Below are 57,671 nucleotides of genomic sequence, written 5' to 3' on the forward strand. Positions count from 1 at the left end.
CTGCGTTCTTACTTCGAGATATACCTATAATGTGCTTTGCAAGAAACTCATCTTTCCTTATAAAATTTACAAGCTTATAAACTTCGCTTATTTCTTTCTCGGTTGCTCCGGTTACAAGGGGAACGTGCGCGGAGTGATTTTGTGACAATGGCATCACCTCACCACTCTCATCTATATAAAAAGAAATAGCACCGCTAAGTCGTGCTATAGGCTTACGTTGCTCTATTGCAACACCTATATCACCACCCATCGTTACGTAAACATCTGCATTCTTGATAATTGGATGCGCCTTCACGCGCTTTTCCATCTCACTCAAAGCTATATTTTCTTTTACCTTTCCTGCAAGCTTTTCGTTACTTACTATCAACAATTTATTAACGGTCTCACGCGTCACAAAAGGAGCACTTTCATCCTTAAATGAAACACTAACTTCAGCAACTGTGCGCGCCTCATTTCTTTGAATGGCAAACGCAAACAAAAACACCATCAACAGCAGTAAAACCGACATCTTTATGTAAAACCAGTTAACCTTCACCACGCAATTCTTTCGTTACTTTTAAAATCTCTACACCTATATCTCCAGCCCCCATCATCACAACAATTTTGTGATTTGTATCTTTCACTAAATCAGTAAGCTCATTTTTCTGTATGATTTGCTTTCGCGAAAGCGTCATTTCACTAAGCAATACCTCGCTAGTAATACCAGCAATAGGCTCTTCTCTTGCTGGGTAAATATCCAGCAGTGCTACTTCATCAAAATGAGAAAGCGCTACTGCAAAATCGTTCATAAAATCTTTTGTTCTACTAAATAAGTGTGGCTGAAAAATAGCTAGCACACTCTCCTCTGGATACATCTCTCTTACACTTTGATGTACCGCAGCAATTTCTGTAGGGTGATGCGCATAATCATCTATTATCACCATATCTTCTTTCTGGATACGGTATGTAAATCGGCGATTAACACCTGAATAACTCGCTAGTGCTTCTACCAATTCTTCTTTAGGACTGCCATACGATAGCGCCATCCCTAATGCAGCTACAGCATTAAAAAGATTATGTCTTCCTGGCAGGCTAAATTGTAAATTCTCTAAAACACCGCCTGGGTAATGCAAGTCAAAGACATAAGCGCCATTCTCTATGCGTACTCGCTGCGCAGTATAATCTGCATCCTCTTCAATACCAACCGTATTTCCAGCAAGTGGAAGTCCGTTTTTTACAAAACGCTTATTCTCTGGAGCTAGTGCCCCAAATTCTTGAAACGTAGCGATAAGGTCTGCCTCATCTTCATAAATATCAAGATGATCTGCATCCATCGAAGTCACACAGAGAATATCTGGTCTAAGCTGTAGGAATGAGCGATCAAACTCATCTGCCTCCACCACAACAACGTCACTTCCTTTTTGGATTAAATTACCATTATAATTATTTGTAATACCACCTATAAATGCAGTTACCGGGGCTCCGGATGCCGCAAGTAGATGACCCAAAATACTAGAAGTAGTCGTTTTACCATGCGTTCCCGCAACAGCAAGCGAGAAGGTTTGATTTGCAATCATACCAAGCACTTCTGCACGTTTTTTAAGCATAAATCCGCTTTCGTGAAAATATACTAGCTCTCCCATCATTTTAGGAACGGCAGGAGTAAACACCACTAGGGTATCTTCCTTACTAGTAAACGAACTATTAATCCCCTCTTTTTTATCTTCAAAATGAACCTTAATACCAGAGTCTTGCAAAGCTGCAGTAACATCTGAAGGCGTTTTATCATAACCCGCCACATTCTTCCCCTCCCTATGGAAGTACAAAGCTAGTGCGCTCATACCTATCCCACCGATACCGATGAAGTAAATGTTCTGTATGTCTTTTAAAGGTTTCATTTATCTATGCTACACACCATAGTTTAAAACTACGGTTGTTATGTTTTTAAATTATTATTTCAATAATTGCTCTACCTCATCCACAATATCTGCTGTGGCATTTGGTAATGCAAGTGTTTTTATCTTTCTTCCTAGCTCAAAGCAAACTTTTTCATCGTTGAGGAGTCCCTTAAAAACAAGCTCAAATTTTTTATCGAGGTCTTTTTCTGCTATTAAAATTGCAGCACCCGTCTTCTCGATAGCTTGCGCATTTTTAGTCTGGTGATCTTCGGCAACGTTTGGAGAGGGAATAAAAATAGTCGCCTTTCCTACAATGCATAACTCAGATACAGACCCTGCTCCAGCTCTAGATATAATAATATCTGCAGCTGCATAAGCCATATCCATCTGATCGATATATGCCATCACCTGAACACCATCTGCCTGATGATGCTTGTATTTATCGTAATATAGCTTACCTGTTTGCCATAAAACCTGGACTCCTTTTCGTTTAAAAAATGGGAGTTGCTTCTCTATCAATTCATTTATAGCCTTTGCACCTAGACTTCCTCCTATAATTAATACCACTTTTGAACTGTGAGACAAATCATATTTCGCGAAAGCGGTACTACGTTTACTTTCTATATCTAATAAATCTGCACGAACAGGATTTCCTGTCTTCACAATATGCACTGATGGGAAAAAGCGCTGCATATCATCATATGCCACACATACTTTCTTCACAGACTTACCTAACAGTTTATTTGTAATACCTGCATAGCTATTTTGCTCTTGAATCACTGCTGGTATCCCTGCAATGGTAGCCATCTTAAGCAATGGCCCACTTGCAAATCCGCCAGTACCTATCACAACATCTGGCTTAAATTTCTTAATGATTTTACGAGATTTCATCAAGCTACTAATGAGCTTAAATGGAAACATAAGATTATCTACCGTGAGCTTGCGCTGTATTCCAGCAATCCACAACCCTTCTATCTCAAAGCCTGCTTGGGGTACTTTTTCCATCTCCATACGATCACTAGCTCCTACAAATAGAAATTGCGCGTCAGGATGACGGCGCTGGATTTCCTTTGCAATAGCAATAGCAGGATAGATATGACCTCCTGTTCCTCCTCCAGATAATATGACTCTATATGGCTTCACTAAGTATGTCTAAAGGGTTTAACTCACTTTCTTCTTTTGGCACAACTGGTGCTCGTTTTGCACTTACACTAAGTACAATCCCTACGGCAAGACAGGTCATCCATATAGAAGTACCTCCACTACTCACTAGTGGTAATGTTTGCCCCGTAACAGGAAATAACTCTACGGCAACTGCCATATTAATTAAAGCCTGAAAGACAATAGGCAATCCTACACCTACCACAACTAGTTTTGCAAAGACTGTATCTGCTTTGTGAGCAACTACGGTTATTCTAAACAATAGCAACATATATAAAAACAGTAAAAATCCTGCTCCCGCAAGACCAAACTCCTCTACAATTATTGCATATATAAAATCTGAGGATGATTGTGGCAAAAAGTTTTTCTGAACACTTTTACCTGGACCTAGACCAATTACTCCGCCTGAGGCTATGGCAATTTTTGCTTTTTCTATTTGGTAATCTGCATCTGCGTCTACTTCGTTATTTGCAAAATTTTCTACACGACTTATCCAAGTATCAACACGGTTAGGAAATACGCCTGGAAAAGCTTTTGCTAACAACACGAAGAACAGAAGAGCAACAACACCAGTTGCAATAACAATACCTAAATATTTTAATGGATAACCTCCCAAGAATACTAAAGCTACTACCATTGCTGCAATAATCGCAGTAGTAGAAAAGTTAGCCGGAAGTATCAATGCAAGAACAGCAGCCACTGGCAACCATAGAGGCACAATAGTTTCCTTAAATGTTACTGCGGTATCCTTAATTTTTGCAAGATACCTAGCCACGTATACCATCAACACAACACCTGCAAATGTGGAAGTCTGAAAACCAACTCCCAGAATCGGGATTTTAATCCATCTACTTGCATTTGCTCCACCCATGGTAGTTCCTTGAGCCAGTGTCACTATGAGCAGTATAATCACAACTGGAAGCGCAATAAAGGAAAGCCCTTTAAAGTAATGATGTGGTATTTTATGAACCCCATACAACATTGCAAACCCTAACACTAAATGCATGCCATGTTTGATAAGAAACCTCACCGTATTCCCATCACCTTTAATATATGCGAGGTTACTTGCCGCGCTATATACAGGTAAAAAGGAAAACAATGCAAGAAGGGCAACAATAGCCCATATAGTCTTGTCACCTTGTAATCCTGCAAATATGTTTTTAAATGTGGTACTCAACGCTTAGTAATTATTTGTTATTCGGTTTCTTTAACTAATAAATTCTGACAAGCTGATTGCCTTACACGGGGGAATGAAGTACAATCAGCTTTCAAATCAGAATTAAAGGTTACGTACAGCCTCCTTAAACTGGCGGCCGCGATCTTCATAATTTTCAAACAAGTCAAAACTTGCACAAGCAGGAGAAAGTAATACGTTATCTCCGCGCTCAGACACTTTATAAGCTATTTTTACAGCCTCAGACATAGAAGGTGTTTCTACAATAATATCAACCATGTTTCCAAAATGACTCATCAATTTTGCATTATCAACACCTAAACAGATAATAGCTTTTACCTTCTCGTTAACAAGTGGATATAAATCACGGTAATTATTACCTTTATCTACACCACCTACAATCCACACTGTAGGCTCACTCATACTATCTAAAGCATAAAAAGTTGCGTTTACATTAGTCGCTTTACTGTCATTTATGTATTGTACATTATTGATTTTAAGCACTTGCTCTAATCTATGCTCAACACCCTGAAAACCTTCTAAACTCTCACGAATAGTAGCTTTACGGATATTTAATAGATTTGCTACAGTAGAGGCAGCCATTGCATTTTTCTTATTGTGTTGCCCTTTTAAAGCGAGGTTATTTGTAGCCATGGTAAAGGTGTTATTATTGAGTTGCACTGTTAGGTTATTGTCTTTTATAAATGCGCCATTTTCAAATTCTTTATCAAGTGAAAAAGGCAATAATTTTGATTTGACTGGATGTTTTTTGAGCCAGTCCACACTCACAGGGTCATCTGCATCGTAGATGAGATAATCTGTTTCTTTTTGGTTCATTGCTATTCTAAATTTTGAAGCAATGTAATTTTCAAACTTATAATCGTATCGGTCTAAATGATCTGGCGTCACATTTAATACCACCGCGATATGTGGTGCAAAATCTGCGATTCCATCTAACTGAAAACTGCTTATTTCTAGCACATACGTATCAATCTCTTTCTGTGCCACCATCTTTGCATAGCTGTCACCTATGTTCCCAGCAACACCTAGATTGATTCCCGCTTGCTCTAGAATAAATCCAGTAAGCATCGTCGTAGTGGTTTTTCCGTTACTTCCAGTAATACCCACAATAGTGGCGTCAGTATATTGAGAAGCAAATTCTATCTCAGAGATTACAGCCACTCCCTTTTCGAGTAACCTCTGCACAATAGGCGCTTTGTCCGGTATCCCAGGACTTTTCATCACTACATCTGCATTGAGAATAAGCGCTTCTGTATGCCCTTCTTCTTCCCAAGCAAAATCTTCGGTAGCAAGTATCTCTTTGTAGTGATCCTTAATTTTTCCAAAATCAGATAAGAATACATCATACCCTTTGGCCTTACCTAAAATGGCAGTTCCTACGCCAGATTCTCCGGCTCCTAATATGACTAATCGTTTCTTCATTTTTTATGCTTTCGCGAAAGCGTGATTATCTAATTTTCAATGTTATAATTGAAAGTACAGCCAGTAAAATCCCTACAATCCAAAATCTGGAAACAATTTTACTCTCGTGGATACCTTTCTTTTGATAATGGTGGTGTAGTGGTGACATCAAAAAGATGCGTCTACCTTCACCAAATTTCTTTTTTGTGTATTTAAAATATCCCACCTGCAACACCACCGAAAGATTCTCCATTAAGAAAATTCCGCATAGTATTGGGATAAGCCATTCTTTTCGAGTTGCAATAGCAAGCACAGCAATAATTCCTCCTATGGTAAGACTACCTGTGTCACCCATAAAAACTTGCGCTGGATACGCATTGTACCATAAGAACCCTATAAGCGCTCCTACAAATGCAGCAATAAATATGAGCATCTCACCAGTACCAGGTATGTACATCACATTGAGGTAATCACTAAAAATGATGTTACCAGATATAAATGCAAAAATCCCGAGGGTGAGTACAATAATCGCACTTGTTCCTGCTGCCAGGCCGTCAATACCATCAGTGAGGTTTGCACCATTAGAAACCGCAGTGATTATAAATATTACAATAGGTATAAATATGATCCACGCATATCCTTTCCAATCTTCGTTAATGCTTGTAAGGATTGTTTCATAATTGAGTTCGTTATCCTTGACAAATGGTATGGTAGTTTTTAAACTCTTATGCGCTTCATCAAATTTTGCATCCCCTCTTACAGTTGTAATTTCTACTTTTTCTGTACCAGCAGTTTGTTTGATCTCTTCACGGATAGTGATATCACTATGAAAAAACATCGTTGCACCTACTATAATTCCTAATCCTACTTGACCTATTACTTTATACTTACCAGCAAGTCCGTCTTTATTTTTTTGCATTTTCTTCTTATAATCATCTAAGAAGCCTATGATTCCCATCCATACCGTTGTAACGATAAGAAGAAGGATATATATGTTTTGTAAGTCACCTAACAGTAGTACAGGAATAAGCGTAGCACCTATGATAATAAGGCCTCCCATCGTAGGAGTTCCTGCTTTTTCTGCTTGACCTTCTAGACCTAAATCGCGTATTTGCTCCCCCATCTGCTTGCGCTGCAAGAGCTTAATAATGCGCTCTCCATAAATAGTAGAAAGTCCTAATGATAATAACACCGCAAGTGCAGCACGAAACGTACTGAACTGAAACAACCCTGCTCCAGGCAAGTTATAAGCTTCGTCTAACCATTGAAAAAGATGATACAGCATTACTTATTAAGTTGTTTAAGGGTTTCTTGTACTATTTTATAATCGTCAAAATCAAATCGCTCTCCCATTATCTCTTGGTAAGTCTCATGACCTTTACCCGCGATTAGAATTATATCTCCAGGATTTGCAAGTTGGCAAGCTGTTTTTATAGCTTGCTTTCTATCTGTGATAGATAAAATCTTTTTGTAGTTAATAGGCTCAACACCTGCTTCTACTTGCTCGATAATTGCTTCTGGCTTTTCTGAGCGCGGATTATCACTTGTGATAATTGTCTTTGTACTCAGAGCACTTGCAATATGCCCCATTTTAGGACGCTTTGTAGTATCTCTATCTCCACCAGCTCCTACCACCGTAATGAGCTCCTCATTTTTAGTGCGGATATCATTTATAGTCTCTAGCACATTTTTAAGTGCATCTGGGGTGTGTGCATAATCTACAATTGCCGTCACATTCCCTTCAGAAATAAAATACTGAAATCGACCTGACACGCTTTCTAACTCACTTAGGAGCTTAAGCGCCTCTATTTGATCAAGCCCCAAAAGCTCTGCAGTTGCAAAAATGGCTAGTAAATTATAAGCATTAAATGACCCTATAAGCTTTACCCAAACTTCTTGATCTTGAATTTTAAGTAATAATCCAGACAATTGGTTCTCTAAAATCTGCGCTTTATAATCTGCATATGACTTTAAGGCGTAGGTTACTTTCTTTGCCTTAGTATTTTGCACCATTACCGCCCCATTCTTGTCATCTGTGTTTACAAGTGCAAAAGCAGTTTTTGGTAACTCGTCAAAAAATTTCTTTTTTACGTCCCTATATTCTGCAAAGGTGTCATGGTAATCTAGATGATCGTGAGATAGGTTTGTAAATATTCCTCCCTCAAAACGCAAGCCTTCTGTTCGCTTTTGATGAATCCCATGTGAACTCACCTCCATAAAACAATACTCTACACCTGCCTCAGACATCTCTGCCAGGTATTTATTTATTGTTAAACTATCTGGAGTAGTATGCGTCGCTTTATACTCAGTCTTATCTACTAAAATCTTTACCGTAGAAAGCAATCCTGTTTTATAACCTGCTTTTTGAAACAGTTGGTATAACAAACTAGCGATAGTGGTCTTACCATTTGTTCCCGTAATACCAATGAGCTTTAAGTTAGCCGAAGGATTTCCATAAAAATTAGAAGCTATTGTAGCCAGCGCACTAGAAGTATCTGCAACCTTAACGTATGTTATTCCGTTTACAATTTGCTCTGGAAGTTCCTCACAAATAATCGCTAGTGCACCTTGATTTACAGCTTTTGCTATGTAATCATGACCATCACTTTGCGTACCACGCACTGCAACAAACACGTCATTAAGTGACACTTTGCGCGAGTCAAAATAAACATTAGTAATTGCCACGGCAGTGTTACCCACCACAGTTTCTAGCGTTACTTTATATAATATGTCTTTAAGTAGTATCAAGATAATTGTAGCGTGATCGTTTTATTCTTCTCTAATTTATCACCAGCTTTTATAGACTGACTTTTTACTTTCCCGCTTCCGCGAAAATTTACTTTTAAACCTAGATTTTCTAGTAATGCAATTGCATCCATCCCTGGCATACCCTTCACATTAGGTATCTTACTATGTGCTTTATTCACATTTGCATAATACTTCTGATAATCTCCCTCTATAACCTTTGAATTACCTGTAGGCAACTTCACCTCATCAATTACTGGAGTGTCTGTATAAATCTTTTGGGCAATCTCTTTAAATACAGGTGCAGCAACAATATTTCCGTAAAATCCGAGAGACTTTTTAGGTTTGTTTACCACTACAATACAAGAATACTTAGGCTCATCTGCTGGAAAATAACCCGCAAATGAAGAGATATATCTCCCTGCTTCTATCCAATATTCTGTCTGGCAAGTACCCGTCTTACCCGCCATTGAAAACTCTTCGCTATAAATATTTCTAGCCGTTCCACGCTCAACAGTTTTTTTCATCATCTCCTTTACTACATTAATAGTAGCCTGAGAAGCGATACGAGAATTGATTACCTCTTTATCAAAAGTCTCAATGGTTTGATCCCATTCCTTCACCTCTTTAATAAAACGAGGCTTTACCATCTCTCCATCATTTGCAATCGCATTGTAAAATGTGAGTGTTTGCAATGGCGTTAACTCTATTCCGTAACCAAAAGCCATCCATGGAAGGGTTGTTCCGTACCAGTTTTTATCGCCTGGGTAAGGAAAGTTCGGCTTTCCTTCTCCTTTAATTTCAAGTCCTAATTGATCGTTAAGCCCCATATTAAAAAGTCGTTTTACAAACTTTTCTGGTTCTGACGCGTAGTTATCGTTTATCATTTTGGCGAAAGCCGTATTACTACTCAGCTCAAAAGCCTTTGCTGCTGTTATCTTACCATAACCTCCACGCTTAGAATCTATCGCAGTGCGATCATAAAATTTTACACGTCCATTTTCTGTGTCAAAAACTGTACTTGAGTCTATTACTTTATCCTCAAGTGCCGCTACCATAGACATCAACTTAAATGTAGAACCCGGCTCATGCGCCTCGCCCACTGCATAGTTAAGACGCTCATAGTATTTACCTTCAGGAGTTCTACCTAGATTTGAGATTGCTTTAATCTCTCCAGTTTTTGTCTCCATAACGACCACGCATCCGTGGTCTGCTTGATATTTTTGCAAACTCGCTAATAAAGCATTGTGCGCTACATCTTGAATGTTTACATCTATGGTTGAGATTACATCATAACCATCTCGTGGCTCGATCACATTACCTACACCAAGAGGCTTCCATTCTCCTTTTGCAATCTTCTGCTTAAGACGACGTCCTTCTTTCCCACGCAAGTAATATCCATATGCCCCCTCAAGACCTACGCGTGTGTAGTAACCACTATCATCTTGACGCTCATACCCTACGGTACGCTCTGCCATTTTCTCAAGTGGATGCTCGCGCTCTGTATGCTCCTCGATAATAATCCCACCTCTAAATTGGCCTTTATTAAATAATGGTAAAGACTTAATCTTCACATACTCTGCGTAGCCTAGTTTTCTAGCAATAAACAAGTAACGGTTTTTGGTATTACGTGCTTTACGTAATCTATTCTCATAATAAGATTGAGGCTTCCCTAAAACTTTAGAAAGGCCCTTAGAAAGACCAACTATATTCTCGTTGAAATTCTCCTTAGATGGCGCTACTGCGTCCCATCGTATATCGTATTTGATTTGTGAAGTAGCAAGAAGACTCCCATCTTCTGCATAAAGATTACCACGAGTAGCTGGGATAGTAACCATCTTCTCTGTGCTGGTAGTTGCAAGCTCTCGATACTTAGCACCCTGAAACACCTGAATCGCGATAAGCTTGTATGCGATTATGATCGCTAGGAGGAACATACATCCAGCGACGAAATAAAGGCGGTTTAATATGTGCTTCTCTGTGGTTGCCACGTTATTAATCTGTTTCTTTTGTTGTTACTTTTATCTTTTTTGGCGGCACATTAGAAGGTTTAATTCCTCTTGCTTCTAGCGCTCTTGCCACACTACTATTTGTTTTTAACTTCCAGAGATTTACTCGGCTGTCTACCGCTTCGCTTCTCAGCTCGGCTACTTCTTCTTTTAACCTTGCAATCTCATAGACCTTCTCATCTGCTCTGTGCGAACTAGCAATCATGATTAATGCTAGTACAGAAATAAAGATGATCATCCTCCAGTTTTTAAAGGCATCCTCATCTACTAGAAATTTACCCTTGAGTATATTATTAAACTTGCTCACTGTGTTCCTTAAAGTTTTTCAGCGATTCTCAACTTTGCACTGCGCGCTCTGTTGTTTAATTTTATCTCTTTACTATCTGGAATAATGAGCTTCCCTACTTTCTTAAAAGGAACTTCAAAATTCCCATACATATCTTTCTCCGGCTCACCTTCAAACATCCCACTTCTTATATACCTCTTCACTAAACGATCTTCAAGCGAGTGATAGCTTATCAAGCTTATTCTCCCACCTGTATCAAGTAATTGCTCTGTTTGCATTAAAAACTCCTTAAGCACTTCAATCTCTTGATTTACTTCAATGCGAATTGCCTGGTAAATCTGAGCAAGTATTTTATGCTCTCTATGCTTAGGCAAAAACGGAGCTAACACTTTTTTGAGATGCTCACTTGTTTTTATAAACTGACTATTGCGCTCTTGCACGATAGTGCTAGCAAGCTTAGGCGCATTACGAAGTTCTCCGTACTGCCAGAACACCTGCCTTAAATCCTCCTCCTCATAATCATTGATCACGTTATAAGCAGATAAAGTATCTTTTTGATTCATTCTCATATCGAGATCACTCTCAAAACGAGTAGAAAAACCACGCTCTGCTACGTCAAATTGATGCGAACTCACCCCAAAATCACCAAGAATTCCATCTACTTTTTTCACACCATGAAAACGCATAAATCGCTTGATGTATCTAAAGTTTTCTGGAATAAGCGTGAATCGCTCATCCTCAATAATATTCTCTTGAGCATCTACATCTTGATCAAAACCATAAAGTTTCCCCTCAGGACCTAGCCTACTCAAAATCTCACGAGAATGACCACCACCACCAAAGGTGACATCTACATAGACGCCATCTGGCTTGATATTGAGACCATCTACGGTCTCTTTTAATAATACTGGGTTATGATAATCCATCTGGTACATCGCTATCTCCCATCACTTCCTCAGCAAGATCTGCAAAATCTACTGCTGCCTCATCAATGGCTTTTTCGTATAAATCCTTATCCCAAATCTCGAGAATATTGAAAGCAGCATTTACCACAATCGACTTCTCAAGTTTTGCAAAATTTCCTAAATCTTTCGACACTAAAACTCTTCCTGTTCCGTCAACTTCTACTGGCTTAACACCTGCATTGAAACGACGTATAAACTCATCATTCTTCTTATTAAAACGATTAAGCTTATTCACCTTTGCACTTAGCGTGTTCCACTCTGCAATAGGATATAACTCGAGGCACTTTTGAAACACAGCACGCTTAAGCACAAAACCATCCTGAAGGATAGGAGCCAGCTGCTTTTTAAACGCTTGAGGCAACATGAGTCGGCCCTTAGCGTCTATTTTACATTCGTATGTTCCAATGAGGTTAATCACTCGAGATAGATTAGTTTTTATGTATTAACTCAAATATAGCGCAAATATTACCACTTTTTACCACATTCTACCACTTTGTTGATAAGTTGTACCACCTTCCTCCACTTGTTAACAATATGTTGATGAGTAGAATTTTATAATTTTCTTTCTCTTCTGAGCTTAATTTTCTTTTTTTGCTTTCGCGAAAGCATAGTAAAACAACTTGCTATAACCTTAAAAATGCTCAGTATCATGCATTAAGACCATTGTAAAAAAAGCGCAACTAATCAAAACCGAAATAACTATATTTGCTTATACCGATTACTAACCACTTTTATGAAACACGACTTAATTACCGAAGGGAAATTTACTTATCTAGAAAAAGGCGAAGGGACACCAATTATCATTCTACATGGTTTAATGGGAGGCTTGAGTAATTTTGATGCAGTGACTTCTCATTTCTCGGAAAATGGGTATAAAGTGGTAATCCCGGAACTTCCAGTATACACGATGCCTCTTATCAAAACTGGGGTAAAATCGTTTGCTAAGTATCTTGACGAATTCATTGAAATGAAAGGCTATGAAGAAGTAATTCTTCTAGGTAATTCTATGGGTGGTCATGTGGGACTGTATCACACTAAAATGTCTCCGGAAAAAGTAAAGGCTCTTGTAATTACAGGCAGCTCTGGACTTTATGAAAGTGCGATGGGAGAAAGCTACCCTAAGCGTGGTGATTATGAGTACATCAAAAAGAAAGCACAAGGGGTATTTTATAATCCTGAGTGTGCTACCAAAGAAATTGTAGACGAGGTGTACGACACAGTAAACGATCGCAATAAATTACTTAAGACGCTTGCTATAGCAAAAAGCGCAATACGTCATAACATGGCACAAGACCTTCCAGACATGAATACACCGACTTGTATTATTTGGGGACGTCAAGATGGTGTTACTCCACCTGAGGTTGCAGAAGATTTTAATAAACTACTTCCAGACTCAGATCTGTTTTGGATAGAGGAATGTGGTCATGCAGCTATGATGGAAAAGCCTACAGAATTCAACGACGTTTTATTAAAGTGGCTTAAGGAGAGAGCATTTTAAGAATCTTCACCTACAACAAGCATACATAGCAACTCATACTCATTCTTGAGACTTTGAGCATATAATGTGCTCCATATTCTTTATTAAACGATTACATTACTATTTTTGCGATATGAAAATCAAGTCTGCCTCTTTTGTAGTAAGTAACTCCGAAGTCACAAAGTGCCCTAATACTCGCATCCCGGAATACGCCTTTATAGGCCGTTCTAATGTAGGAAAGTCTTCGCTTATTAATATGCTTACTAACCGTAAGAGTCTGGCCAAAACATCTGGAAGACCTGGTAAGACGCAGCTTATTAATCACTTCTTGATTAACGAAAACTGGCACCTCGTAGATTTACCTGGCTACGGATATGCTCGTGTATCTAAGAAAGATAAAAAATACTTCCAAAAATTCATTACAGATTATTTTGAGCAACGCGAGCAAATGATCTCTGCCTTTGTGCTTGTAGATTGTCGTCACGAGCCTCAAAAAATAGATATGGAATTTATGGAATATCTCGGAGAAAAAGAGATTCCATTTTCTATCATTTTCACCAAAGCAGATAAGCTACGTCCTCAAGCACTAGAACGTAATATAGAAGTCTACAAAAAGATTATGCTTGATGGTGTATGGTGGGAATTTCCTAAATACTTTGTGAGCAGCGCTTCTCATGGTGATGGTCAAGATGAAATTTTAGGCTACATAGAAGACCTCAATGAAAACCTAAAGCCGGGTTACTAATAACTAGGTCGATTAATAGGATTCTATAATTTTATTGACTTGCTCAATAAGTTCTTGAGAAGATGCAATACCAGCAAATATATCTGCACTTATTACAACCTCCAGACCAGCTTCTGTAACTGCTAGCACCAAAGGAAATTCATACTTAGGCAACCACTTAGATTTATAAGCTTTTAAAAACTCATCCTTGTGAAGAAATTCTAATGGAGTATGTACGCTTTCGCGAAAGCGTAACCATTCCTCCTTTTCCTTAAACACTCCATGAGTAATCTCACAGAGTGCACATTGATAGGTTTGTGGACGCACCACTTTATGAGCTGCGTCTAAAAGGGCGTTTATTGCGCCAGAGTTTGCGTTGTACACAAACAATAGTTTGTGAAGCTTACTTTTTATCTTCAAGGTCAAGGTGTTCTGCAAAATAATCTGCAAAATCTTTCATAGTATCTGCCATTTTCTCATCATTTGTAGCACGACGAAAAGACTCTGTCATACCCACAAGTACTTGGTGAAAAAATTGCTGCATCTCATCTACAGGCATATCTTTTGTCCATAAATCAATACGTACAGTTTCCTTTTGGTTAGGATCCCATAAAGAAAGAAGCATTGCTTTTGCTTCCTCGTTTGCTACTCCACCATCACGTGCAGTCCAAGCCATACTTTCTGGAACACGATTCTCATCAAGTTCGATTGCTATTTTAATTTCAGATTTTTCTTTCTTAGCCATTCCTTAGGGTTTGTATTTTGCGTTTGCAAAGATAATAGTTGCATCTTGATTCAATAAGACTTTAAGCGACACATCGTTGTTATCCATATATGATTTTACAATCTCATGACCTATATATCTCCCCACTCGACCAGGTGTCTCATTGTCAAAGGAAAGATAGAATTTTGAGAAAGGCGCTGGATTAATAAAACGACTTAAAAGCTTTCTATCTGTACTATATAACAGTTCGTTTTTTACAAAGAACTCCCACATATTTTTTTCATTCTCTTGTGCAAACAATAACTCCTCAGGTGTATAACCTAATATTTCATGTGCAGGTGTCTCACTAAGCAATAGCTGCATGAGGTATAGTTTTTTACCTTCATGTATGATCTCAGAAAGGAAATCCTTTTGACGTAATCTATTAGCTTTAGTTTTTGCAAATGCAGCTGCTATATCAACTGGCATCTGCTCTTTTCTAAAATTCTTGCTTTGAAATTTTGGAATACCTACATAAAAATGATGGTCTGCACCTAAGTACGTATCTAATCCTATTAACAAGAGGCTGTCTGCAAGTACCACTTTATTTCTATAATCTACCTCTGTCGTTAAGGTTACAATCTTAGGAACTGTAGTTTCTGGGAAGTAATACTTAATATGACGAAAAAGATCTTCTATGGAAGCTTTTTCACTCTTAAAATCCGGAAAGACTTTTGCAATCTCCTCGTTAATTTCTAGCTGTATAGTATCTGTAAAACGTTGTGCCCAGTACTCATCAGGAATTTTTTTTGAAAACAAATACGGAAACTCTGCTTTTAGTGACGCTAGATCTTCCTTTGAAGCAGCTGCAAACAGTTGATCAAATCTTCTCACCTTCATATCTACAGACATTGCTTTGATTTCTGGTGGAGTCTTTGTGTCTTCTGTACAACTAGTAAGGCATACCAGCAATGACAGAATTATAAGTATTTTATTCATAGAGTTTGTATCTTTATATTCAAGAAAAACGAGTCCTTTTCTTAAAGTGTATATTTTATACATTTAAGGATACAAAAGTACCAATTTAAAGCACTTCAAAACAGAGCAACCTATGCAAACCGATAAAGTAGTAGACCACATTGTAAACTGGCTTAAAGAATATGCAACAAACGCCCGAATGACTGGCTTTGTAATAGGTATAAGTGGCGGTATTGATAGTGCACTTACCTCAACACTTTGTGCAAAAACTGGACTACGTGTTCTCTGTGTAGAAATGCCAATACATCAAGATGAACGCCAGGTGACTCGTGCTAAGGAGCATATCAACCAGCTCAAAAAGCGTTTTGCAAATGTCTCGAGCTTAGAGGTGAATCTTACAGAAACCTTTGAACAATTAAAAAGCGCAGTCCCAACTGCAGAAGACAGCGAGCAGCTCAACCTAAGCCTAGCAAACACAAGAGCTAGACTTCGCATGAGTACCTTATATTACTTTGCGGGTCTTCATAAATACCTCGTTGCTGGTACAGGTAATAAAGTAGAAGACTTCGGCGTAGGATTTTACACAAAGTATGGTGATGGCGGTGTTGACCTCAGCCCTATTGCAGACCTTATGAAATCTGAAGTTTTTGAACTTGCAGCAGCAGTTGGCGTTCCAGAAAGCATACAGAACGCAGCTCCAACCGATGGCTTATGGGGAGATGATCGTACGGATGAAGATCAAATAGGCGCAACTTATGACCAACTTGAATGGGCAATGCATCAAGATGAGTTACTTAAGAGTGGTGATAATAACAAAACTGTTGAAGCTTTCACTACAGAACAACGACGAGTTTTTGATCTTTATAAGAAATTAAACACTGCCAATTTGCACAAAATGAACCCTATACCGGTCTGCAATATCCCCGTTAACCTAAAAAAGTAGGTATTTGAACGAATAAATCATCAAAAAGGTTAAAACTATAAACAATTGAGCGTACTTTGCAGTGCAAACAAACAAGTACTACCCCTCAATCACTTGTTTCATTACTTGTTAAACAAAATAACTAATGAACAAAGTTTTAATAGCAGACCACCACCCAATAACGCGTAAAGGAATTACTTCCATACTTCTCGCGGAAGGGAACTATGAAGTTATAGGACATGTTAACGATGGTAATGACCTACTTAACACCCTGACTACAACAGAGATTGACATCCTCATTCTCGAGATAGACATCCCCAACCTCAATAGTATTACTGCACTAAAGGCTATAAAAAGAGAATTTCCTCACATCAAGATACTAGTATTAAGTTGTCATCCAGAAGAGATGTACGCTTTAAGTGCTATAAAATATGGAGCTTCTGGTTATGTAGCAAAGACCGCTTCTATACAGCGCGTGCTTAATGCCATAAACCAAGTACAGCGAGGAGGAATCTATCTTAATGAAGCCCTTAGCCAGAGACTCGTAAGTGATGGTAACGCAACACAAGGACTAGCATTTAAGTACAAAAAACTCTCTAGTAGAGAGATAGAAGTATTAAACTTATTATCTAATGGAAAGCGCAATAAGGAAATTGCAGCAGAGCTAGACATTAATGAGAAGACAGTAAGTACTTATAAAATGAGACTCCTTAAAAAACTAGAAGCACAAAACGTTGCAGAGCTTATAAAGCACGCAAGATTATTACAGAGCAGTCACGTTTAGACCGATAGTACTCGCCCTAGTTTATTACCTAGCAATGTATTGAGAGATTGATAATCGAGAATATCTTTAATGATTTCTTTATTATCAGTACTATCCTTGGTTTGATTCATCAACTCTTTTATCTTTTCTGTAATAAGATATTTTCTAAGACTCAATACTGTTTCGGTAACAAACTGCCCCACAGAAGTATCTTTCTTACGCACATAAACCTCTCGTGTATCCCAGCGGTGAAGCTCATACTTCTCATCATTGAGAATAATATTAGATATCTCACTAGCTTCCTCTGGAGCTAGCTCATTTATAAAGTTCTGAACCTGGAAATTATTATCCAAATGCATTTGTGCCACTATTTTACCATAGAGCACCTTAAAGAGGTCATTTGTAAATTCCACCTCATCGTCTTGAAGATCTAAATATATTTTCTCAAAAACTCTTGCCTTATGAATGATGGGCTCTAGCTCAAGACTACCATCCTCATTTTCTTTGAGAACAAGATCTTCAAAATCCTCCTCTACCTGGCCATATAAAAGTAAAGACTCTATAAGTTTGCGCTCAAGTTCATAAAGCACATTAACTTTCTCAACAGCATTAGGCATCTCATCTGGCACCACAGACATATATTCTGGTGGTGGTGATTGATTACCTCGATCTTGTTTTACAGTTTCCTTTTTATCTTTTTTAAGTATTTGAGCAAGCGTATTATAAAGAACTGTTTCAGAAACCTCCATGATACGTGCACACTCTTGCACATATATTTCTTGCTTTATGGCATCAGGTATTTTTGAAATACTCTCCACCATATCACGCACAGTATCTGCCTTTTTAATAGGATCACCAGCTGCCTCTTTTACAAGAAGATTTGCTTTGTACTGTATAAAGTCTTTTGCATTTTCATCAAAGAACGCGACGATTTCTTCTTTACTATGCTTTCGCGAAAAAGAATCTGGGTCCTCACCCTCTGGAAAAGAACACACCTTTACGTTCATTCCCTGCTCGAGAATCAAATCAATCCCTCTTAGTGCAGCTCGCTGTCCTGCGGCATCACCGTCAAAGAGAACCGTAATATTTTTTGTCAAACGATTTACTAATCGTATTTGCTCTGGAGTAAGTGCCGTTCCAGAAGAGGAAACCACATTCTCAATACCAGATTGAAACATCTGTATCACATCTGTATATCCTTCTACTAGGTAACAGTTATCTTCCTTTGCTATAGATTGCTTTGCATAATAGATACCATAAAGCACTTTACTCTTATGGTAAATATCACTCTCTGGCGAGTTGAGATACTTTGCAGCTTTCTTACTACTATCTAATATTCTACCCCCAAAACCAAGCACACGACCACTCATAGAGTGTATAGGAAACATTACTCGACCTTTAAATCGGTCAAATTGTTTCTCCTCCTTTACAATGGATAGTCCAGTTTTTTCTAAGTAATCTAGTTTGTATCCTTGACGTATGGCCTCACTTGTAAAAACATCCCATTGATCAGGATTATAACCTAACTCAAATTTTTCAATAGTTGCTGCCGTAAAACCTCTTTCCTTAAAATATGAAAGACCTATTGCCTTTCCTTGTTCAGAGTTGAGCATTGTTTTATGGAAGTAATCACGAGCATACTCACTCACGAGATACATACTCTCACGCTCATTTGCAGCCTCCTTTTGCTCATCTGTACGCTCTGTCTCCTCTATCTCAATGTTGTACTTTTTGGCAAGGTACTTTATGGCTTCTGGATAGCTAAAATGCTCATGTTCCATTAAGAATGAAACAGCAGAGCCTCCTTTTCCTGTAGAGAAATCTTTCCAAATTTGCTTCACAGGACTCACCATAAAACTAGGCGTACGCTCGTCAGAAAATGGAGAGAGCCCTTTAAAATTTGACCCCGACTTTTTAAGAACTACAAAATCGCCTATCACCTCCTCTACACGAGCAGTTTCAAAAACTTTATCTATGGTTTCTTTGGATATCAAGACAGTACAGCGTGTTAATTAAGAAGTGCCAATGGCAGCCTGCAAAAGTACTTCAAAATACAACAGTTTTCAATAGAAATAGCTGTAAGCTGTGTACAAAATCGAATCACTTAGAAATAGAAATAGCCCAGACATTTAAATATCTGAGCTATTATTTTTTTAATCACGCTTTCGCGAAAGCGTAACAACTAACCTATAAGTCTAATCGCAATCCAAGAGAAACGTTATTTACCTCTCCCAGCTCTACCGTTTTAAACGCCGAACTCAAATCGTACTTAGCATACAAGCTCAGGTCTCCAGTCACTCTTATGTAACTTGACAGTCCGTAAACTAAGTTATCACCGTCGTAGTCTTGACGTGATTTCGTTTTTACACGGTCGCCATTTTCTTTATATTTTAATTTTTGCTGAGTTCCTAAGCGCACCCCTGCATATCCACCTATTCCCATTCTAAATTTACCACCCGTTCTGTAACGCACATAATCTTCCTTCTGTTCTTTTTTCCATCCTCCGAATTCAAAATGCAACGGCACCACAAGGTTTGTCACTCTGATTTTTGCCTTTTTAAGATCAAATGGAAATTCTTGAAAAGTATTTTCTCCGTCAACACTTTCTAGAGTTCTGTTGTCTTTAATAGATAAGAAATTGCTCTGTAAGGAGAGTCCGTACTTAAACTGTAGCGCTCCCGAATTTTTAAAAACTCTCGTTTTCCAAGCATAACCTAACTCCACAAACGTAGATTTACCTATAGAAAAGTCATCACCTATATCTGCATTATCACTTATTGCATTATTAAGACCCATTGCAAAAACGGTTTCTCCATAGGTGCGCCTGTCATAATTCATGGTAGAGGGCTTATTCCTATTTACAGCGATACCTATCACCCTATTTCCATCTTGATCCATACTACCCAGTCCTATCTCAATATTGTTTCCTTTTGATGGATTAATGTGTCCAGTGCGTTTTACTAGTTCAATTTGGTTATCAATAATTGCTAGTTCGTTTTCAATATTAAGAGCAACCTCTTCGGCAGCTTCTTTCTTACGCTGCTCGATTTCATCAAGGGAATATGTATCCTCATTTTTAAATTTATTCAATGACTCTATTCGAGATTTTAAAACTTGCTTCCAGTCTTCTATTACTTGCTCTCGTCTTTCTTTGAGAACTTCAACCTGCTCTTGTCTAAATCCACTAATTAAGTCTTTATTCTTGTCTTCAAAATCTACAAGTTTTTCCTTTATCTCTCGTTGCTTCTTTTCTCTTTTACTTTCTGTCTCCACAGGCGATTCTGTGTCTTGCGCATGCACATTTTGGGCAAAGATGATCACTGTTGCCGCTAGGGCAATTTTAATAATTGACTTCATAATTGTTTTTGTTTTGTGCGCTCGATGATGGCGCGTTATTGATGAATTTTCTTAATTATCTTTATTTGCAACTGCCTCTACGGCTCTATTAAACTCTTTTTTAAGCGTACGGAACATTCTATCTTTAAAAGAGTCTGGATCTATAGCCGCCTCAACATCTAGCAGTAATTCGTTTGCATTTACCACTGGAGTTTGTGCTTCATAGATTTTCTGTCGCTTTATTTCAGTTTGTGCATTTTTAAGTAGCATATCGACCTCATCATCAGTTACAGAAAAATCACTTGCATCAGCAACTGTTACGCCATTATTTTCTTGAGACACATAAGCCTTGTTAAATGACTTATCACTTACCATTCCGTCATTTTCCTTATCTACCTTAGCTACGGCATAGTTTTTAGTTGAAGCAACTGTGGCTGTTGGCTTATAATTATTGCGGTATGTTTTGGTAGCAGCAGTATTAGTTTTTTGCTTCGCATCACGCTTTCGCGAAAGCGTAACTTCATCCTTCTCCACCTCTGCTGCAGCATCTTTTTCTACAACCCCTACCATCTGTATGTTCTCAGTGTTCCTTACATCAATATTACTTGCATCTTCTTTATCGATGGTATTATTAATAGTTTCTGGCGTTTGTACTATTTGATTTTCTATTCCATCAGTATCATCTCCAAAAATGATAGCTGTAAGAAAAACACCTGCAATAAAGCTAGCCGCAATAGCAAGCCAGAACACTATGCCATTTTTCTTTTTACCCTGCTCCGTCTCAAGTTTACCCTCTATACGATCCCAAGCAGATGCGGTAGGTGCTATACGGCGACCTTCCAACTTTTCTTTAAAATTATCTTCTAACTTCATTGGTCACATTATTAATTAATTCTTCTTCAAGTTTTGCTTGCAATTGCCTCCTTGCTTTAAATAATTGACTTTTTGAGGTGCTCTCACTTATTCCTAGTGTAGTCGCTATTTCCTTATGTTTGTATCCTTCTATAGCGTACATTATAAAGACTACACGGTATCCCTCTGGCAGATCATCTATTAAACTCTGGATGTGTGCCACCTCGAGATCTGTCTGGATATTATTTATAGCATCGTTACTCTCAATCTCACCATCTTCTTTGAAATACAATTTCTTTAACGCACGCAAGTAAGAAATGCTCTCTCTTACCATAATCCTGCGTATCCATCCCTCAAAGCTTCCTGCATTTTTAAAACTATCTAGCTTTGTAAATACTTTTAAAAACCCATTACACATAGCCTCCTCTGCCTGGTGAACATCCTTTATATAATAACGACACACACTTAGCATCTTAGGCGCGTGCTGCTCATAGAGTGCTCGTTGAGCATCTCTATTGCCTTTTATAGCTTTTTTAATAAGCTGTTTCTCGTTATTAAACTGTATGACTTTCATACTTGATTGATGGGTTTCTATCTATAAAGACGCAGGCTCTTTGTAAAAGGTTGCCTCGTAAATTTAAAAAAGTTTTAAAATGAAAAAATTCCAAAGTCTACAATAAGCATTCTTACTATAAACTTTGGAATTAAATATATGACTATAAAAGTTTTACCCCTTAAACTTCATAGGTAAGTGTACTACCTTTTTAGTTTCGAAAAACTCTTCTTCAAAAAATAAAGGAAGTTCATAGATGGTGGTAGTCGTGTACTTTTGAAGCTCTTCTGTAAGATCGCCACCTTTTAAGTAAAGAATTCCATTCTTGAGTTCGTGAGTAGACTTTTTGGCAATACGACCTTTTACCCAGTGCACAAATGTTTCCATTTGGGCTACTGCGCGAGAAACTACAAAGTCATATTGATCTTTTACGGTCTCAACGCGATCGTTTGTTGTCTTTACATTTGTAATACCAAGACCCTCTACAACCTCGTTTACTACTTTGATTTTTTTACCAATGCTATCTACTAGGTGAAAATTCACCTCTGGGTGTAGTATCGCTAGTGGTACTCCTGGAAATCCTCCTCCAGTACCCACGTCAAGAATTTTACTTCCAGGGTTAAATCGCTGTATCTTTGCAATGCCCAGTGAGTGTAGTACATGACGTAAGTATATTTCATCAATATCCTTACGGCTCACAACATTGATTTTAAGATTCCAGTCGTGATATAAATCCTTCAATTTTGAGAATTGCTCAATTTGAGTTTCGGTGAGATCAGGAAAGTATTTTAATATGATATCCATTAGTAGTATATTAGGACTGTAAAAGTACCATTTTACTCCCTATTATTTTAACGCAGGTTCATAGCTGTGAGCGGGATTAAGTATTACTTTTACAACGCTATTATAAAAGAAAAACTTTTTCGCGAAAGCGAGAGAAAAACGCTATGCAGAGTGCAATATCTTGAATTAAAGTGCGCTATGTAAGGGTAATTACATTATTATGGAAAATACAATTAAATTTTCGCGCACGGACTCAGCAAAATTCTTCAGAACGCTGAATAAACGTGTAAATTCTTATTTTAAAGAAAATGATATTAAACGCACAGGTAACTGGAAATTGTACCTCAAGGCGATTATCATGTTTGCTATATACTTAGTACCTTATTTTTTATTCTTGACCCTTGATATGCCTACGTGGCTACAATTACTTCTTACTGTTGTAATGGGTGTAGGAATGGCTGGAATAGGTATGAATGTAATGCATGATGGAAATCACGGTTCATTTTCTAGTAAAAAATGGGTCAACAAATTAATGGGTAGTAGTATTTATATACTAGCTGGTAATGTGTATAACTGGCAAGTACAACACAATGTACTTCACCACACGTATACTAACATACACGGCCATGATGAAGATATGGAAGCTGGACGCGTATTACGTTTCTCAAAACACGGTAAGTGGCATTGGGCTCATAAATTCCAGCAGTATTACTCTGTATTTTTATATGGACTCCTTACTTTTAATTGGGCGCTCACTACAGATTTCTTCCAAATGAAACGCTACATGAAGCGCAAACTATCTTATGGAAAACTACAAAGTCCTGCGAGACAATGGAGCACACTACTTATTACTAAAGCTATCTATCTAGGTATGTGGATTGTAATCCCGATGATTGTGATGGATCTTGCATGGTGGAAAATTCTCATAGGATTCTTTATTATGCATTATGTAGCTGGAGTAATTTTAAGTGTGATTTTTCAACTTGCACACATGGTTGAAGATGCTCACATGCCATTACCTGATGAAACAGGAACCATGAAAAATACGTGGGCGATACACCAATTATTTACTACAGTTAATTTTTCTACTAAAAACAGAATCATGAACTGGTTTTCTGGAGGTTTAAACCACCAAGTAGAACACCATATTTTCCCTCACATTAGTCACGTACACTATACAAAGATTAGTAAGATTGTAAGAGAAACAGCAAATGAATTTAACCTTCCTTATCATGAATATGAAACAACAAGAAAGGCGCTCGTTGCTCACTTCAATCACCTAAAAAACATGGGAATGAAACCTGCGATTACTGCATAAAACAAGCCTAATTTTTCAGAAAATATCAAGTGCCAAATCCCTAAAGGATTTGGCACTTTTTGTTAACTTGCAGTACAAAACTTATATCAACATAATTTATAATCTCCTAGTATGAATAAACTATCTACCCGTGTAACAGAAATGGCTACCTCTGCAACACTAGCAATGGCTGCCAAAGCAAGAGAATTAAGAGCAGAAGGAAAAGATATTATAGGTTTAAGCCTAGGAGAACCAGATTTTAATACTCCAGACTTTATAAAGGATGCCGCAATACAGGCTATAAATGACAACTATAATTCATACACCCCTGTAGACGGTTATGTAGAGCTAAAAGAGGCTATTATCACAAAATTTAAAAGAGACAACAAGCTCGATTACAAATTACCACAAATTGTAGTTTCTACTGGAGCAAAACAATCACTAGCTAATATTGCATTAGTATGTCTTGACCCAGGTGACGAGGTAATACTACCATGCCCTTACTGGGTAAGCTACTCAGATATTGTAAAAATAGCAGAAGGCGTACCTGTTGAAGTACCAACTTCTATAGACACTAATTTTAAAATGACTCCTGAGCAGCTTGAGGCGGCTATTACTCCTAAGACTAAGATGCTTTGGTATAGCTCTCCTTGTAATCCTTCAGGATCTATTTACAGTAAAGAAGAATTACGCGGCCTAGCAGATGTTCTTGTAAAATACCCAAACATCATCGTTGTGAGCGATGAGATATATGAGCACATCAACTATGTAGGTGAGCACGCAAGTATGGCTCAGTTTCCAGACATGTATGATCGTACGGTTACTGTAAATGGTGTGTCAAAAGCTTTTGCAATGACGGGATGGCGTGTAGGTTACATAGGCGGACCAGAATATATTGCACGTGCGTGTAATAAAATGCAAGGACAGATTACTAGTGGCACAAATTGTATTGCTCAACGTGCTGTGATAACAGCTCTAGAAGCTCCAGTAAGCAAAGTGCAATACATGATAGACGAGTTTAAAAGTCGTCGCACTTTGATACTAGACTTACTAAATGATATTGAAGGATTTAAATGCAACGAGCCAGAAGGTGCATTTTATGTATTCCCGAATATCTCATACTACTTCGGAAAAACACTAGGTGGAACAAAAATTGAAAACGCATCAGATTTTTCACTCTACTTACTTGAAGCGGCAAATGTTGCGACGGTTACTGGTGAAGCATTTGGAAATCCAGATTGTATACGTATATCTTATGCAGCTAGTGTAGACAACATAAAAGACGCAATGAAGCAGATTAAAGCTGCTGTTTCATAGTTCTTATTAATTACGCTTTCGCGAAAGCATAACAAAACAAAACCCGCTAATCTCTTAGCGGGTTTTTTAATATCTGTAATTCCACAATAAGTCTTAATATTCTTCTGCGTAATAAGGCACCCAAGCGACCATATAATTTACTTGTGAATAAGTATCTTAGTAACGTAATAGTGAGTGTGAGAATACCGCTTTCGCGAAAGCGCAACAAACACCTTAAAACAACGTAAACTGCAGAAAACTATAGCTGCAACATCTATAACCTTCCTTATGAAAAAAACACTACTCGCAGGAATAATGGCCTTAAGCCTAATAGCCTGTAAAAACGATGCCACAACAGAAACAGCTAGTACGACAGACACTTCAGTAGCTTTTAATAATGTGCTAGACAACTATTATGAAGATGGACTAAAACTTAATCCGCTTAACGCGACGATGTCTGGTGATAATAGATATAATGACAAATTTCCAGATGCATTATCTCAATCTCATAAGGATGCAGTAAAGACTTATTATAGTTCGTACCGTGACTCTATCCAGCAGTTTAACGACAGTGACCTTACGGACACAGAGAAGATGAGTAAAGAGGTATTACTCTGGGATATTGCGATCAATCTAGAAGGTATGGAGTTTAAAAAAGACCTTACTCCTATAGACCAGATGTGGTCTCCACATCTTATGTTTGGCCAACTTGCGAGTGGAGCGAGTGCTCAACCATTTAACACTGTAGAAGATTATCGAAACTGGCAAACACGTGTAGACGAATACCTTATCTGGCTCAACAGTTCAGAGCAAAATATGCGTCAAGGAATGACAGAAGACTACGTACTTCCTAAGTCGCTTATTAAAAAAATCATCCCACAAATGGATGCTATGACAGAGGCAACTGTAGAAAATCACTTGTTTTACAAGCCCGTAGCAAACTTTCCAGAAGGAATAACAGACGAAGATAAAAACACTTTACGCACAGATTACGTTGCGATGATAGAAGGTAAAGTAATCCCTGCTTATGCAAAGATGCGCGACTTTTTACAAAATGAGTATCTAGCTGCTGGTCGTGATAGCTCTGGCTATAGTGACCTACCTGCAGGTAGCGATTATTATGACTATGCTATCAAGCTCTACACTACTACTACAATGAGTGCAGACGAGATACACCAACTCGGCCTGAGCGAGGTTACTCGCATACGTACTGAGATGGAAAAAGTAAAAGAGCAAGTTGGCTTTAAAGGAGACCTCAAAGCATTTTTTGATGATGTTCGTACTAACAAAAAACTAATGCCGTACAGTACTCCAGAAGAAATCATTGCAAATTTTAATGCAATGCATGAGACTATAAAGCCTCAAGTAGATTTACTTTTTAGCGTGCAACCTAAGACAGCTTTTGAAGTGAGACAGACAGAAGCATTTAGAGAGAACTCTGCAAGTGCGGAGTACAATCCTGGATCGCTGGATGGAACTCGACCAGGTATATTCTATACCCCTATACCAGATGCTAGTTCATATAATGTATATTCAGATGAGTCATTATTTTTACATGAAGCTGTCCCTGGACACCACTTTCAAGTTTCTCTAACACAAGAAAGCGAGACACTACCACAGTTTAGAAAAACATTATGGTATAGCGCATATGGTGAAGGCTGGGCATTATATACAGAATCGCTTGGTAAAGAATTAGGTCTTTACACAGACCCATACCAGTATTTTGGAACATTAGGAGCTGAGATGCACCGCGCAGTTAGACTTGTAGTAGATACTGGAATCCACACTAAAGGATGGAGCCGTGAGAAGGCGATTGCTTATTGTCTAGAAAATGAAGCAGAAAGTGAAGCTGGTATTACATCAGAAATTGAGCGCTATATGGCAAATCCGGGACAAGCGCTTTCTTATAAAATTGGCCAACTTAAAATTAGAGAGTTGCGCACAAAAGCAACCCAAGAGTTAGGTGATAAATTTGATATCAGAGAGTTTCACAAAGAAGTACTTGAGACGGGATGTATCCCACTTGCACTACTTGAGGAAAAAATTAATGGTTGGATAGAAGAAAGTAAATAATACCGCTTTCATGCAAGTGAAGTTTACACAGAGCTTGCCGAAGTGCGAAAGCAAAACATTATGAATAAAAAGATAGTATTACTAGGCTCAGGAGAACTGGGAAAGGAATTTGTAATTGCAGCACAACGTCTTGGTCAAACTGTAATTGCGGTAGATAGTTATGATAACGCTCCTGCAATGCAAGTAGCAGATGGTCGCGAGGTGATAAATATGCTTGATGGCGATGCTCTGGATAAACTTGTCGAAAAGCATAAACCTGATTTTATTGTTCCAGAAATTGAGGCAATTCGCACAGAGCGCTTTTATGATTATGAAAAACAAGGATATACCGTAATCCCAAGCGCAAAGGCTGCCAACTTCACAATGAATCGCAAATCTATACGTGACTTAGCGGCTAAAGATCTTGGCTTAAAAACTGCAAATTATCGCTATGCAACATCTGCAGAAACATTGCAAAAAGCAGTTAAGGAAGTAGGAATTCCTTGCGTAGTAAAGCCCTTGATGTCTTCTAGCGGGAAAGGGCAGTCTACCATCAAAACACCAGATGATATTCAACGAGCTTGGGAATACTCTCAAGCTGGATCAAGAGGAGATGTCGCCGAGGTGATTGTGGAGTCTTTTGTAAATTTCAATTACGAGATTACACTTCTCACTGTTACACAAAGAGATGGTGAGACGCTGTTTTGCCCTCCTGTAGGTCACCGTCAAGAACGAGGCGACTACCAAGAAAGCTGGCAACCAGCAACCATGACGGATGCTCATCTCAAAACCGCTAAAGAAATGGCAGCTAAAGTTACTGCTGCTTTAGGAGGAGCTGGTTTATGGGGCGTAGAATTCTTTGTAGGAGATGATGGTGTTTACTTTTCTGAACTCTCACCTAGACCACATGATACGGGTATGGTAACTCTGGCAAACACTCAGAACTATAATGAGTTTGAACTACACTTAAGAGCGGTTTTAGGACTACCCATAAAAGAAATTACTCAAGAACGTATAGGTGCAAGTGCCGTGATTCTTGCAACTAAGGATTCTGATAATCCATCTTTTACGGGTATAGAAAATATTGCCGCAGCTTCTAAATGTGACTTCAGGCTTTTTGGAAAACCCACCTCCCGTCCATACAGACGTATGGGAGTTGTGGTAACCTATGACCAACTAAATGGTAATATTACAAACGTTACCGAAAGAGCAAAAGAGCTCGCTTCGAAAGTTACTGTAATTTAACAGTCAATGACCTCTAACCTACAACAAATTAAAGCGAGCATTTACGACAAATGCTCGCTTTATATTTCGGATTATCATGACGAGCTCGAAAGCAAATCCTACGGTGCCTGTACATTTACGCTAGCAGGATTAAATATTATATGTAGAGATGCCAAAGTAACGCCTAAAAAAACAGGCCAATTTGTAACATTCTGGAAGCGCTTGGAAAGCGGAGAAATCTCACCTTTTCACGAAAGTGATATTATTGATTTTTATGTAGTAAATGTAAAGACAGAAAATAAGTTAGGTCAATTTGTCTTCCCTAGATCAATCCTTATCAAAAAAGGAATAATATCAACCCAAACGAAAAAAGGTAAAAGAGCCTTTAGAGTTTATCCAGCATGGGACACTCCAAATAATAAACAAGCTCTAAAAACCAAAAAATGGCAATTAGATTATTTTTATGAAGTAAGTAAAGACGTAGATATAGATTTTATTACGTCTCTTTTTAAATCCTGTGAATAATAATAAAATGCGTTAATGTAATGACTACTCTCTTATAAGCGGTAGTGTACTACATCTTAGTAATCCTTCTTGCTTTGCAATCTCTGCATAAGCAACTTCTTCTACGGTAATATTATGATCTCTCAGCCACGTATTTAATCTCGTAAAATTACGTTCAGAAATTACTACTTCTGGCGATATACTGAATATATTAGAATTCATATTAAACATCTCTTGAGACGAGATTTCAAATACATTCTCCTTTCCGTAATGGTTCAACAACCAGTTATACTCTTTTTCTTGAAGGAATCCGTTTTTATGTAAAATCGCTTTACCATTACCTACTGGTTGAAAACAGCAATCTAAGTGAAGTGCGTTGCTGTATGGATCTGTGTTTGATTTTCTAAGATCAAATGACATTACTTTTTTATTTGGGAATAATTCCTGTATCATTCCTACGGCGAGCATATTTGTACGTGCAATGATATAATCTGGATAGTCTGCACCTCTATAAGTCCCGATAAAAATATGATCATCTGCAAGCATCACATCTCCTCCTTCAATATGTGCTTCTTCTGGCAATCTAAATACATGCGTTGGTGCCACTTGCTTTATAATATGTTCTATAGCTTCTATTTCCTCTTCCCTATCAGGGAGGATATTAGCCTTAAAAAACTTATCATCAATCACAAATCCTATATCCCTAGTAAAGATCTGATTCATATCTTTTATAAGTTTAGGTCTATACACCTCTACATCATACTTCTTGAATATAGTTGCTACTGCTTCCATCTCTGGAACCATGTCTTTTTCTAGAGGATACGTACCTTCTTTAATATGAAGCGCCGACTTAGGATCATAAGCATCTTCAAGTGATGGCGTAGGTCCATTACTTTCTGCAGTTCCTAAAACCACGGCTTTAAGACGTGACGTTTCGTTTTTTACATTGAGTTTAAGCATAGCGTGAAATTACAAATTCCACTCTTGAAATCCCAACAACAACGATTAAGTAACATAAAAAATATAGTAATTGAATGTGAGTAAAACTATACGATTGGAATCCAGACATCTTCTTGCGCATCTGGGTGATTAAGTCCTAAATAATCCGAACCCATGTACTCATAATGTGGTCTATGATCTAATTGATACCCAGACTGCGGAAGCCACTCTTGATACACATATTGAGCAAATTTACCAAAATCACGTGTGGTCCCTTTATATGGAAACACAGCCCATTTACCCTTTGGGATTTTCAACACTTCTAACTCTTTTGGAATATCATCTTCGTTAAATACCGCTACTGCCGCCCATTTTACAAACTTGGTTTCTGGTGTAAAAGGAATAGACATAAAATCATCTACATAGCACTGCACGCTATAACTTCCACCATTAGACTTGTTATGAATTGACTTTTTTAATGGTCCAAAGGTTTGCCATAATTGTATTGTTGTATTATGAGATAAAGACATTGTAGTCTTTAAACCTGCAAGTATAAGTTCTGCTTGCTCTACAATAACTGGTAATGGATGGTTGGTATCTTTCACGAAAGTGAATTTACAAATTATTACATAGTCACATTCTTACTTTTTGAGCAAAAAAAAGAGCAAACTAAATGTTTGCTCTTATATATTTCATTACTGAGTTTTTATCTCTCTGAAACTTCTTTAAAAGATCTTAAGTTTTCACCAGTATATACCTGACGCGGACGTCCGATAGGCTCTTTACCTAATCTCATCTCTCTCCATTGAGCAATCCAACCTGGAAGACGACCTACTGCAAACATTACAGTAAACATCTCTACTGGAATATCTAGTGCACGATAAATAATACCTGAGTAGAAATCTACGTTTGGATATAATTTACGGTCTACAAAATATGGATCTTCAAGAGCTTCTTTTTCAAGTCCCTTAGCTATATCCAATACAGGATCTTCTATTCCTAATTGAGTAAGAACATCATCTGCAGCTACTTTAATAATCTTTGCTCTAGGGTCAAAGTTTTTATATACTCTATGCCCAAAGCCCATTAAACGGAAAGGATCTTCCTTATCCTTAGCTTTAGCCATATATTTTTTAGTATCACCACCATCTTCTTTGATTGCTTCTAGCATTTCAATTACAGCTTGGTTTGCTCCACCGTGTAATGGTCCCCATAATGCAGAGATTCCTGCTGAAATAGAAGCAAATAAACCAGCATGTGATGATCCCACTATACGTACTGTAGATGTAGAACAGTTTTGCTCATGATCTGCATGTAAAATTAGTAACTTATCAATAGCTTCAATAACAGCTTTATCCACCTTATACTCCTCATTAGGCTTTGCAAACATCATTTTATGGAAGTTCTCTACATAACCAAGAGAATTATCTCCATAATCAAGAGGTTGGCTCTTTTTCTTGCGCATTGCCCATGCAGCTAGTACTGGAAACTTCGCTAGAAGTTTTACAATAGCAGCATACATATCTTCTTCAGAATCTACATTTACAGTGGATGGGTTAAATGCTATAAGCGCAGAGGTAAGTGCACTTAACACACCCATTGGGTGTGCAGACTTAGGAAAACCATCTAAGATTTTCTTCATATCTTCATCTACGTGAGATTCAGATTTGATATCTGCGTGAAATTTATCTAGTTGTTGTTTTGTAGGAAGCTCTCCAAAAATCAATAAATAAGCTGTTTCAAGAAAATCTGCTTTCTCTGCAAGCTCTTCTATTGAATAACCGCGGTATCTAAGAATTCCTTTCTCCCCATCTAAAAAAGTAATAGCGCTTTCACAAGACCCTGTATTTTTATAACCTGGATCTATCGTAGTGATTCCTCCAGTAGCTCCTCTGAGCGTCTTTATATCAATTGCCTGCTCCTTCTCAGTTCCTGTGATTATTGGGAACTCGTAACTTTTTCCATCTATCGTTAGGGTTGCTTTATCTGCCATCTATCGTTATATTTTTCTTTTTTGTTCTAATATTTGAAGTAAGGCTAAATTACAAAAAAGAAGTCTCTTTTTTTAACATATGAGACTAATAGAAGGTTAAAAATTAATTAAATTCTTTCTAGATAACATAAGAGAGAATTTTCCAAATATAGAAGAAGCTTATATACAAGCTCTTTACAAAGGCCAATTTGCTCCTTGTAGAATAATAAAAAAGGACATGTACCTAAGCACATGTCCTTTACCCAACTTAAATCTAGATTTTGAATTTATCCAAAATCCATTTAAAAAAAGAGCGAGTGTACAACATTGAAGCGTAACTGCCCGCTCTTACCCAACTTAAAGTCATACTTGCTTGTTTATTCACTAACGATGCAACGAATGAGCCAGGTAAAAATTTAAAGAACTGTCTGATTAAAAATCCGCTTGCGCGAAAGCAAAACCTAAACATTCTCCAAAGATTATTGTTTGGAAGTGTAAAATTAATGCATTTCACCGCATATGCCATACATATTACGTACGATTTTACCTACTTTTTATAATTAATCACTTTTTTTGTTCCAAGCTTAAAATTTACATACTAAAAAAAAAGCATTGAAGGCATTTATCTTAGAATTAAGATCTCTTCTATAAACAAGTGTGAAAACAGATATCCAACTGTCCTTCAAATAAAAAATGCCTTCTCTGCGAGAAGGCATTTAATTAACAACATAACATCATTAACAGTTGTTACTTTATTTTAAAAGCGTTCATTGCAGGAAAGTACGCTGTATCAGCGAGCATCTCTTCTATACGAATAAGTTGATTATACTTTGCCATGCGATCTGAACGTGAGGCAGAACCTGTTTTAATCTGACCACAATTAAGTGCTACTGCTAAATCTGCAATCGTATTATCTTCAGTTTCTCCAGATCGGTGAGACATTACAGAAGTATAGCCTGCATTATGTGCCATGTTTACAGCTGCAATAGTTTCTGTAAGAGTCCCTATTTGATTCACTTTAATTAGGATAGAATTTGCTATTCCTTCGTTTATCCCTCTTGATAGACGCTCTACATTAGTTACAAATAAATCATCACCTACAAGTTGTACTTTATCACCAATCTTATCAGTAAGATATTTCCAACCTTCCCAGTCGTTCTCATCCATTCCATCCTCTATAGATACAATTGGATATTTATCTGCTAGCTCAGCCAAGTAATCTGCTTGTTCCTCACTAGTACGTATTTTTCCGGTTTCACCCTCAAATTTTGCATAGTTGTATTTACCATCTACATAAAATTCTGCAGCGGCACAATCTAGAGCTATCATAATCTCGTCACCCCAAGAGTAACCAGCTTTTTCTACAGCTATTTTTACACTATCAAGCGCATCTTCTGTACCGTCTAATGCTGGAGCAAATCCTCCTTCATCACCTACCGCTGTGCTCAAGTTACGGTCATGTAATACCTTTTTAAGATTATGAAAAATCTCAGTTCCCATTTGTAATGCATGACTAAAGCTCTTAGCTTTAACTGGCATTACCATAAATTCTTGGAATGCTATAGGCGCATCACTATGTGATCCTCCATTAATAATATTCATCATAGGCACTGGAAGTGTATTTGCACTTACTCCACCTATATATCTATATAACGGCATATTTAATTCGGCAGCTGCTGCTTTAGCACAAGCAAGAGAAACACCTAGGATTGCATTTGCTCCAAGTTTTGATTTGTTTGGAGTGCCATCAAGATCTATCATAAGCTGATCAATAGCGTTTTGCTCGAAAACAGATACACCAAGTAATTCTGGAGCAATTAGCGTATTTACATTTTCAACTGCTTTCGACACTCCTTTTCCCATAAAAGCATTACCACCATCACGCAATTCTACAGCCTCGTGCTCACCTGTAGATGCTCCAGAAGGAACAGCTGCCCTTCCCATTACACCTAACTCAGTGAATACATCAACTTCGACGGTTGGGTTTCCTCGTGAATCAAAAATTTGTCTTGCGTGAACTTCTATGATTATACTCATGTTATAATTGTTTTATTAGTTACGTAAAAATACGATTTTGATGATGATTTTGTGAAGTCAATGTTCTTTTGTAGCGATAACGTTTTCGCGAAAGCATAAATTTTAAAATAAAAAATCCCCATCTTAATTTTTAAGATGGGGATAAATTTTTAAGCTGTAACGCTTTTTATATTATCTATGAATTGATCGAACAAATATGTAGCATCGTTGGGTCCAGGGCTAGCTTCTGGGTGATATTGAACTGAAAAACAGTTCTTATCCTTAAGTTTAATTCCTGCAACAGTGTTGTCATTGAGGTGAACGTGCGTTATCTCTACATCGCTATTAGCCTCTGTTTCTTCTCTATTTATAGCAAAGCCATGATTTTGAGAAGTAATTTCACCTTTACCAGTAACCAAGTTCATTATAGGATGATTGATCCCACGGTGTCCGTTGTGCATTTTATAAGTAGAAATACCATTTGCGAGTGCTATCACTTGATGCCCTAAGCATATTCCAAATAATGGATCGTTTGCACTAATGATATCTTTTGCAACTTGTACTGCGTTTTCAAGTGGCTCAGGATCTCCAGGTCCATTAGATAAAAAATATCCGTCTGGATTCCATTCTTTCATCTCCTTATAAGTAGTATTATAAGGGAAGACTTTTACGTACGCTCCTCTCTTTGCAAGGTTTCGCAAGATATTACGTTTGATACCAATATCTAATGCCGCAACCTTAACCTCGGCATTTTCTTCGCCAAAATAATAAGCTTCAGTGGTTGATACTTTTGAGGCCAATTCTAGTCCATTCATATCAGGAACCTCAGATAACTGCTTTTTCAAACCTTCAATATCATCTACAGCGGTTGAAATAACGGCATTCATAGCGCCATTATCACGTATGTGCGCAACTAGTGCTCGCGTATCAACATCTGAAATGGCGAAAAGCTTACTGTCATTTAAGAAAGACTCCAGAGACTCTTCTGCATCTTTTCTTGAGTATGTGTAGCTAAAATTTCTACAAATTAATCCAGATATTTTTACAGTGTCAGACTCCGTCTCAACATCTGTTGCTCCATAATTACCTATATGAGCATTTGTAGTTACCATTAATTGACCAAAATATGATGGATCAGTAAAAATTTCTTGATATCCTGTCATTCCTGTATTAAAACAAACTTCACCAAAAGAAGTTGCTTCTTTGTCTCCTACAGATTTTCCATGAAAGATGGTTCCGTCTGCAAGTAATATTATGGCTGATCTTCTAGATTGATATTTCATTTTATGTTTTTTCCTTACAGGAGACAAAAGTAATGAATATACTCTTTTGAAAAAAGAATAGTTTTATTATGGGTTTAATTGGAAGAAGATGATCTCACAGAATTAAATTTTGAAAAAATTGATTTTAAACCGGCATCATCTTTATAAGACAATTTATTCTGCTTAATGTATTCTTTCATAACATCCTCAGAATCTCCGAATATTGACAGAACAGAAGATTTCTTCGGCCTAAACTTTCTAAACTCCCCTTCACTAATTAAGTAATAACTAGTATTACTCACAAACTCATCAGGCTCTTGACCAACTTGTATATCAAATTTACCCTCTCTGATTCTTACATTGTGATCTTTAAGTAATGATAAATCATCAGACTCATAAATAACCTCCATTAATCTAGAAATATTATCTGTAGGATTAAGAGTTCTTTTAAAAATCATATCGTTAATACTAACAGAACCCACAACAAACTGATTTACATCTAAAATATATTCCCCTTCTTTAAATGAAAATGTTCCACGCTCCATATCAAAGTTTATATTTCTTATGTCAATAATTTGCTTATTCTTTGTAATAACCCTAGCAGAACTAAGCCAATTATCATAAAGAAATTTATCTCCTTCTAATTTAGTAGCCGCCTTAAATGTTCTGCCCGAATAGTTACCTCCATCAAAATTGACCAATGACCCATCGATAGCTTGATTAGAATTCAAGCTAGACATAAACGTCACATCTTCAGATTGACAGATTGCTGTAAGAGAATTAATAAGTAAAACGGAGATCAAGAAATATTTCATAACACTAAAGTGGTTTTGTTATAACTAATATAATACCTAGAAACAGAACTCAACAAAGAAAAGAAATCTTAACAAGATATTATGAATCTTTTGATATCAAAAAAGGCCCTGCTTAAGAGCAAGACCTTTTTAAAATTGTTTAGACAATAAAATTATCTATTCTTCTTCATTAGAAGCTTTTTCTTCTGTTGCAGCAGGCGCTACAGCTTCAGCTTTTTTACTTCCACGACGAGTATTTTTCTTCTTTGTTGGTTTCCCTGGGCTGTAAATCTCGTTATAATCAACAAGTTCTATCATTGCCATATCAGCGTTATCCCCAAGACGGTTACCCATCTTGATAATACGAGTATAACCTCCTGGACGATCACCAATCTTTGCCGCTACATCTCTGAATAATTCAGTTACTGCATCTTTTTGGCGAAGCTTTGCAAAAACGATACGACGATTATGAGTAGTATCTTCTTTTGACTTTGTGATCATTGGCTCAACAAATTGCTTTAAAGCTTTTGCTTTTGCCACTGTCGTGTTTATTCTCTTATGTTCAATTAAAGAGCAAGCCATGTTTGCAAGCATAGACTTTCTATGTGCTGTCTTTCTCCCTAAGTGATTAAATTTCTTTCCGTGTCTCATTGTAATATGTATTTTCCCGCTTTCGCGAAAGCGCTATTGCATTTCTGCTATAGCTAACTAGTCTTTATCTAATTTATACTTAGCTAGATCCATTCCAAAACTAAGGCCTTTTACATTTACAAGCTCTTCAAGCTCTGTAAGTGACTTTTTACCAAAGTTTCTAAATTTCATCAAGTCATTTTTGTTATAAGAAACAAGATCTCCTAATGTTTCTACTTCTGCTGCTTTTAAACAGTTAAGCGCACGAACGGAAAGATCCATATCGATAAGCTTTGTTTTAAGCAACTGACGCATGTGTAGAGATTCTTCATCATAAGTCTCAGTCTGAGCTATCTCATCTGCCTCTAAAGTGATACGCTCGTCTGAGAATAACATAAAGTGGTGGATAAGTGTCTTAGCAGCTTCAGTAAGAGCTTCTTTAGGATGAATAGATCCATCAGTGATGATTTCAAAAACTAATTTTTCATAATCAGTTTTCTGCTCAACACGATAGTTCTCTATACTATATTTTACATTACGGATAGGAGTATAAATAGAGTCTGTAAAGATAGTCCCAAGAGGTGCATTAGACTTCTTGTTCTCTTCAGCAGGTACATATCCACGTCCCTTTTCGATAGTAATTTCCATATTAAGATTTACTTTTTTGTCCATGTTTGCTATCACCATATCAGGGTTAAGCACTTGGAAACCAGAAATAAATTTTTGGAAATCACCAGCTGTTAATTGATCTACTCCAGATAATGAAATTGTTACAGTTTCGTTATCTATCTCTTCTATTTGTCTTTTAAAACGTACTTGCTTAAGATTAAGGATAATTTCTGTTACATCCTCAACTACTCCAGCCAATGTAGAAAACTCGTGATCTACACCTTCTATACGTACAGATGTAATTGCAAAACCTTCTAATGAAGATAACAATACACGACGTAAAGCGTTTCCTACGGTTAAACCGTAACCTGGTTCTAAAGGTCTAAACTCAAATTTACCTTCAAAATCAGTAGAGTCAATCATAATGACTTTATCGGGCTTCTGGAAATTTAATATTGCCATATCGGTTTTCTAGCTTTAGTGGTTATTACTTAGAGTACAGCTCGACGATGAACTGAGTATTGATGTTTTCAGGAATCTGAAGACGTTGTGGTATTGCCACAAAAGTACCTTCTTTTTTATCGTTATTCCAAGAAATCCACTCGTATACGTTACTTGAATTTTGAAGAGAGTTCGAAATTACTTCTAAAGATTTAGACTTCTCACGTACCGCAACAACATCACCAGGCTTAACCTGATAGGAAGGTATGTTTACGATACTTCCGTTTACAGTAATATGACGGTGTCCTACTAATTGACGTGCACCACTTCTTGAAGGAGACATTCCCATTCTGTGTACAACATTATCAAGACGACACTCACAAAGTTGAAGTAAAACTTCACCTGTAATTCCTGGAGCACGATTTGCTCTGTCGTACATATTTCTAAACTGACGCTCAAGGATACCGTAAGTATACTTTGCCTTTTGCTTTTCAGCTAATTGTACAGCGTATTCAGATTTTTTTCCTCTGCGTCTGTTGTTTCCGTGTTGCCCTGGAGGGTAATTTCTTTTTTCAAAAGATTTGTCTTCTCCGAAGATTGCTTCGCCAAATTTACGAGCGATCTTTGTTTTGGGACCAGTATATCTTGCCATTTTAAATGTATTTGTTGAGGGTGATTAGAAATTAAGGTCAATCCTTTGCTAATCGTTCTCCCTCGAGATATTAATTATAATTTATTATTAAACGCGACGTCTCTTAGGAGGACGACACCCGTTGTGCGGCATTGGAGTGATATCAATAATCTCAGTCACTTCAATTCCACTGTTGTGTACAGCACGTATAGCAGACTCACGTCCGTTACCTGGGCCTTTAACATACACTTTTACTTTACGAAGGCCAGCTTCGTGAGCAACCTTAGAACAATCTTCTGCAGCAGTTTGAGCAGCATACGGAGTATTCTTTTTAGAACCTCTGAAACCCATTTTACCGGCAGATGACCAAGAGATAACATCTCCTTTCTTGTTTGTTAACGAAACTATGATGTTATTAAAAGAAGCAGTAATATGAGCTTCCCCAACTGATTCTATAACAACCTTACGTTTTTTTGCAGTTTGCTTTGCCATTATGCCTTATTATTTAGTTGCTTTCTTCTTGTTTGCAACTGTTTTACGCTTTCCTTTTCTAGTACGAGAATTATTCTTTGTACGTTGTCCTCTTAAAGGAAGACCCACACGATGACGAATACCACGGTAACAACCGATGTCCATCAAACGTTTAATGTTCAAAGAAACTTCTGAACGAAGTTCTCCTTCTATTGTAAATGTACCAACAGCATCACGTATGCGACCTATTTCGTCGTCATCCCAATCAGATACCTTTTTATCTTCTGATACATTAGCAGCTGCAAGAATTTCTTCTGCTCTACTTTTTCCGATTCCAAAGATGTACGTTAATGCAATTACACCTCTCTTTTGTTTTGGGATATCTATCCCTGCAATTCTAGCCATAACTATTAACCTTGTCTTTGTTTAAACCTAGGATTCTTTTTGTTGATTACGTATAATCTTCCTTTGCGACGAACGATCTTGCAATCGGCGCTTCTTTTTTTAATGGATGCTCTTACTTTCATATCCAGCTTTTTTCCGCTTAATAGCGGTAAGTTATACGAGCCTTTGATAAATCGTAAGGACTCATTTCTAATTTTACTTTATCCCCAGGTAATAATTTGATATAGTGCATACGCATTTTACCTGAGATATGCGCTGTCACAACGTGACCGTTTTCTAACTCTACTCTAAACATTGCATTAGACAATGCTTCGATTATAGATCCATCTTGTTCTATTGCTGCTTGCTTTGCCATTATGCTACTGCTTTTCTGTTTTTACCTGATTTCATAAGACCATCGTAGTGCTTATTCAAAAGATAAGAATTTACTTGTTGCATAGTATCTATAGCTACACCAACCATAATTAATAGTGATGTACCTCCATAAAACAATGCCCATCCTTGTTGCATACCTAATACATTAACTGCTACTGCAGGAAATATAGCGATAAGAGCAAGAAACACAGAACCCGGAAGAGTAATCTGCGACATTATTCTATCTAAATATTCAGCAGTTTCAGATCCTGGACGTATGCCAGCTATAAAGCCACCACTACGTTTTAAATCATCAGCCATTTTATTAGTAGGCACCGTGATTGCTGTATAGAAATATGTAAAAACAATAATCAATAATGCAAACACAAGGTTGTACCAAAAACCAAAAATATTATTCCCGAAGTTGGTTTGTAACCAAGTTCCAGCAGTGGTATCTGCCAAGAAACTTGCACCACCTATCAACCCAGGAACAAACATAATTGCCTGCGCAAAGATAATAGGCATTACCCCAGAAGCGTTAAGTTTTAGTGGTAAAAATTGTCTACTACCAAAAACATTTTTTTCATAGGCTCCAGTCGCTGTTCTTCTTGCATATGAAACCGGCACTTGACGTACTGCCATAACAAGTAAAATACACAACAAGATTATCACAAACCAAATCACTAACTCTATGAGTATCATGATTAAACCACCGTTTGACTCAGTAACACGAGCTACCCATTCTTGTACAAATGATATAGGCATTGTTGCAATAATACCCACCATAATTAAAAGTGAAATACCATTACCGATACCTTTATCTGTAATCTTTTCACCTAACCACATAGCAAAAACACAACCTGTAACTAAAATAAATACAGATGATATATAGAATGTAGGTGTTAAACCCATTACAAAAGCACTAGAAGGAACTCCTAATGCAGGTAACGCAGCGAGATATCCTGGCGCCTGTAATAAACAGATTGCAATAGTTAACCATCTAGTTATTTGGTTGATTTTTCGTCGTCCACTTTCACCCTCCTTTTGTAGCTTCTGCAGATAAGGTATTGCTATTCCCATCAACTGCACTACAATAGAAGCAGATATATACGGCATAATCCCCAACGCAAAAACTGATGCATTAGAAAATGCACCACCTGTAAATGCAGCTAGAAGACCTAACAAACCTTGGTCCGTACTATCCTGAAGACCCCCAAGTTGTGAAGCATCTATACCAGGAAGTACTACTTGAGCACCAAAACGATATACGAGGAGAAGTGTGAGCGTAAGGAGTATTCTATTCCTTAGCTCATCAATCTTCCAGATATTCTTTATTGTATCTATAAATTTCATCCTCTTATATCGATTATAACGTTACAGCTTCACCGCCAGCAGCTTCAACAGCAGCCTTTGCAGTTGCAGTAAATTTATGTGCAGATACTTTAATTTTCGCTTTAAGCTCTCCTCTACCTAATATTTTCACTAGATCGTTTTTACCAACTAATCCAGCTTCCATAAGAGATTCTATGGATACTTCTTCTGTCAGGCGTCCAGCATCAACATACTCTTGTAGCGTATCAAGGTTTACACCCGCATACTCTTTTCTGTTGATATTTGTAAATCCAAATTTAGGAACACGACGTTGAAGTGGCATTTGCCCTCCTTCAAAACCAATTTTCTTACTGTATCCTGAACGAGACTTCTGTCCTTTGTGTCCACGACCAGCCGTACCACCTTGACCAGTTGCCTGACCACGACCTTTACGGCTATCGTTTTTCTTAACAGCTCCTTTTGCAGGCCTTAAGTTATTTAACTCCATCTGTTATTTATATTAAGCTTCCTCTACAGAAACTAAGTGACTAACTTTACTTACCATACCAAGGATGTTAGGTGTATTATCATGCACCTTTACCTGGCCTATTTTTCTCAATCCAAGAGATTCTAAGATTCTCTTTTGGTTTTGAGTGCGGTTTATTGCACTCTTAACCTTTGTTACTTTGATTTTTGCCATTGTCCTTGATTTATCCTTTAAACACTTTATCTAGTGTGATACCACGTTGCTTTGCAACAGTTTCAGCACTTCTTAACTTAAGTAAAGCATCAAAAGTTGCCTTTACTACGTTATGTGGGTTTGAAGATCCTTGATTCTTTGATAGTACATCATGTATACCAACTGACTCAAGTACTGCACGTATTGCACCACCCGCGATAACTCCAGTACCCGCTGCTGCAGGTAATAAAAGTACACGAGCTCCTCCAAATTTACCTTTCTGTTCGTGAGGTATAGTTGCTTTATTTAATGGAATACGAACTAAGTTTTTCTTAGCATCTTCCATAGCCTTTGCAATTGCAGAAGCTACTTCTTTAGACTTTCCTAAACCGTGACCTACTACTCCATTCTCATCACCTACTACAACAATAGCAGAAAATCCAAAAGCTCTACCTCCTTTAGTTACCTTAGTAACACGCTGTACACCAACTAAACGATCTTTAAGATCTAACCCAGATGGTTTTACTAACTCTACGTTTTTATAATCTTGATACATACTTCTTAGAATTTAAGACCGCCTTCTCTTGCGCCCTCTGCTAGTTGTTTAATTCTTCCGTGATATAAGTAACCACCTCTGTCAAATACTACAGCCTCTACTCCAGATTTTGTAGCTTTTTCAGCGATTGCCTTACCTACAAGCTTTGCAGTTTCAGTCTTACTTGATTTTGCAGCTGCGATATCTTTATCACGTGACGATGCTGCCATAATAGTTTTCCCCGTAAGGTCATCTACTAACTGAGCATAAATCTCTTTATTACTTCTAAACACACAGAGTCTTGGTCTCTCCGCAGATCCAGAAATAGTCTTACGAATTCTAAGATGAATTCTATTTCTTTTTTCACTTTTTGATAATGCCATTTCTCTATGTATTATGCAGATTTACCTGCTTTTCTTCTAATTATCTCTCCTACAAACTTGATACCTTTACCTTTATAAGGCTCTGGTCTACGGAAACCGCGTATTTTTGCAGCTACTTGCCCTACAAGTTGTTTATCATGTGAAGTAAGTTTAATAATAGGATTTTTTCCTTTATCAGAAACTGTTTCCACTTTTACTTCTGGAGCGATATCCAAAACTATATTGTGAGAAAATCCTACGGCAAGATCAAGCTTATTACCTTGGTTACTTGCTCTATAACCTACACCTACAAGTTCTAATTTCTTTTCAAAACCTTTAGATACACCTTCAATCATGTTTGCAATCAAAGACCTGTATAGTCCGTGCTTTGCACGAACATCCTTCTTATCTGAGTCACGCTCAAGAGTAATAGTTCCGTCTTCGATTTTAATATCTATACCAGAGTACTCTTGCGTAAGCTCGCCTAATTTTCCTTTTACCGTTACAATACCGTCTGCTACGTTTACCGTAACACCATCTGGAACTGTAATTGGGCTTCTACCTATTCTTGACATCTTGTTGTCTTTTTATCTGATTAGTAAACGTAACAAAGTACCTCTCCTCCAACATTGTGTTGAGCCGCTTGCTTACCTGTCATAACTCCTTTAGAAGTTGAAACAATAGCAATTCCCAGTCCATTCAATATACGAGGTATCTCTGTTGATGAAGAATATTTACGTAAACCAGGCTTACTTATTCTTTGTATATCCTTAATAACAGCTTCTTTAGTAATACGATCATACTTCAAGGCAATCTTGATAGTATCCTGCGCCTTACCTTCTTCAAACTTGTAGCTAAGAATGTACCCTTGGTCAAATAAGATTTTAGTCATCGCCTTCTTAAGGTTTGATGCTGGAATCTCGACCACTCTGTGATTTGCTGCCGATGCGTTACGCACACGTGTCAGGAAATCTGCAATAGTATCTGTATTCATTTAATTATAGTTACGGTAGTGGTTTTCTCTAGTCTCGCTTTCGCGAAAGCATAAAAAGAACCTTCTACCAATTTATACTCTTTGTATTACCAGCTCGCTTTCTTAACTCCTGGTATTAATCCTTGGTTTGCCATTTGACGGAACATCACACGTGATAATCCGAACTGACGCATATAACCCTTAGGACGACCTGTAAGTTTGCAACGATTGTGCTGACGTATAGGTGAAGCGTTCTTAGGTAACTTTTGCAATCCTTCGTAATCTCCAGCTTCTTTTAAAGCCTTACGTTTCTCAGCATATTTTGCAACTGTTTTAGCACGCTTTACCTCACGGGCTTTCATTGATTCTTTAGCCATATCTTAATTCTTTTTAAAAGGTAAACCTAGTTCTGCAAGTAATGATTTTGCCTCCTTATCAGTTTGAGCAGAAGTTTGAAAAGTGATGTTCATACCATCTATTTTCTTGATTCTATCAATATTGATTTCAGGAAAGATAATCTGCTCTGTAACTCCCATACTGTAGTTACCACGACCATCAAAACCAGTAGCATTGATTCCGTTAAAGTCACGTACACGTGGTAGTGCAGAAGTAACAAGTCTATCTAAAAACTCATACATACGTTCTCCACGTAAAGTAACTTTGGCACCAATAGGCATTCCTTTACGTAATTTAAATGTCGCAACATCCTTCTTAGACATTGTCGAGATAGCTCTCTGTCCTGTGATAAGCGTAAGCTCCTCAACAGCATTTTCTACAAGCTTCTTATCTGCAACCGCAGCTCCAACACCACGAGATACTACAATCTTATTAAGACGAGGTACCTGCATAATATTTTTGTAACCAAACTCTTCTTGAAGGGCTGGCGTTACGCGGTCTTTAAACTCTTGTTTTAGTCTTGGTACGTATCCCATCACTATAATATTTCGTTGTTAGACTTTGCAAAGCGTACCTTCTTATCTCCTTCCATACGGTAACCTACTCTCGTAGTCTTACCATCCTTATCCATCAAAGATAAGTTAGAAATTTGAAGTGGCGCTTCTTTTTCTTTAATTCCACCTTGAGGATTTGCGGCGCTTGGCTTTTCGTGCTTCTTCACCATGTTAACACCCTCAACGATTGCTTTGTTCTTCTCGATAAATACTTTTACGACTTTACCTTCAGACCCTTTATGATCTCCAGCAATAACCTTAACTGTATCTCCCGTTTTTATTTTAAGCTTTGTCATCTTATTGTCTGTATTAAAGCACCTCTGGTGCTAATGATACAATCTTCATAAACTGTTTGTCACGAAGCTCTCTTGCTACTGGTCCAAATACACGAGTACCGCGCATCTCACCTTGAGCATTTAAAAGAACACAAGCATTATCATCAAAACGGATATATGATCCATCTGGACGACGTACTTCTTTCTTAGTACGTACAACTACTGCTGTAGATACGGCACCTTTTTTAATTTGACCGTTAGGTGTAGCATCTTTTACAGACACTACAATCTTATCTCCTACAGAAGCATATCTTCTCTTAGTACCTCCTAATACACGGATAGTCAAAACTTCTTTTGCTCCGGTATTATCTGCTACTTTTAATCTTGATTCTTGCTGTAACATTACTTCGCTCTTTCAATGATTTCTACTAGTCTCCAAGTCTTTGATTTACTCATAGGACGTGTTTCCATGATCCTAACTGTATCTCCTTCGTTGCAGTCGTTTGTTTCGTCGTGTGCTACATACTTCTTCGTCTTTAAAACGAATTTACCATACATAGGGTGCTTTACTTTTTTAACTTCGGCAACAACGATAGACTTTTGCATCTTGTTACTAGTTACTACACCGACACGCTCTTTTCTTAAATTTCTTTTTTCCATCTTAAGCAGCGTTATTGTTCTCTTTTAGTTAATTCAGTTGCAATTCTAGCGACTGTACGTCTCATAGAACGCAGTTGAATAGGATTGTCAAGTGGAGAGATAGCGTGCGCCATCTTAAGATCCATGTAAGATCTTTTTGCTTTTCCAAGCTCTTCTTGCAATTCTGCTACAGATAATCCTTTTACCTCTGATTGTTTCATAGTACTATAATTTATTCAGCTGAAAAATCTCTAGCTACGACATACTTAGTTCTTACTGGAAGTTTTTGAGCTGCAAGACGTAACGCCTCTTTTGCTACTGGTTCTGGAACCCCTCCTAATTCGAACATAATGCGTCCTGGTTTTACAACTGCTGCCCAATATTCTACAGCACCTTTACCTTTACCCATACGTACCTCTAAAGGCTTCTTAGTAATAGGCTTATCTGGGAAGATCTTAATCCAAAGAGTTCCCTCTCTTTTCATGTAACGTGTTGCTGCTATACGAGCTGCTTCTATTTGTCTCGCAGTTACAAAAGATGAATCGAGTGATTTTATACCGAACTGACCGTTAGAAAGCAAATGCCCTCTATTAGCTAGTCCTTTCATACGACCCTTCTGCTGCTTGCGGAATTTTGTTTTTCTAGGCTGTAACATTTTTTACTGTCTTTTTAAAAATTACTTTCTACGACGTGGCCCACGGTTGTCCTTACGACCTCCACCACCTTTTCCAGACTTGCTATTCTGCAGCCCTACTAAAGGAGAAAGTTCTCTCTTGCCATATACTTCACCTTTCATAATCCATACTTTAATACCCAATCTACCATAAGTAGTGTGAGCTTCAACTAAAGCATAATCTATGTCGGCTCTAAAAGTAGATAAAGGAATACGTCCATCTTTATACGACTCCGAACGTGCCATTTCAGCACCATTCAAACGTCCAGAAATTTGGATTTTAATACCCTCTGCATTCATACGCATCGCTGCTGCGATTGCCATTTTTATTGCACGACGGAAAGAAATTCTTCCTTCAATCTGACGAGCAACACTTTGACCTACCAGAAATGCATCAAGCTCTGGACGTTTAATCTCGTGGATATTAATTTGTACTTCTTTACCTGTGAGTTTCTTAAGCTCTTCTTTCAACTTGTCTACTTCCTGACCACCTTTCCCGATAATAATACCAGGTCTTGCAGTAGTAATAGTAACGGTTACAAGTTTAAGCGTACGCTCAATTATAACTCTAGACACACTAGCTTTGCTTAAACGAGCGTGAATATAACGTCTAATCTTATCGTCTTCGGCAAGTTTATCACCGTAGTCATTACCTCCGTACCAGTTAGATTCCCATCCTCTGATTATTCCAAGGCGATTTCCGATTGGATTTGTCTTCTGTCCCATCTAATTAATTGCTTTGTGTGTTATCTTTTGCTCCAAGAATCACTGTTACGTGATTAGAACGTTTTCTAATTCTGTGCGCGCGACCTTGTGGTGCTGGACGTAGTCTTTTCAACATTGTTCCAGAATCAACTTTGATCTCTTTAATAAAAAGATTAGCATCTTCGATACTAGCATCTTCATTCTTAGCTTCCCAGTTTGCAACTGCAGAAAGAACAAGTTTCTCAACTTTACGTGACGCTTCTTTATTACTAAATTTCAACAACTGAAGTGCTCTCTCCACTTGCGTACCTCGTACCATATCTGCTACAAGACGCATTTTACGCGGAGAGGTAGGGCAGTTATTCAATTTCGCGAAAGCGATAGACTTATTAGCCTCTTTGCGACGATTAGCCGCTTCTTTTTTACGAACTCCCATCTCCTGTTATCTTTTACCTTTATTTTTCTTATCAGCTCCGTGCCCTCTGTAAGAGCGCGTAGGTGAAAATTCTCCTAGCTTATGCCCTACCATGTTCTCAGTAACATATACTGGTACAAACTGGCGACCATTATGTACTGCAATAGTTTGCCCCACAAAATCTGGAGTAATCATAGAAGCTCTAGACCAAGTCTTGATGACAGTCTTTTTATCGCCTTCCACGTTTGCAGCAACTTTCTTTTCTAACTTATAGTGAACGTAAGGTCCTTTTTTTAATGAACGTGCCATATCTTATTATTTCTTTCTACGTTCTACAATATACTTATTACTCGACTTCGTCTTAGAACGCGTTCTGTAACCTTTAGCAGGTACACCATTACGGTTTCTAGGGTGACCTCCAGAAGATTTACCTTCTCCACCTCCCATTGGGTGATCGACAGGGTTCATAACTACTGGACGTACACGTGGACGACGACCTAACCAACGACTTCTACCAGCTTTACCAGATACAAGTAACTGGTGATCACTATTAGATACAGCACCTATTGTTGCCATACACGTTGATAAGATTAATCTTGTCTCTCCAGAAGGAAGTTTTACCGTAGCAAACTTACCATCACGAGCCATTAACTGAGCAAATGAACCAGCCGAACGCGCCATAACAGCACCTTGACCTGGACGTAACTCAATACAAGATATTATAGTTCCCAAAGGAATCGCCGAAAGCGGCATAGCATTACCAATCTCAGGAGCTACGCTTGCACCAGAAACTAAGTTCTGACCAACTTGCAAACCATTCTGAGCGATAATATAACGCTTCTCACCATCTTGATAATCAAGAAGAGCAATAAACGCCGTTCTATTTGGATCATATTGGATTGACGCAACAGTTGCAGGAACTCCTTCTTTGTTACGTTTAAAATCGATAATACGGTAACGTTTTTTGTGACCTCCACCAACTTGGCGTATGGTCATCTTACCCGTATTATTTCTACCTCCTGAGCGTTTTTTCGGAGCCAATAGGCTTTTTTCCGGCTTATCAGTCGTAATCTGGTCGAAACCATTTACAACTCTAAATCGCTGCCCTGGAGTGATAGGTTTTAATTTTCTTACTGACATTTTGTTGTCTTAAATGTTGTTATAAAAATCTATTGTATCACCTTCCGCCAGCTGTACAATTGCTTTTTTAATAGCATTTGTTTTACCAGTAAGAACACCAGACTTCGTATGACGAGACTTGCGATCCGGGCGGACATTCATTGTGCGAACTTTTTCAACTGAAACACCATAAGCAGCTTCTACCGCTTTCTTAATTTCAACCTTATTTGTTCTCATACTCACTTCAAAAGTAAAACGATTCATTTCCTCGCTATCTTTTGTTGCTTTTTCTGTAATAACAGGCTTTATTAAAATACTCATCGTGTCTTATTTTGCTAAATTTGCTTCAACACCTTCTAAAGACCCCTCTAAGAACACAACGTTGTTTGCATTCATTATTCCGTAAGTGCTTAATTCTGAGCTTTTTACGACTTTAGCGGTCTTTAAATTGCGCGACGACAAATATACGTTATTATTTGACTCTCCCAACACTATAAGTGACTTTTTATTCTCTAACCCTAAGGCTTTCAAAACATTCACAAAATCTTTCGTTTTTGGAGCGTCTAGATTAAAATCTTCTATTACAGTGATTGCGTTATCGTTAGCCTTAATTGTAAGTGCCGAACGACGTGCAAGTCTCTTCAATCCTTTGTTTAATTTGAAAGAGTAATTTCTAGGTCTTGGTCCGAACATACGTCCTCCCCCTCTAAAAACACCAGACTTGATACTACCCGCACGGGCTGTACCAGTTCCTTTTTGTTTCTTGATCTTACGAGTAGAACCCGCAATCTCTGCTCTTTCTTTAGACTTGTGCGTTCCTTGACGTTGGTTTGCAAGAAATTGCTTAACATCTAAATACACAGCATGCTTGTTTGGTTCAATTCCAAAAACAGCATCAGAAAGGTCTGCCTTTCTCCCTGTTTCTTTTCCTTTGATATCTACAACTGCTATCTTCATTACTTCTGAATGATTACATAAGCATTTTTGTGACCAGGAACACATCCCTTCACTACAAGTAGATTCTTTTCAGCAACTACTTTCAATACTTTAAGATTTTGAACTTTTATTTTGTCACCACCCATACGACCTGCCATACGCATTCCTTTGAATACACGTGCAGGGTAAGATGCTGCCCCAATTGAACCTGGCGCTCTAAGACGGTTATGTTGACCGTGAGTAGCTTGTCCAACACCACGGAAACCGTGACGCTTTACAACTCCTTGAAAACCTTTACCTTTTGAAGTTCCCGATACATCGACAAATTCTCCTTCAGCAAAATGATCTACAGTAATTGCATCTCCTAATTTAAACTCTCCTTCAAATCCTTGAAATTCGACAACTTTACGCTTAGCAACAGTTCCTGCTTTTTTGGCATGGCCAGCAGCAGCTTTGTTTGCCTTCTTAGCGTCATCGAAACCAAGTTGAAGGGCTTCATACCCGTCAGCTTCTTTGGTTCTGACTTGGGTGATAACGCAGGGACCTGCTTCGATAACGGTACATGGAATGTTTTTTCCATTCTCGTCAAAGATGCTAGTCATACCTACTTTCTTTCCGATTAACCCAGACATAATTATAAATATTTGTTATTAAAAATTCTATTCTAAATAAAACAAGGCCGAACACGTTCGACCTTGAATGTGTGTTTCCGTTTTTCCCTCGCACGCAGCTCAGGACAAATTAGTGTGGTAATTAATACGCTTTCGCGAAAGCGTAAAAACCTATCACACCTTAATTTCTACCTCTACTCCAGATGGTAACTCTAATTTCATCAAGGCATCAATAGTCTTTGATGAAGAAGAATAGATATCAAGCAAACGCTTGTAAGAGCTAAGCTCAAACTGCTCACGTGATTTCTTGTTTACGTGTGGAGAACGTAATACAGTAAAAATTTTCTTATGTGTTGGAAGAGGAATAGGCCCTGTTACTACAGCTCCTGTTGTCTTCACAGTTCTTACAATTTTCTCAGCACTTTTATCTACTAAGTTGTGATCGTAAGATTTTAGTTTAATTCTAATTTTTTGACTCATTTCCTTAGTAATTAATCGTTTGTACCTTTAGATGCTGCAATAACTTCTGCTGCAATATTTGCAGGAGTTTCCTCGTAGTGAGAAAATTCCATAGTAGAAGTTGCACGTCCAGATGATAGCGTACGTAAAGTTGTTACATAACCAAACATCTCAGAAAGTGGCACTGTTGCCTTGATAGTCTTTGCACCAGCACGGTCACCCATACTTGCCATTTGACCACGACGACGGTTCAAATCTCCTACAATATCACCCATGTTCTCTTCTGGTGTAATCACCTCAAGCTTCATGATAGGCTCCATAATAACAGCTTTGGCAGCTTTTGCAGAGTTTTTGAATCCAAGCTTAGCAGCAAGCTCAAAAGAAAGTTGATCAGAATCCACATCGTGGTAAGATCCATCTCTCAATGTTACTTTAATTGCATCTACTTCATAACCAGCAAGAGGTCCGTTTACCATTGCCATTTTGAATCCTTTCTCAATAGACGGAATAAATTCCTTAGGAACGTTACCACCCTTAATTACTGATTCAAATTGCAATCCTACAACACCTTCGTCTGCAGGCTCAATTGTAAATACGATGTCAGCAAATTTACCACGTCCACCAGATTGCTTTTTGTAAGTTTCTCTGTGTTCTGCAGCTCTTGTAATTGCTTCCTTATACTCAACTTGTGGTTGACCTTGGTTAACCTCTACTTTAAATTCTCTTCTTAAACGGTCTACAATTACATCTAAGTGAAGCTCACCCATTCCTGATATAATAGTTTGACCTGAAGCCTCGTCTGAACGCACTGTAAACGTAGGATCTTCTTCAGCAAGTTTTGCTAAGCCCATTCCTAATTTATCTACATCTGCCTTAGTCTTAGGCTCAACCGCGATACCGATTACCGGATCTGGGAAGTCCATAGATTCTAAAACAATAGGGTGCTTCTCATCAGAAAGTGTATCTCCAGTCTTAATAGACTTAAAACCTACAGCTGCTCCAATATCTCCAGCTTCTATATAATCAATTGCATTTTGCTTGTTAGCGTGCATTTGATATATACGTGAGATACGTTCTTTTTTACCAGAACGATTGTTTAATACATAAGATCCAGCATCTAAACGGCCTGAGTACGCTCTAAAAAATGCAAGACGCCCTACAAAAGGATCTGTTGCAATTTTAAATGCAAGTGCAGCAAAAGGCTCCTTTACATCTGGCTTACGTAATTCTTCTTTTTCTGTATCTGGGTTTACACCTACGATACCTTCCTTATCCATAGGAGAAGGTAAGTAACGACAGACAGCATCAAGAAGGAATTGAACTCCTTTATTCTTAAATGCAGATCCACAGATCATAGGAATGATAGACATATCCATCACAGCAGCACGAAGCGCAGCGTGCACTTCATCTTCTGTAATTGAATCCTCATCTTCCATATATTTTTCTAGCAAGTTTTCATCATACGCAGCAACTTCTTCAATAAGTTTACCACGAAGCATTCTTGCTTCTTCTTTTAAGTTTTCTGGAATATCAACAACATCAAATGTTGCCCCCATTCCTTCTTCATGCCAAACAATAGCACGGTTCTTAACAAGATCGACAATTCCTTTAAAATCTTCTTCGTCACCTATGTTAAGAACGATAGGCACAGCATTTGAACCTAACATTTCCTTAACCTGAGTACAAACCTCTAAGAAGTTTGAACCTTGACGGTCCATTTTATTTACAAAACCGATACGTGGCACTTTGTAATTATCTGCAAGTCTCCAGTTAGTTTCTGATTGTGGCTCAACACCATCAACAGCACTAAACAAAAACACTAAACCATCAAGTACACGTAAAGAACGATTCACCTCTACAGTAAAATCAACGTGACCAGGAGTATCTATAATATTAAAGTGGTAGTCCTTAGTATCAGGAAGCGTTTGCGCGTTCTCCATTGGAAACTTCCAAGTACAAGTAGTAGCAGCAGAGGTAATTGTAATACCACGCTCCTGCTCTTGCTCCATCCAGTCCATTGTTGCAGCACCATCATGCACTTCACCAATCTTGTGACTTACACCTGTATAATAAAGGATACGCTCTGTAGTCGTAGTTTTTCCAGCATCAATGTGAGCTGCAATACCTATATTTCTAGTAAATTTTAAGTCTCTAGCCATTTCTTAGAATCTAAAGTGTGAGAATGCTTTGTTTGCTTCTGCCATCTTGTGTGTATCAACACGCTTCTTTACAGCAGCACCTTCCTCCTTTGCAGCAGCAAGAATTTCTGCTGCAAGTTTTGCAGCCATTGATTTCTCATTTCTCTTACGAGAAAAACTAATTAACCACTTCATAGCCGTCGAGATCTTACGATCTGGGCGGATTTGGTTTGGGATCTGATATGTTGCCCCTCCTACACGACGACTACGTACTTCTACGTGTGGCATCACATTAGATAAAGCATCTTTCCACAATTCAAGAGCAGTTTTCTCTTCGTTTGTGTTTTTTTCTTCTACGATATCAATTGCATCATAAAAAACTTTGAATGCAGTAGACTTCTTACCGCTCCACATCATCATGTTAACGAAACGAGTCACTAACTGATCGTTAAATTTCGGATCTGGAAGAATTGGTCTCTTCTTGGCCTGTTTTTTTCTCATTACTTCTTCTTAAAGTGTTGTTGATTTACTTCTTAGGGCGTTTTGCACCGTACTTAGATCTTGATTGCGTTCTTCCTGCAACACCAGCGGTGTCTAAGGCTCCACGTACAATGTGATATCTAACTCCTGGCAAATCTTTTACCCTTCCACCTCTTACCAATACTATCGAGTGCTCTTGTAAATTGTGTCCTTCACCACCGATGTATGCATTCACCTCTTTACCATTTGTTAAACGAACACGCGCAACTTTACGCATAGCCGAGTTTGGTTTTTTAGGTGTAGTCGTGTAAACACGAGTACATACGCCACGTCGTTGTGGGCACGATTCAAGGGCAGCAGATTTACTCTTCTTGGTAATCTTGGTTCTTCCTTTACGTACTAATTGTGAAATTGTTGGCATAATTTCTTTCTACCTAATTGTTAATTTTCTTAATCTACCCAAATTTAGGGTTTGCAAAAGTAAGAATAATTTACTAACCATCAAACCCCCTTTCATTAAAATTTAGAAAAAGTTCTGAATACCAAAAAACTAACATACTTTCGTAATTCTAAATTCGTTTAAAAACAACACTAAAGAAACTACTTGAAACTACTCTCTATACTTTTAATTATTTTCTTTGTCAGACAACATATGTCTGCACAGAAAAGTGACGTGAATATTCATTTAGAAATCAAAACTAGCATTCCATCAGAATCTGTCATTCTAAACAATACAAACTATAAGACTACATTTAAAGACAGACAGTCCGCACTTGATGAACTCGAAAACCTAAACGACCAACTTCGTAATTTGGGACACATAGACAGTAGATACACGTTAACCACCCAGAATGATAACTTATATAATGCGACATTCATTTTAGAAAAACCCTACCCTTTCATTACATTGAAGGTAAAAGATGAGGGCAAGTTATATAGCCATATAAAGCAAACTGGTTATGAAATTAAAAATGACAGCATATATATAGAGACCGCTTTCGCGAAAGCGTATTTAAAAGAGTTGAGCTCCATAGCCTCAAGCAGCGGAAACCCTTTTGCAACTTTCCAAATATCAAACATCTCAAAAACAAAGGACCATAATCTTAAAGGAGTACTTAACTATAGCTTTAAAGAAACTAGACGCATTGACAAAATCAGAATTAACGGTTACCGTAATATTTCTAAAAGCTTTTTAAGACATAATATAAAACTAAAAGAAGGGGCTATATTCAATAGTGAAAAAATCAACAAACAAAGCAACGCTATATCTTTACTTCCATTTGTTAACCAAACAAAACCACCAGAAGCTCTGTTCAATATCGACAGCACAACCGTCTACCTTTATTTAAAACGGGAAAATGCAAATAAATTTGATGGGTTTATAGGGTTTGCAAACGATGAAGCCAAATCACTCCGTTTTAATGGGTATCTGGACCTACTATTAATCAACAACTTCAATTATGGAGAAACTTTCACTCTAAATTATAAAGCAGATGGCCGGGATCAATCACAACTCTACATAAACGCCAACCTTCCCTATCTATTTAAAACACCCATAGGAATAGGGGCATCTCTCAATCTTTTTAGAAAAGACAGTACGTTTTCTACAACTCAACAAAACTTAGATTTAGTTTACCAACTCAACCAGAAAAATACACTAACTATAGGATACGAATCTGAACAATCCGAAAACTTAGATGACGACACTATAACTTCATTAGCAAGCCCAAAAGATTATGCGTCAAACAAAATTTCTTCATCGTTCGCACATCAAGAACTATCGTCAGATTTATTTTTTCCTATAAAAAGACAACTATACGCCAAAGCTTCGTACGGAAATAGAAAAACTACTAGAAACTCAAACACGCAAACTTCTTTAACAGCTATTATAGAAAATACTTTCACTCTAAGCAACTCTCACTCCATATTTGCCAAAAACACCACACGATATTTAATCTCTAACAATTTCTTAACTAACGAGCTTTATCGTTTTGGAGGAATTTTAACACTAAGAGGATTTGAGGAAAATAGTCTACTGGCAAATTTTTATAACACTCTAAATACCGAGTACCGATATAAGCTCAACAAAAATATCTATGTCAACACCATAATTGACATAGGTTATCTAGAAAATAAATTAGCCGAATCAAAACAAAGACTGTACGGATTTGGCTTAGGTACTGGCATTCAGACGAAAGCAGGTTTGCTCAAATTGAATATTGCAAACGGCCTATTTGATAATCAACGACTTAAGTTTTCAGACACAAAACTTCATATTATATTGGAGATAAATTTTTAGAAAAACGATAAAACAATAGTTGACATCTATGCAATAGAACAGACTAATCAAAGCTTATTAGGTTAAAATTTAAGTGCTGATTTCATAAACCTACGTTAACGATAAGTTAAAGTTAATTTATCTTAATTCTTTTAACAAAAAAGGTTGTGATCTAAATAATCTTATTACAGATTTTTGCTAGAAATAAACAAATTTTTTTATGAAAACACTTTTACAAAAAGTACTTGTTCTTTGTACTATTTTAAGTGCCTCCGCCCTGTTTGCACAGGGTCGTATCATTACGGGTACGGTAACTGAGGCTAATGGACCACTTCCAGGTGCGACAGTGGTAATCAAAGGTACCTCTACAGGTACTCAAACGGATTTTGACGGAAACTTTTCTATTGAAGCAGCATCTAGTGATGTTCTTTCTTTTAGTTACGTTGGATTTAAAACTTTAGACATTCAAGTTGGTAATCAAAACTCGATCAACGCTACACTTGAAGCCGATAACTCTCTAGCGGAGGTTGTTATTACTGGTTACGGAAGTCGTTCAAGAGATTTATCTACAGCAGCTACAACAACAGTAAGTGCTGGATCAATTGAAGATTTTGTACCATCTACGAGTGTAGATAACATTCTTCAAGGTAAAGCTGCCGGAGTACAGGTAACCGCTGCAAATGGACGACCAGGTCAAACTGCATTTGTTCAGATTCGTGGTGTCGGTTCTATAAACGCCGCAACAACTCCTTTATATGTAATTGACGGAGCGCCAATTGAGGCTGATTTCGTGAATAACATTAACCCTAACGATATAGAAACGCTAACTATACTTAAGGATGCTGCGACGGTATCTAAATATGGTTCAAGAGGTGCTAACGGGGTTATCTTAATCACAACAAAAAGAGGTAGAAGCAAAGACGCTAAGTTTGTTTTTAGATCTTCTATTGGAACTAGTGAGAGAATTGCCGATCCATTTGATCTAATGAATGCTAGTCAAAAACTAGAGCTTGAAAGACAATATGCAGAACTTGGTGTACCTCAGGCTTTAGGACTTCCAGGAGCTACAGCAACACCAGAACAGTTAGCTACATTTATCGAAAATGACACGAATTGGGAAGATGCATTATTAAGAAAAGGTTATATTCAATCTAATTCCCTAGCTATATCTGGGGCTGATGAAAAAATCAACTATTTCTTATCGCTAGGTTACGACAAAAACACAGGTATCATTGATCGTATTGATGGTTTTGAAAGAATTTCTGCTCGTCTTAATACAACATATCAAGCTAGAGAATGGCTATCTGTAGGTACAAACATATCTGCATCTAGAAGCACAACAGATTTACCAAGGGATCGTAACAATGTTCAAAACCCTTTTAGATCAATGTATGACTACAACCCTTATGAAACTCTCTTCTTAAGAGATGGAAACAACGAGGTTGTAACAAATGCAGATGGTGAACCAGTCTTTAACCCTACAACCTCTGGTTTCCCTATTGCTCAAGCACTACAAACAGAGCCGGAAACTAACACAAACTTTTTACTTGTAGGTAATATCTTTGCCGATATAAAGTTTTCTGACAAATTCTCTAATAGATTTGCAGTAGGTACAACTACTAACAGAGGCCGTACTGTTGCTAGATCAATTGCTGGAGGAACACTAGATCCAATCGTTGGTGATGTAAATTTCCCTGGTACTCAAAGAGAATCTATGAATGTAGATTTTCAATATAACGTAAGTAATGTTTTTGGATACAAAGATACATTTGGAGAAAAGCATAATATTAGTGCCGATTTTCTTTTAGAATACAATGAAAGAATTTTCACTCGCACAAATGTTTCTGGTAGAGGATTTCCAACTCCAGACATTCCTTTCTTAGATGTAGCAGCAGATTTTACTACTGGTGGATCTACAGAAGTACGTAATAGTTTATTCTCACAAGGACTTTTCGTTGATTATGATTATGATGGTAAATATCTTGTTTCTGCTTCGGTAAGAAATGATGGATCATCTCGTTTTGGCCCTGAAAATCAAAATGCCATTTTCTACAGTGGAAGTGCAGCATGGAACATTGCTAGGGAAGATTTTATGGAAGGCAGTATTTTTAACGACCTAAAACTTAGAGCTTCTTATGGTAGTTCAGGTAACCAAAATATAGGCAATAATCAGTTTGTTAACCTTATTGGCTTTGGAACGTACAACGGAAACAGTTCTGCAGTACCAGGAGGCATTGCAAATCCAAATATTAAATGGGAACAACAATTCCTTGCAGATATTGGAGTTGAATTCGGTTTATTTAACAACCGTATAAGTGGTGTTGTAGATTACTATGTTAAAACATCTGAAGACTTATTATTAAACAGACCTATCTCAGGACTTGTAGGAGACGGAAACAATGGAATTTTATCTAATATTGGTAAAATTGAAAACTCAGGACTTGAACTTGCTTTAAATTTTGATGCCATTAAAACTGAAGACTGGAGAGTTTCTTTAGGAGGTAAT

68 protein-coding genes (2 of these 68 running past the window's edge) are annotated in these 57,671 nt (G+C 37.7%); 11 read left to right on the top strand and 57 right to left on the bottom strand.

The window, feature by feature from the left end:
• The 11 genes from JM84_RS13995 to mraZ all read right to left on the bottom strand — a co-directional run.
• A protein-coding gene (locus JM84_RS13995) for a cell division protein FtsQ/DivIB (RefSeq protein WP_144784863.1) crosses the window boundary here: on the bottom strand, positions 1 to 508 show its 5' portion. It extends 182 nt beyond the left edge of the window; the window shows 508 of its 690 coding nt (coding positions 1-508); it begins with the start codon at positions 506 to 508; the stop codon falls past the left edge of the window.
• Positions 509 to 524: 16 nt separating this feature from the next.
• On the bottom strand, positions 525 to 1,877 hold the full coding sequence (murC, locus tag JM84_RS14000) for a UDP-N-acetylmuramate--L-alanine ligase (RefSeq protein ID WP_013751382.1): 1,353 nt from the start codon (positions 1,875 to 1,877) through the stop codon (positions 525 to 527).
• A 54-nt stretch (positions 1,878 to 1,931) separates the two neighbouring features.
• Entirely contained in the window at positions 1,932 to 3,020 is a 1,089-nt protein-coding gene (gene murG / locus JM84_RS14005; protein WP_013751381.1) for an undecaprenyldiphospho-muramoylpentapeptide beta-N-acetylglucosaminyltransferase, read from the bottom strand.
• Positions 3,007 to 4,215, bottom strand: a complete 1,209-nt coding sequence (locus tag JM84_RS14010) for an FtsW/RodA/SpoVE family cell cycle protein (protein ID WP_013751380.1) — start codon at positions 4,213 to 4,215, stop codon at positions 3,007 to 3,009. The genes murG and JM84_RS14010 overlap by 14 nt, the downstream gene beginning before the upstream one ends.
• Before the next feature lie 102 nt (positions 4,216 to 4,317).
• Entirely contained in the window at positions 4,318 to 5,655 is a 1,338-nt protein-coding gene (gene murD, locus JM84_RS14015) for a UDP-N-acetylmuramoyl-L-alanine--D-glutamate ligase (RefSeq protein ID WP_013751379.1), read from the bottom strand.
• Positions 5,656 to 5,680: 25 nt separating this feature from the next.
• Positions 5,681 to 6,919: a phospho-N-acetylmuramoyl-pentapeptide-transferase gene (gene mraY, locus JM84_RS14020; RefSeq protein WP_013751378.1), complete on the bottom strand. Its 1,239-nt coding sequence runs from the start codon at positions 6,917 to 6,919 to the stop codon at positions 5,681 to 5,683.
• A complete protein-coding gene (locus JM84_RS14025) occupies positions 6,919 to 8,382 on the bottom strand; it encodes a UDP-N-acetylmuramoyl-L-alanyl-D-glutamate--2,6-diaminopimelate ligase (RefSeq protein WP_144784865.1) in 1,464 nt (487 codons plus the stop codon). The genes mraY and JM84_RS14025 overlap by 1 nt, the downstream gene beginning before the upstream one ends.
• Positions 8,379 to 10,370 carry a penicillin-binding protein gene (locus JM84_RS14030; RefSeq protein WP_013751376.1) on the bottom strand — a complete coding sequence of 664 codons (1,992 nt, stop codon included), beginning with the start codon at positions 10,368 to 10,370 and terminating at the stop codon, positions 8,379 to 8,381. Before JM84_RS14030 ends, JM84_RS14025 begins: the two co-directional genes overlap by 4 nt.
• Positions 10,371 to 10,374: 4 nt before the next feature.
• Positions 10,375 to 10,695, bottom strand: coding sequence for an FtsL-like putative cell division protein (locus JM84_RS14035; protein WP_013751375.1), 321 nt, complete (start codon positions 10,693 to 10,695; stop codon positions 10,375 to 10,377).
• A gap of 8 nt (positions 10,696 to 10,703) precedes the next feature.
• Positions 10,704 to 11,600, bottom strand: a complete 897-nt coding sequence (gene rsmH, locus JM84_RS14040) for a 16S rRNA (cytosine(1402)-N(4))-methyltransferase RsmH (protein ID WP_041295670.1) — start codon at positions 11,598 to 11,600, stop codon at positions 10,704 to 10,706.
• Positions 11,587 to 12,057: a division/cell wall cluster transcriptional repressor MraZ gene (gene mraZ, locus JM84_RS14045; protein WP_013751373.1), complete on the bottom strand. Its 471-nt coding sequence runs from the start codon at positions 12,055 to 12,057 to the stop codon at positions 11,587 to 11,589. Before mraZ ends, rsmH begins: the two co-directional genes overlap by 14 nt.
• Before the next feature lie 315 nt (positions 12,058 to 12,372).
• Between mraZ and JM84_RS14050 the strand changes: the two genes are divergently transcribed.
• Positions 12,373 to 13,137, top strand: a complete 765-nt coding sequence (locus JM84_RS14050) for an alpha/beta fold hydrolase (RefSeq protein WP_013751372.1) — start codon at positions 12,373 to 12,375, stop codon at positions 13,135 to 13,137.
• A gap of 112 nt (positions 13,138 to 13,249) precedes the next feature.
• On the top strand, positions 13,250 to 13,861 hold the full coding sequence (yihA, locus tag JM84_RS14055; protein ID WP_013751371.1) for a ribosome biogenesis GTP-binding protein YihA/YsxC: 612 nt from the start codon (positions 13,250 to 13,252) through the stop codon (positions 13,859 to 13,861).
• 12 nt (positions 13,862 to 13,873) lie between these two features.
• Here yihA and JM84_RS14060 read toward each other — a convergent pair whose 3' ends face one another.
• From JM84_RS14060 to gldB, 3 genes are read right to left on the bottom strand one after another with little or no spacing between them, the layout of a single operon-like run.
• Positions 13,874 to 14,224, bottom strand: a complete 351-nt coding sequence (locus tag JM84_RS14060; protein ID WP_013751370.1) for a hypothetical protein — start codon at positions 14,222 to 14,224, stop codon at positions 13,874 to 13,876.
• A 19-nt stretch (positions 14,225 to 14,243) separates the two neighbouring features.
• Positions 14,244 to 14,585 carry a gliding motility protein GldC gene (gene gldC, locus JM84_RS14065; RefSeq protein WP_013751369.1) on the bottom strand — a complete coding sequence of 114 codons (342 nt, stop codon included), beginning with the start codon at positions 14,583 to 14,585 and terminating at the stop codon, positions 14,244 to 14,246.
• 3 nt (positions 14,586 to 14,588) lie between these two features.
• Complete coding sequence (gldB, locus tag JM84_RS14070) at positions 14,589 to 15,542, bottom strand: gliding motility lipoprotein GldB (RefSeq protein ID WP_261375759.1); 954 nt, start codon at positions 15,540 to 15,542, stop codon at positions 14,589 to 14,591.
• A 112-nt stretch (positions 15,543 to 15,654) separates the two neighbouring features.
• Here gldB and nadE point away from each other — a divergent pair, with 112 nt between their 5' ends.
• Both nadE and JM84_RS14080 read left to right on the top strand, forming a co-directional pair.
• Positions 15,655 to 16,464: an NAD(+) synthase gene (gene nadE / locus JM84_RS14075; protein ID WP_013751367.1), complete on the top strand. Its 810-nt coding sequence runs from the start codon at positions 15,655 to 15,657 to the stop codon at positions 16,462 to 16,464.
• 124 nt (positions 16,465 to 16,588) lie between these two features.
• A complete protein-coding gene (locus JM84_RS14080) occupies positions 16,589 to 17,227 on the top strand; it encodes a response regulator (RefSeq protein WP_013751366.1) in 639 nt (212 codons plus the stop codon).
• Here the strand turns inward: JM84_RS14080 and dnaG are convergent.
• The 5 genes from dnaG to rsmG all read right to left on the bottom strand — a co-directional run bounded on the left by dnaG (position 17,224) and on the right by rsmG (position 22,751).
• A complete protein-coding gene (dnaG, locus tag JM84_RS14085) occupies positions 17,224 to 19,200 on the bottom strand; it encodes a DNA primase (RefSeq protein WP_013751365.1) in 1,977 nt (658 codons plus the stop codon). The genes JM84_RS14080 and dnaG overlap by 4 nt on opposite strands.
• Positions 19,201 to 19,393: 193 nt before the next feature.
• Complete coding sequence (locus JM84_RS14090) at positions 19,394 to 20,563, bottom strand: hypothetical protein (RefSeq protein WP_013751364.1); 1,170 nt, start codon at positions 20,561 to 20,563, stop codon at positions 19,394 to 19,396.
• A gap of 51 nt (positions 20,564 to 20,614) precedes the next feature.
• On the bottom strand, positions 20,615 to 21,415 hold the full coding sequence (locus tag JM84_RS14095; RefSeq protein ID WP_013751363.1) for a hypothetical protein: 801 nt from the start codon (positions 21,413 to 21,415) through the stop codon (positions 20,615 to 20,617).
• A complete protein-coding gene (locus JM84_RS14100) occupies positions 21,399 to 21,968 on the bottom strand; it encodes an RNA polymerase sigma factor (RefSeq protein ID WP_013751362.1) in 570 nt (189 codons plus the stop codon). The genes JM84_RS14095 and JM84_RS14100 overlap by 17 nt, the downstream gene beginning before the upstream one ends.
• Before the next feature lie 153 nt (positions 21,969 to 22,121).
• Positions 22,122 to 22,751: a 16S rRNA (guanine(527)-N(7))-methyltransferase RsmG gene (gene rsmG, locus JM84_RS14105; protein WP_013751361.1), complete on the bottom strand. Its 630-nt coding sequence runs from the start codon at positions 22,749 to 22,751 to the stop codon at positions 22,122 to 22,124.
• Between the two features lie 199 nt (positions 22,752 to 22,950).
• Here rsmG and JM84_RS14110 point away from each other — a divergent pair, with 199 nt between their 5' ends.
• From JM84_RS14110 to JM84_RS14130, 5 genes are all read left to right on the top strand, one after another.
• A complete protein-coding gene (locus JM84_RS14110) occupies positions 22,951 to 24,048 on the top strand; it encodes a fatty acid desaturase family protein (RefSeq protein ID WP_013751360.1) in 1,098 nt (365 codons plus the stop codon).
• A 111-nt stretch (positions 24,049 to 24,159) separates the two neighbouring features.
• Complete coding sequence (locus JM84_RS14115; protein ID WP_013751359.1) at positions 24,160 to 25,344, top strand: pyridoxal phosphate-dependent aminotransferase; 1,185 nt, start codon at positions 24,160 to 24,162, stop codon at positions 25,342 to 25,344.
• A gap of 267 nt (positions 25,345 to 25,611) precedes the next feature.
• Positions 25,612 to 27,396, top strand: coding sequence for a DUF885 domain-containing protein (locus tag JM84_RS14120; protein WP_144784869.1), 1,785 nt, complete (start codon positions 25,612 to 25,614; stop codon positions 27,394 to 27,396).
• A gap of 60 nt (positions 27,397 to 27,456) precedes the next feature.
• Positions 27,457 to 28,620, top strand: a complete 1,164-nt coding sequence (purT, locus tag JM84_RS14125) for a formate-dependent phosphoribosylglycinamide formyltransferase (RefSeq protein WP_144784872.1) — start codon at positions 27,457 to 27,459, stop codon at positions 28,618 to 28,620.
• Positions 28,621 to 28,626: 6 nt separating this feature from the next.
• The gene (locus JM84_RS14130; protein WP_144784874.1) at positions 28,627 to 29,124 is read left to right on the top strand and encodes a MepB family protein; all 498 of its coding nucleotides are present in this window, start codon (positions 28,627 to 28,629) and stop codon (positions 29,122 to 29,124) included.
• 24 nt (positions 29,125 to 29,148) lie between these two features.
• On the opposite strand, the gene JM84_RS14135 is transcribed toward JM84_RS14130, so the two are convergent.
• The 38 genes from JM84_RS14135 to rpsL all read right to left on the bottom strand — a co-directional run bounded on the left by JM84_RS14135 (position 29,149) and on the right by rpsL (position 53,308).
• Positions 29,149 to 30,063 carry a dimethylarginine dimethylaminohydrolase family protein gene (locus tag JM84_RS14135; protein WP_144784876.1) on the bottom strand — a complete coding sequence of 305 codons (915 nt, stop codon included), beginning with the start codon at positions 30,061 to 30,063 and terminating at the stop codon, positions 29,149 to 29,151.
• Between the two features lie 86 nt (positions 30,064 to 30,149).
• Positions 30,150 to 30,647, bottom strand: a complete 498-nt coding sequence (locus JM84_RS14140; protein WP_186439135.1) for a GyrI-like domain-containing protein — start codon at positions 30,645 to 30,647, stop codon at positions 30,150 to 30,152.
• A gap of 101 nt (positions 30,648 to 30,748) precedes the next feature.
• The gene (locus JM84_RS14145; protein WP_013751353.1) at positions 30,749 to 32,035 is read right to left on the bottom strand and encodes a citrate synthase; all 1,287 of its coding nucleotides are present in this window, start codon (positions 32,033 to 32,035) and stop codon (positions 30,749 to 30,751) included.
• A gap of 726 nt (positions 32,036 to 32,761) precedes the next feature.
• Positions 32,762 to 34,051 carry a phosphopyruvate hydratase gene (gene eno, locus JM84_RS14150; protein WP_144784880.1) on the bottom strand — a complete coding sequence of 430 codons (1,290 nt, stop codon included), beginning with the start codon at positions 34,049 to 34,051 and terminating at the stop codon, positions 32,762 to 32,764.
• Positions 34,052 to 34,200: 149 nt separating this feature from the next.
• Complete coding sequence (gene carA / locus JM84_RS14155) at positions 34,201 to 35,313, bottom strand: glutamine-hydrolyzing carbamoyl-phosphate synthase small subunit (RefSeq protein WP_144784882.1); 1,113 nt, start codon at positions 35,311 to 35,313, stop codon at positions 34,201 to 34,203.
• A gap of 74 nt (positions 35,314 to 35,387) precedes the next feature.
• Positions 35,388 to 36,107 (bottom strand): hypothetical protein, encoded by a 720-nt coding sequence (locus tag JM84_RS14160; RefSeq protein ID WP_144784885.1) that lies wholly within the window; start codon positions 36,105 to 36,107, stop codon positions 35,388 to 35,390.
• A 156-nt stretch (positions 36,108 to 36,263) separates the two neighbouring features.
• Complete coding sequence (gene rplQ, locus JM84_RS14165) at positions 36,264 to 36,737, bottom strand: 50S ribosomal protein L17 (protein ID WP_144784887.1); 474 nt, start codon at positions 36,735 to 36,737, stop codon at positions 36,264 to 36,266.
• 57 nt (positions 36,738 to 36,794) lie between these two features.
• Complete coding sequence (locus JM84_RS14170) at positions 36,795 to 37,787, bottom strand: DNA-directed RNA polymerase subunit alpha (RefSeq protein WP_013751347.1); 993 nt, start codon at positions 37,785 to 37,787, stop codon at positions 36,795 to 36,797.
• Between the two features lie 25 nt (positions 37,788 to 37,812).
• Complete coding sequence (gene rpsD, locus JM84_RS14175) at positions 37,813 to 38,418, bottom strand: 30S ribosomal protein S4 (RefSeq protein ID WP_144784889.1); 606 nt, start codon at positions 38,416 to 38,418, stop codon at positions 37,813 to 37,815.
• A gap of 87 nt (positions 38,419 to 38,505) precedes the next feature.
• On the bottom strand, positions 38,506 to 38,889 hold the full coding sequence (gene rpsK / locus JM84_RS14180) for a 30S ribosomal protein S11 (RefSeq protein WP_013751345.1): 384 nt from the start codon (positions 38,887 to 38,889) through the stop codon (positions 38,506 to 38,508).
• Positions 38,890 to 38,898: 9 nt separating this feature from the next.
• Positions 38,899 to 39,273, bottom strand: coding sequence for a 30S ribosomal protein S13 (rpsM, locus tag JM84_RS14185; RefSeq protein ID WP_013751344.1), 375 nt, complete (start codon positions 39,271 to 39,273; stop codon positions 38,899 to 38,901).
• 5 nt (positions 39,274 to 39,278) lie between these two features.
• Positions 39,279 to 39,395 (bottom strand): type B 50S ribosomal protein L36, encoded by a 117-nt coding sequence (gene ykgO, locus JM84_RS14190; protein ID WP_010519235.1) that lies wholly within the window; start codon positions 39,393 to 39,395, stop codon positions 39,279 to 39,281.
• Positions 39,396 to 39,412: 17 nt separating this feature from the next.
• Positions 39,413 to 39,628 (bottom strand): translation initiation factor IF-1, encoded by a 216-nt coding sequence (gene infA / locus JM84_RS14195; protein WP_013751343.1) that lies wholly within the window; start codon positions 39,626 to 39,628, stop codon positions 39,413 to 39,415.
• On the bottom strand, positions 39,628 to 40,980 hold the full coding sequence (secY, locus tag JM84_RS14200; RefSeq protein WP_013751342.1) for a preprotein translocase subunit SecY: 1,353 nt from the start codon (positions 40,978 to 40,980) through the stop codon (positions 39,628 to 39,630). The genes infA and secY overlap by 1 nt, the downstream gene beginning before the upstream one ends.
• Positions 40,981 to 40,993: 13 nt before the next feature.
• Positions 40,994 to 41,446 (bottom strand): 50S ribosomal protein L15, encoded by a 453-nt coding sequence (gene rplO, locus JM84_RS14205; protein WP_013751341.1) that lies wholly within the window; start codon positions 41,444 to 41,446, stop codon positions 40,994 to 40,996.
• Between the two features lie 12 nt (positions 41,447 to 41,458).
• Entirely contained in the window at positions 41,459 to 41,638 is a 180-nt protein-coding gene (gene rpmD / locus JM84_RS14210) for a 50S ribosomal protein L30 (protein ID WP_013751340.1), read from the bottom strand.
• Positions 41,639 to 41,648: 10 nt separating this feature from the next.
• A complete protein-coding gene (gene rpsE / locus JM84_RS14215; protein ID WP_013751339.1) occupies positions 41,649 to 42,173 on the bottom strand; it encodes a 30S ribosomal protein S5 in 525 nt (174 codons plus the stop codon).
• Positions 42,174 to 42,178: 5 nt separating this feature from the next.
• Positions 42,179 to 42,535 carry a 50S ribosomal protein L18 gene (gene rplR / locus JM84_RS14220; protein WP_013751338.1) on the bottom strand — a complete coding sequence of 119 codons (357 nt, stop codon included), beginning with the start codon at positions 42,533 to 42,535 and terminating at the stop codon, positions 42,179 to 42,181.
• Between the two features lie 11 nt (positions 42,536 to 42,546).
• Complete coding sequence (rplF, locus tag JM84_RS14225; protein ID WP_013751337.1) at positions 42,547 to 43,089, bottom strand: 50S ribosomal protein L6; 543 nt, start codon at positions 43,087 to 43,089, stop codon at positions 42,547 to 42,549.
• 20 nt (positions 43,090 to 43,109) lie between these two features.
• The gene (gene rpsH / locus JM84_RS14230) at positions 43,110 to 43,508 is read right to left on the bottom strand and encodes a 30S ribosomal protein S8 (protein ID WP_013751336.1); all 399 of its coding nucleotides are present in this window, start codon (positions 43,506 to 43,508) and stop codon (positions 43,110 to 43,112) included.
• 86 nt (positions 43,509 to 43,594) lie between these two features.
• A complete protein-coding gene (gene rpsN, locus JM84_RS14235; RefSeq protein WP_013751335.1) occupies positions 43,595 to 43,864 on the bottom strand; it encodes a 30S ribosomal protein S14 in 270 nt (89 codons plus the stop codon).
• A 3-nt stretch (positions 43,865 to 43,867) separates the two neighbouring features.
• Entirely contained in the window at positions 43,868 to 44,419 is a 552-nt protein-coding gene (gene rplE, locus JM84_RS14240; protein ID WP_013751334.1) for a 50S ribosomal protein L5, read from the bottom strand.
• Between the two features lie 2 nt (positions 44,420 to 44,421).
• Positions 44,422 to 44,733 (bottom strand): 50S ribosomal protein L24, encoded by a 312-nt coding sequence (gene rplX, locus JM84_RS14245; RefSeq protein WP_013751333.1) that lies wholly within the window; start codon positions 44,731 to 44,733, stop codon positions 44,422 to 44,424.
• A 13-nt stretch (positions 44,734 to 44,746) separates the two neighbouring features.
• Positions 44,747 to 45,115, bottom strand: coding sequence for a 50S ribosomal protein L14 (gene rplN / locus JM84_RS14250; RefSeq protein ID WP_013751332.1), 369 nt, complete (start codon positions 45,113 to 45,115; stop codon positions 44,747 to 44,749).
• Positions 45,115 to 45,372: a 30S ribosomal protein S17 gene (gene rpsQ / locus JM84_RS14255; RefSeq protein WP_013751331.1), complete on the bottom strand. Its 258-nt coding sequence runs from the start codon at positions 45,370 to 45,372 to the stop codon at positions 45,115 to 45,117. Before rpsQ ends, rplN begins: the two co-directional genes overlap by 1 nt.
• Before the next feature lie 11 nt (positions 45,373 to 45,383).
• Complete coding sequence (rpmC, locus tag JM84_RS14260) at positions 45,384 to 45,572, bottom strand: 50S ribosomal protein L29 (protein ID WP_013751330.1); 189 nt, start codon at positions 45,570 to 45,572, stop codon at positions 45,384 to 45,386.
• 11 nt (positions 45,573 to 45,583) lie between these two features.
• Entirely contained in the window at positions 45,584 to 46,006 is a 423-nt protein-coding gene (rplP, locus tag JM84_RS14265) for a 50S ribosomal protein L16 (RefSeq protein ID WP_013751329.1), read from the bottom strand.
• 21 nt (positions 46,007 to 46,027) lie between these two features.
• Positions 46,028 to 46,750, bottom strand: coding sequence for a 30S ribosomal protein S3 (gene rpsC, locus JM84_RS14270; protein WP_013751328.1), 723 nt, complete (start codon positions 46,748 to 46,750; stop codon positions 46,028 to 46,030).
• Positions 46,751 to 46,754: 4 nt separating this feature from the next.
• Positions 46,755 to 47,165 carry a 50S ribosomal protein L22 gene (rplV, locus tag JM84_RS14275; RefSeq protein ID WP_013751327.1) on the bottom strand — a complete coding sequence of 137 codons (411 nt, stop codon included), beginning with the start codon at positions 47,163 to 47,165 and terminating at the stop codon, positions 46,755 to 46,757.
• A gap of 6 nt (positions 47,166 to 47,171) precedes the next feature.
• Entirely contained in the window at positions 47,172 to 47,453 is a 282-nt protein-coding gene (gene rpsS / locus JM84_RS14280; RefSeq protein WP_013751326.1) for a 30S ribosomal protein S19, read from the bottom strand.
• Positions 47,454 to 47,459: 6 nt separating this feature from the next.
• Entirely contained in the window at positions 47,460 to 48,284 is an 825-nt protein-coding gene (gene rplB / locus JM84_RS14285; protein ID WP_013751325.1) for a 50S ribosomal protein L2, read from the bottom strand.
• A 9-nt stretch (positions 48,285 to 48,293) separates the two neighbouring features.
• Entirely contained in the window at positions 48,294 to 48,584 is a 291-nt protein-coding gene (gene rplW, locus JM84_RS14290; RefSeq protein WP_013751324.1) for a 50S ribosomal protein L23, read from the bottom strand.
• 6 nt (positions 48,585 to 48,590) lie between these two features.
• A complete protein-coding gene (gene rplD / locus JM84_RS14295) occupies positions 48,591 to 49,220 on the bottom strand; it encodes a 50S ribosomal protein L4 (protein WP_013751323.1) in 630 nt (209 codons plus the stop codon).
• Positions 49,220 to 49,831, bottom strand: coding sequence for a 50S ribosomal protein L3 (rplC, locus tag JM84_RS14300; protein ID WP_013751322.1), 612 nt, complete (start codon positions 49,829 to 49,831; stop codon positions 49,220 to 49,222). The genes rplD and rplC overlap by 1 nt, the downstream gene beginning before the upstream one ends.
• Before the next feature lie 153 nt (positions 49,832 to 49,984).
• Positions 49,985 to 50,290: a 30S ribosomal protein S10 gene (rpsJ, locus tag JM84_RS14305; protein WP_013751321.1), complete on the bottom strand. Its 306-nt coding sequence runs from the start codon at positions 50,288 to 50,290 to the stop codon at positions 49,985 to 49,987.
• A gap of 11 nt (positions 50,291 to 50,301) precedes the next feature.
• Positions 50,302 to 52,428 (bottom strand): elongation factor G, encoded by a 2,127-nt coding sequence (gene fusA / locus JM84_RS14310; protein ID WP_013751320.1) that lies wholly within the window; start codon positions 52,426 to 52,428, stop codon positions 50,302 to 50,304.
• 3 nt (positions 52,429 to 52,431) lie between these two features.
• On the bottom strand, positions 52,432 to 52,908 hold the full coding sequence (rpsG, locus tag JM84_RS14315; protein ID WP_013751319.1) for a 30S ribosomal protein S7: 477 nt from the start codon (positions 52,906 to 52,908) through the stop codon (positions 52,432 to 52,434).
• A gap of 25 nt (positions 52,909 to 52,933) precedes the next feature.
• Entirely contained in the window at positions 52,934 to 53,308 is a 375-nt protein-coding gene (rpsL, locus tag JM84_RS14320; RefSeq protein ID WP_013751318.1) for a 30S ribosomal protein S12, read from the bottom strand.
• Positions 53,309 to 53,539: 231 nt separating this feature from the next.
• On the opposite strand from rpsL, the gene JM84_RS14325 reads away from it, so the two are divergent.
• Entirely contained in the window at positions 53,540 to 55,186 is a 1,647-nt protein-coding gene (locus JM84_RS14325) for a POTRA domain-containing protein (protein WP_144784891.1), read from the top strand.
• 199 nt (positions 55,187 to 55,385) lie between these two features.
• On the top strand, positions 55,386 to 57,671 hold the 5' portion of the coding sequence (locus JM84_RS14330; protein ID WP_013751316.1) for a SusC/RagA family TonB-linked outer membrane protein. Its footprint extends 744 nt past the window's final position; only the first 2,286 of its 3,030 coding nucleotides appear in the window; the start codon lies at positions 55,386 to 55,388; the stop codon falls past the right edge of the window.

The organism is Dokdonia sp. Hel_I_63, from assembly GCF_007827285.1.
In the GTDB taxonomy this organism is placed as follows: Bacteria; Bacteroidota; Bacteroidia; order Flavobacteriales; family Flavobacteriaceae; genus Dokdonia.

Coding starts and splice junctions, on each gene's coding strand:
- murC (WP_013751382.1), bottom strand. CDS start 1,877: ATGAAACCTTTAAAAGACATACAGAACATTTACTTCATCGGTATCGGT.
- murD (WP_013751379.1), bottom strand. CDS start 5,655: ATGAAGAAACGATTAGTCATATTAGGAGCCGGAGAATCTGGCGTAGGA.
- mraY (WP_013751378.1), bottom strand. CDS start 6,919: ATGCTGTATCATCTTTTTCAATGGTTAGACGAAGCTTATAACTTGCCT.
- rsmH (WP_041295670.1), bottom strand. CDS start 11,600: ATGGATTATCATAACCCAGTATTATTAAAAGAGACCGTAGATGGTCTC.
- JM84_RS14050 (WP_013751372.1), top strand. CDS start 12,373: ATGAAACACGACTTAATTACCGAAGGGAAATTTACTTATCTAGAAAAA.
- yihA (WP_013751371.1), top strand. CDS start 13,250: ATGAAAATCAAGTCTGCCTCTTTTGTAGTAAGTAACTCCGAAGTCACA.
- gldC (WP_013751369.1), bottom strand. CDS start 14,585: ATGGCTAAGAAAGAAAAATCTGAAATTAAAATAGCAATCGAACTTGAT.
- gldB (WP_261375759.1), bottom strand. CDS start 15,542: ATGAATAAAATACTTATAATTCTGTCATTGCTGGTATGCCTTACTAGT.
- nadE (WP_013751367.1), top strand. CDS start 15,655: ATGCAAACCGATAAAGTAGTAGACCACATTGTAAACTGGCTTAAAGAA.
- JM84_RS14080 (WP_013751366.1), top strand. CDS start 16,589: ATGAACAAAGTTTTAATAGCAGACCACCACCCAATAACGCGTAAAGGA.
- JM84_RS14090 (WP_013751364.1), bottom strand. CDS start 20,563: ATGAAGTCAATTATTAAAATTGCCCTAGCGGCAACAGTGATCATCTTT.
- JM84_RS14095 (WP_013751363.1), bottom strand. CDS start 21,415: ATGAAGTTAGAAGATAATTTTAAAGAAAAGTTGGAAGGTCGCCGTATA.
- JM84_RS14100 (WP_013751362.1), bottom strand. CDS start 21,968: ATGAAAGTCATACAGTTTAATAACGAGAAACAGCTTATTAAAAAAGCT.
- rsmG (WP_013751361.1), bottom strand. CDS start 22,751: ATGGATATCATATTAAAATACTTTCCTGATCTCACCGAAACTCAAATT.
- JM84_RS14110 (WP_013751360.1), top strand. CDS start 22,951: ATGGAAAATACAATTAAATTTTCGCGCACGGACTCAGCAAAATTCTTC.
- JM84_RS14115 (WP_013751359.1), top strand. CDS start 24,160: ATGAATAAACTATCTACCCGTGTAACAGAAATGGCTACCTCTGCAACA.
- JM84_RS14120 (WP_144784869.1), top strand. CDS start 25,612: ATGAAAAAAACACTACTCGCAGGAATAATGGCCTTAAGCCTAATAGCC.
- purT (WP_144784872.1), top strand. CDS start 27,457: ATGAATAAAAAGATAGTATTACTAGGCTCAGGAGAACTGGGAAAGGAA.
- JM84_RS14130 (WP_144784874.1), top strand. CDS start 28,627: ATGACCTCTAACCTACAACAAATTAAAGCGAGCATTTACGACAAATGC.
- JM84_RS14135 (WP_144784876.1), bottom strand. CDS start 30,063: ATGCTTAAACTCAATGTAAAAAACGAAACGTCACGTCTTAAAGCCGTG.
- JM84_RS14145 (WP_013751353.1), bottom strand. CDS start 32,035: ATGGCAGATAAAGCAACCCTAACGATAGATGGAAAAAGTTACGAGTTC.
- eno (WP_144784880.1), bottom strand. CDS start 34,051: ATGAGTATAATCATAGAAGTTCACGCAAGACAAATTTTTGATTCACGA.
- carA (WP_144784882.1), bottom strand. CDS start 35,313: ATGAAATATCAATCTAGAAGATCAGCCATAATATTACTTGCAGACGGA.
- JM84_RS14160 (WP_144784885.1), bottom strand. CDS start 36,107: ATGAAATATTTCTTGATCTCCGTTTTACTTATTAATTCTCTTACAGCA.
- rplQ (WP_144784887.1), bottom strand. CDS start 36,737: ATGAGACACGGAAAGAAATTTAATCACTTAGGGAGAAAGACAGCACAT.
- JM84_RS14170 (WP_013751347.1), bottom strand. CDS start 37,787: ATGGCAATATTAAATTTCCAGAAGCCCGATAAAGTCATTATGATTGAC.
- rpsD (WP_144784889.1), bottom strand. CDS start 38,418: ATGGCAAGATATACTGGTCCCAAAACAAAGATCGCTCGTAAATTTGGC.
- rpsK (WP_013751345.1), bottom strand. CDS start 38,889: ATGGCAAAGCAAACTGCAAAAAAACGTAAGGTTGTTATAGAATCAGTT.
- rpsM (WP_013751344.1), bottom strand. CDS start 39,273: ATGGCTAGAATTGCAGGGATAGATATCCCAAAACAAAAGAGAGGTGTA.
- ykgO (WP_010519235.1), bottom strand. CDS start 39,395: ATGAAAGTAAGAGCATCCATTAAAAAAAGAAGCGCCGATTGCAAGATC.
- infA (WP_013751343.1), bottom strand. CDS start 39,628: ATGGCAAAGCAAGCAGCAATAGAACAAGATGGATCTATAATCGAAGCA.
- secY (WP_013751342.1), bottom strand. CDS start 40,980: ATGAAATTTATAGATACAATAAAGAATATCTGGAAGATTGATGAGCTA.
- rplO (WP_013751341.1), bottom strand. CDS start 41,446: ATGGAGTTAAATAACTTAAGGCCTGCAAAAGGAGCTGTTAAGAAAAAC.
- rpmD (WP_013751340.1), bottom strand. CDS start 41,638: ATGGCAAAAATCAAAGTAACAAAGGTTAAGAGTGCAATAAACCGCACT.
- rpsE (WP_013751339.1), bottom strand. CDS start 42,173: ATGTATCAAGATTATAAAAACGTAGAGTTAGTAAAACCATCTGGGTTA.
- rplR (WP_013751338.1), bottom strand. CDS start 42,535: ATGGCATTATCAAAAAGTGAAAAAAGAAATAGAATTCATCTTAGAATT.
- rplF (WP_013751337.1), bottom strand. CDS start 43,089: ATGTCAAGAATAGGTAGAAGCCCAATTACAGTTCCAGATGGTGTTACG.
- rpsH (WP_013751336.1), bottom strand. CDS start 43,508: ATGAATACAGATACTATTGCAGATTTCCTGACACGTGTGCGTAACGCA.
- rpsN (WP_013751335.1), bottom strand. CDS start 43,864: ATGGCTAAAGAATCAATGAAAGCCCGTGAGGTAAAGCGTGCTAAAACA.
- rplE (WP_013751334.1), bottom strand. CDS start 44,419: ATGGGATACGTACCAAGACTAAAACAAGAGTTTAAAGACCGCGTAACG.
- rplX (WP_013751333.1), bottom strand. CDS start 44,733: ATGACAAAGCTTAAAATAAAAACGGGAGATACAGTTAAGGTTATTGCT.
- rplN (WP_013751332.1), bottom strand. CDS start 45,115: ATGTTACAGCAAGAATCAAGATTAAAAGTAGCAGATAATACCGGAGCA.
- rpsQ (WP_013751331.1), bottom strand. CDS start 45,372: ATGGAAAAAAGAAATTTAAGAAAAGAGCGTGTCGGTGTAGTAACTAGT.
- rpmC (WP_013751330.1), bottom strand. CDS start 45,572: ATGAAACAATCAGAGGTAAAAGGATTATCTGTAGCAGAATTGCAAGAA.
- rplP (WP_013751329.1), bottom strand. CDS start 46,006: ATGTTACAGCCTAGAAAAACAAAATTCCGCAAGCAGCAGAAGGGTCGT.
- rpsC (WP_013751328.1), bottom strand. CDS start 46,750: ATGGGACAGAAGACAAATCCAATCGGAAATCGCCTTGGAATAATCAGA.
- rplV (WP_013751327.1), bottom strand. CDS start 47,165: ATGGGAGTTCGTAAAAAAGAAGCGGCTAATCGTCGCAAAGAGGCTAAT.
- rpsS (WP_013751326.1), bottom strand. CDS start 47,453: ATGGCACGTTCATTAAAAAAAGGACCTTACGTTCACTATAAGTTAGAA.
- rplB (WP_013751325.1), bottom strand. CDS start 48,284: ATGTCAGTAAGAAAATTAAAACCTATCACTCCAGGGCAGCGATTTAGA.
- rplW (WP_013751324.1), bottom strand. CDS start 48,584: ATGAGTATTTTAATAAAGCCTGTTATTACAGAAAAAGCAACAAAAGAT.
- rplD (WP_013751323.1), bottom strand. CDS start 49,220: ATGAAGATAGCAGTTGTAGATATCAAAGGAAAAGAAACAGGGAGAAAG.
- rplC (WP_013751322.1), bottom strand. CDS start 49,831: ATGTCTGGGTTAATCGGAAAGAAAGTAGGTATGACTAGCATCTTTGAC.
- rpsJ (WP_013751321.1), bottom strand. CDS start 50,290: ATGAGTCAAAAAATTAGAATTAAACTAAAATCTTACGATCACAACTTA.
- fusA (WP_013751320.1), bottom strand. CDS start 52,428: ATGGCTAGAGACTTAAAATTTACTAGAAATATAGGTATTGCAGCTCAC.
- rpsG (WP_013751319.1), bottom strand. CDS start 52,908: ATGAGAAAAAAACAGGCCAAGAAGAGACCAATTCTTCCAGATCCGAAA.
- rpsL (WP_013751318.1), bottom strand. CDS start 53,308: ATGCCAACAATTTCACAATTAGTACGTAAAGGAAGAACCAAGATTACC.
- JM84_RS14325 (WP_144784891.1), top strand. CDS start 53,540: ATGTCTGCACAGAAAAGTGACGTGAATATTCATTTAGAAATCAAAACT.